Genomic DNA, 57,366 nt, shown 5'->3' with positions numbered 1-57,366 from the left:
GTTGTACCGGAAGGTGCTCCACCTTTGCGCCAAGCATTTTCACTGACCTTGAATTTCTGCGTACTTTTTAATAATCCTTTTTTTAATTGATGAAATACAACTTCTGCTGTCATCAATTTTACTAATGAAGCAGGAAAAAAAGGAATATCACTTTGTTTTTCATAAAGTATTGTCTCTGTATCATCATCGAGTAATAACAGTTGTGATGCGGGAGTTTGAAAATCTTGTGCTCTCCCCCACGTATCAAATGCCAATACTCCCCATAATATCAATAAGATCCTTAATGCTGTATACATAGCTGCTCCTCCCATCCCAAAGATCAACATAAAGAATCTTATATAGGAAAAAACTTTTTGATTTCTGAAAATTGAGGAATTATTTACAACTCATAAAAAGATTTTATTTTCATTTAGCTTTAGAAAAAATAATATGACACGTTTTTTATCTTCCATGTAGGTTCAATTTAACATTTTAAATGTATGAGAGACAAAAGATTTTTTCCTATTTTTATTGATAGTATTTTGATTTGTTATGATAAATTATCATTTTAAAATTGAAGCTAACTCAAAATACTGTAAGATTCTCTCATCCCCTCTTCTCATATTGAATTCATTAAAAATCGCTTACTTACGGGTCATAAGTAGGGTTCGTATATGGATAAAAATTATTAAAAAAGAGAGTAAAAATACTTCTTATAAACCTCTCAAGTGTTAAGAATTATCGCACAAAACATTGGGGGCTTGCAAAGTGTATGATGGTGTCGATTTATATCTTCATAAGAGTAAAGATGCTGATGTCTAAAGGCGTTAACAGTTATACCATTCACAGGCGCTGTCGCAAAATAGGCTTGTAGCGTGTTAAAGTATGTCTCTTTTAAATAAGTCCATGAATTGGCAATGTAAGTGTATTTTGTTTGAGACGCTCTGTTTTTCGTGAGGGAACTTACTCCATTAAAGAACATGATAAACAAAAGCATGAGATAATGCATAATCTTTTCATAAGATATTACCGTAGATACTTTAGAAAGATGCAAGGCCGAATCAAAAGAAAATATTTTTTTACTTGTTAAGCTTTTTATTCCTCTCAAATCGAGAGTACAAGTTGTTTTAGAGATTACACAAACAGACTGACACAATAATTTACCTTCGTCTAGCAAAAGCTATTACAGCAAGAAAAGTACACGCTTTATTAAGCAAGCAATATCATAAAACGACGAATAGACCAGCAATGGAGTGGAAAGGCCGTACTGAATTTATAATAATAGAACCCAACCAAGCTTTTTGAAAAGGACAAAGCGCTTTAAGATAAAAATCCTACACTAAATCCGTAATTTCTTACCTTTTTTACTAGAAAATTATATAGATAAAAAATCAATGCATTTTTTCTTAAAACAGTTGTAGCCAATTAACCTTTGTTTTTTTGTTTAGCTTATTTATAGAAGCAACTTGATCGAATGGTATCGGCTTATCAACCATGATAGGACCAATTTCTGGCAATTTAACTACAACAGTTTTATTACGTTGTTCTTGTTCAACAGCAGCTGCTTTAGCTAATTCTTTTTTGTTTCTTGTATTGCGCTGCTCTTTTAACAAAACAGTTTCTCTTTTTTTCGCAACATTTTCTGACGCTAATGAATATGGGGCAGCATTTCCAGGAGTATAAGAGGACATTAAATATGCAGCATCATAATAGCCAACAGGTGCTTCAGCAATATATTCTACTTTAACATCTGCGACCCCCTTATCTACATACCCCAATATTGCCGCAGCTTGCCTTGATAAATCAATGATTCTGTCTTTCATAAAAGGTCCGCGATCATTCACTCTAACAACGATTGAAGATCCATTTTTCAAATTAGTAACACGAGCATAACTAGGTAAAGGCATTGTAGGATGAGCAGCAGTCAAAAGATTCATGTCATAAATTTCACCGTTGGCAGTTAAACGTCCATGAAAATCTGAACCATACCATGATGCTTCGCCAACACGTTTATAAGTTGGATCACTTTGAGGATAATACCACTTTCCTTTTATTTGATAAGGTTTACCAACAATCGCTCGTCCACGCTTTTTTTCTTCCGATTGATTCTTCTTATTGGATACTTGTTGAGGTAGTACAGAAGTGTTTACGTTAATTGGTTTATTATGATAGGAATCTTTTATTGAAAAATTCATAGTTTGGCTTGCGCAACAAGATACCAGTGACTGAGAAATGACGATCATAGAAAACAATTGAAGTGTTGGTTTAATCATAAAAGTAAATTTCTTTTTTCTATTTGAAGGCATCTATTCAGTCCACTTATTTCTGTTAAGTACTACTGTAAAAACCACGTCACGCTTTTTGTACGCAACGGAAGAATTTACGTTTTTAAATGATTCCCCTCGCGCATATACCACTCTTGAATTGGCCCCTTCTATCAAGAAATTAACGTATTGTTAACCTTTTTATGATCTTCATAAGAAATAAATGTACTATAGTAGATGTTAAAAAGAGTAAAAATTAAATAAATCAACATCTTATAGAAAATTCATTTCATAATATTAAGTGTGAATAAGTGGTGATTTTAGCAACTGTTTTGCGAATCATGTAATGCAGTGGGTATTAAAAAATCAACCTATAGATTGAGAAAATTAGAAACCACATGTGCTGCCAACGCAGGTACAATCCTATCGTAATCTTAAAGCTCTTTTTTGTTGGACAAGAGACAGCATAGCACCGCTCTATTCCAAAACAGCTGATAGAAAATGACAGGCTATAGAATCAATAAAAACTTGAAAAAGAATCAAAACAAAAAAGATTCTTAAATTTTTTATAGCCTATTGATATTACTTAAATTTGGTGAGCGCGCAGGGATTCGAACCCTGGACCTACTGATTAAAAGTCAGTTGCTCTACCAGCTGAGCTACGCGCTCTCACACAAGCTATCTAGTTTGCACACTATCTAATTTGTAGAAAGTGAAGGGAACATACGGTTGACTTTCCATTTGGTCAACACCTTTTGGAAAAAAAATATTATTATTTTCTTCAGTTATCAATAATTTTCCGTTTTCGCCCCTTTACTTCATCATTGTATAAGTACTCTTTAATCTTCTTTTTGAAGTTTCAATAAAGGAAAAATTTCACTGCAAAATATTGCATAGATTCGAAGCGTTAAAATTATGAGAAATACCCCCTTCCCCTCACATGGGTTGTTGAGCATAATGGGTAGAGAAGAAAAAATACCTTTTATTATAATATTATTTTTATATCTTTATATTTAGTGTTCAATTCTCAAATATGAATACAGCTTTATAAGATAATATATTGATTTATAATAATTTATTACTTTTTACTTGAGTGAAAATTCTCAAATACTGTAAGTTTTTCTCATTTCAAATCTTTTTTATATTGAAACAATAAAAAGCATTTTCTTGACCGATATAAGCGAGAGAATAAAACTATAAAAAAGAAATGAAAATACCTTTTATGCTTCCTTTCAATAACCAAAAATTATCGCAACATTAGGGTTCATGGAAATAGTATATAGCGGTTGACACGTTAGACTTGAAAATGGAACAATGAGCAACAATGGCTTTGAGAGTATGATTTTTATTCATGTATAATGAATATATAACGAAAGCCAATTTATCCTATAGAATCAAGTAGATATGAAGCAAAAATTTAGTCTCATTGAAAATATCCCGAATGACTATAAATTATGCTCACTATTAGAGCTGTAGATAATTTTACTAAGAATAAAAAAGCAGAAATAATATGCAGTATGCAAAATTATTTTAAGTGTTTTGAATATATAGAATGCCTTCTAGTTAACTTTTTTATATCAAAAATTATAAAATACGTAGATATATTTTTAGAAGAAAAGGATAATACTAGTCACAAAATTTAGTGTTGGATAATTCAGTCAGAACTATAAAGTATATTTATACATTATTTAATATTAATGTATAAATACAGTATATAAATAATAATTTAAATATATCTATAAATAAACATATTGATTTATTAAACGATAAGATCAAAAACAAATAAAATAATTTTGATTTGGCGATAAAAAATTGTAAAAGTGTTATATATACATGTATTTTTACTTTACTAATTTTTATTATTTTGATTGGAATGTTGAATGCTAACATGTAAACAGTATGAGCTACTCTTATTTATTCATAACCATATAAAAGAAACTGGTGTTCCTCCTTCTTTTGAAGAAATGAAAAATGCATTAGAACTTTCTTCAAAGTCTGGTATTCATAAGCTCATTATAGCCTTAGAACAACGAGGTTTTATACGTCGCTTGCCCAATCGTGCTCGTGCTGTGGAGGTGATTCGACTTCCTGAGAAAATAACATTTAACCTTTCTTTAGCACGTAAAATTTCTCCCAGTATGATAGAAAGAAAGAAAAGGGAAATATCAAAAAGCTTGAGTCCCTTTGATGAAGAAGAAAAAAAAAATATCACCATTCCTATTATGGGACGTATTTCTGCGAGCGTACCCGCCTCTGCTATACTGCAACAAATAAACAGCCTTTCTCTTCCACTTGATATGGTTAATACAGGTGAGCACTACGCATTAGAAGTTAAAGATGATTCTATGATGGAGGCTGGTATCCTTGATAAAGATACGATCATTGTGAAACGTCAAAATACAGCAATAACTGGTGAAATTATTGTTGCGTTTATTGATAAAAAAGAAGCCACATTAAAACGTTATCGACGCAAAGGAGCTTCTATTGCATTAGAAGCCGCAAATCCTCATTATGAAGTACGGACATACGAATCCGAGCGTATAGAAATACAAGGAAAACTTACCGGACTTATTCGCAAATATTAAAAAATAAACCTTATAGTACGCGATAGATACCGCAGTAAGAAGCTGTTGAGTATTTTTTTATTGTGCCACACGCAATTGACTTCTTCTCCACAGCCAAAGGATGCCCCCAATTCGGTTTATAAACAATCCAGATCCTTATCGAGCAGGTTTCACTTTCCCTTCCCTCCATGTTCTTCACTTAATGCAAGGCTTGACAAGTAAGTTTTAAAATATTCACCACGTACTTTGAAAAGAACTTAAATGCTTTGAAGGAAGCTGTCTTATATCATCATCCTCAATAACGGAATTTTACGATATAATAAGACAAAATTGTATGCATGCATAAAAACACATAAAATTTTGTAGAAAAAAATCAAATAACTTTGTAACAGATTGTATTGCATAGGTATAAAAATAAAGAACATTATTTTTAAATTAATAAAAGCGTAACTCAATCATTCATAGTAATTGTAGGATCATCATGGTAGCACCTCGTATTAGTTTTGTCTCCCTCGGATGCCCAAAAGCACTCGTAGATTCTGAGCGAATTATTACACGCCTTCGCTCTGAAGGGTATGAGATTTCACGTCAACATCAAGGAGCTGATGTCGTTATTGTGAATACCTGTGGTTTTCTTGACTCGGCAAGGAGAGAATCATTAGCCAATATTGATGAAGCTCTTAAAAAAAATGGAAAAGTTATTGTAACAGGGTGTCTTGGTGCTGATCCTGATGCTATTCGCCAAACATATCCTAATGTATTGGCTATTACAAAACCGCAAGCTTATGAAAGCGTTATAGAAGCTGTTCATACAGCAATTCCTCCTGTTCATGATCCTTTTCTTGATTTAGTTCCTCCCCAAGGTATTCGTTTAACACCTCGCCATTACGCCTACTTAAAGATTTCTGAAGGATGCTCTAATCGGTGTAGTTTTTGTATCATCCCTACTTTGCGTGGTGATCTCACTTCACGTCCCATCAGCGATGTTCTTCGTGAAGCTGAAAAACTCGTGCAAGCGGGTGTAAAAGAACTTTTGGTTATTTCACAGGATACGAGTGCTTATGGTGTTGATCTTAAATATCTCGAAAATTCTTGGAAAGATCGTACAATCAAAACTAAATTCTTTGATCTTTGTCGCGAACTAGGCGATATGGGTATTTGGGTACGTATGCATTACGTTTATCCTTATCCCCATGTTGATGAAGTTATCGAACTTATGGCTGCAAAAAAAATTCTTCCTTATCTGGATATACCTTTTCAGCATGCATCACCAACTGTTTTGCGTCACATGAAGCGTCCCGCACTTATGGAAAAAACAAACCGTAAAATTGAAAAATGGCGGAAAATATGTCCAGATCTTACTTTGCGATCAACATTTATCGTTGGTTTTCCTGGTGAAACGAATGAAGATTTTAATATACTTCTAGAATGGCTAGAAGAAGCAAAAATTGAACGCGCGGGGTGCTTTAAATATGAAGAAGTAAAAGGAGCTGCCGCAAATGATTTGGGATTAGAAAATATTCCTGAAGAGGTGAAAGAAAACCGCTGGCATCGTTTTATGGCAAAACAACAACAAATTTCTACACATCTTTTAAAGAAAAAAATTGGAAAAAGACTCCGAGTGCTTATCGATGAAAGTCAAGGAAAAGTTGCCAAAGGACGTAGTCAGTACGATGCTCCAGAAATAGATGGTGTTGTCCATATATCATCACGACGCCCACTGCGTGTTGGTGAATTTGTCACCGTTAAAATCGAACAATCGGATGCCTATGACCTTTATGGTATAGCAGTTTAAAAATTTAACTCCTTCCCTGTCCTCAATGATGAAGATTTCTATCAGCATTGGTTTATAAAAAAGCGATTTTTCATAACAAGAACCGATCATGTAACTCACTTCATGAGAATTTACGAGCAATCCTTACTCTGAGTGTTTGCTATACACTCCCAAAATACCAAGCAGTTATATATTCTCTTAATTTAATGCCTTAAATGACGGTGACGGCGGCGCAACAGAATAAAATAAAATCCACAAGGTACACCATTTTTAATTAACAAAAGAGCAAATCGACAATCGTACTATTTTCCTATTTTTGATATTGCGACAGTCATTGGTTAGTGAAAGGAAACTTTTTTCAAGAGTGTTTTATGCACACAAGAATTTCCTTTGTGATATGCAAACGGATATTTTTTATGGAAGCAATATAAGAGAATTTGAAACAAAACAATCTGACGATATTTAAATGAAAAAAATAAATTATCATTATAAATAAGTATCTTATCTTAAACTCTTTAAACTTATTTTTAAAATATCTAATTTTTATTAACACGTTTTAAAATCAAAGAATTTCTTATCAAGCAAATGACTTGGGCGTACATTTGTTAAAGCGCGAATCATCGTATCTTTACGTCCTGGCATTTGTCTTTCTATATTTTTCAGCATTTCTTTCATTGCATTACGTTGTAATCCATCTTGACTACCGCAAAGATTACAAGGAATAATTGGAAATTGCATTTCTTGAGAAAATTTTTCCATATCTTCCTCAGCAGCATAAACAAGAGGACGTAATACAAAAAGATCTCCTTCATCATTTTTAAGTTTTCCAGGTATGGCAGCTAATCGGCCACCGTGAAACAAATTCATAAAAAATGTTTCTAAAACATCATCACGATGATGACCTAAAACTAATGCAGAACATCCCTCTTCACGTGCAATACGATAGAGATTACCACGTCGTAATCGAGAACAAAGTGAACAATATGTCTGCGACTCTGCCAATTTATCTGTAACAATGGAATAAGTATCCTGATATTCAATACGATATGGAATTTTATAAGAACTTAAAAAGTCTGGAAGAATATGCTTAGGAAATCCTGGGTGCCCTTGATCAAGATTACAGGCTAGAATTTCAACGGATAAAAGACCTCGCCACTTTAAGTCTAAAAGAAGCGCTAATAAACCATAAGAGTCTTTTCCACCCGATAAAGCAACAAGCCATTTTTTCCCTGTAGAGAGCATAGAAAAATCATCCAAAGCTTGTCGCATATGACGTAAAAGTCGTTTGCGCAATTTATTAAATTCTACGCTTGAAGGAGCAACACGAAACATTGGATGACAATTATCTGCTTCGCTTATTAAAGGATCATCTCTCCCTTTGTTTTCTTCTATTGCCTGATATTCAACTGAAACATCATTCATAATACCATATCCTGCACAATAAACGGCTCGTTTTGCAAAGATAAAAACAAATATTAAAGCAAGCTTACATTTATGTTTTTTGAATTTATAAATTAGATACACAAAAAAGAAATGGAACTATACAAATTTATGACTATAAAACATAGCAATAAACTTAATATAGAACCATTTACAAAAAGAACTTATTAACTTCAAATATTGTAAGAATAACACAATATTTTGAAGTTATCATAATAGAAGAGAGAAACAATTTCTCTTACAGAAAAATTATCGAGAATAAAATTCAACAACCAGATTAGGTTCCATTTGCACAGCATAAGGAACATCTGCAAAAGCAGGAATACGTGTAAAGGTTGCTTTCATCTGTTTATGATCTGCTTCAATATAATCAGGGACATCACGTTCTGCCAATTGCACTGATTCTAACACTAAAACAAGTTGTTTCGATTTTTCCCGAACCTCAATAACATCACCGGGTTTACAACGATAAGATTGAATGTTTGTGCGCCGCCCATTGACATTAACATGACCGTGATTGATAAATTGGCGAGAAGCAAAAATCGTAGGTACGAATTTTGCACGATAAACAACAGCATCCAAACGTGATTCTAACAGACCGATAAGATTTTCACCAGTATCGCCCCGTCGACGAGCAGCTTCTTCATAGGTTTTATGAAATTGTTTTTCTGAAATATCTCCATAAAACCCTTTCAATTTCTGTTTAGCGCGCAACTGCACCCCATAGTCAGAAAGTTTTCCTTTACGACGCTGTCCATGCTGACCTGGACCATAATCACGACGATTGACAGGAGATTTTGGACGCCCCCAAATATTTTCTCCCATACGACGGTCAATTTTATACTTTGTTGTTTCGCGTTTACTCATCGCATTTCCTTATAAAATAAAACACGAGATCTTAAGACCCCAAGGAAACGCGCCCTCCTCTGCCTTTAAATACTAAAGACTGACAGAATACCTTAACATATCAATATGCAAAGTTATCCACGGGACACGTCAATTAATGCTATTTTCTTGAAAAAATAGCTAGATCATCATTATTGGTCTCGTAACCCAAAGTCAACTCCTTTCATGAGTTTTAAGCCAAATCCTTTAAACAAATTCTCCGTTAAAGAAGTGATATTTTTTGATGTCAACAACGCAAAATCTTGATATTTCTTTATATATTGATGGTGTATCTTTCCCGACAATGGTAATAAAGATCTGATATGTTTGGCGATCGCTTTCGCCGGATCAATCCACTCAACGGACCATAAAGCATGTTCACGAAAGAAATTAATCAAAAAAGGATAATGTGTGCAGGCTAAAACAATAACATCCGTATATTGTCCATTTTTTTCCACAAAACATGGCAAGATTTCTTTTCTTAACTCTTCTGAATCGATAGATTTTCCCCGTAAATAATCTTCAGCAAGTCCAGCCAGCTTTTTACTTCCCACAAGCTGAACATGACACTGTCCAGCAAAAGAGTTAATTAATTCATTTGTATAAGCACGTTTAACTGTTCCAAGAGTCGCTAATACGGAAATAAAACCAGATTTTGTTTGTTCCGCAGCTGATTTAATTGCAGGAACCGTTCCTACAAAAGGGACATGAGGAAAATTCTGTCGTAAATCTGCTATCATCAGTGTAGAAACAGTGTTGCAAGCAATCACACATAAAGCTGGATTGTAACGTGTTAAAAGATTTGTAAAAATCTTCAAAATACGCTCTTTCAAAATATTTTCTTTCCAATTTCCATAAGGAAATCCTGCATCATCAGCAACATAGATAAATTGCATGTCGGGGATAAGAATACGCGCTTCCCTGAACACTGTTAAACCACCAATACCGCTATCAAAAAAAAGAACAGGTCGTTCATCCATTAGTTTTCACACTTATTTTTAATTTTTTTACGATCACGCTCTTCCGGTGCTCTACTCCCCCGTGGATATTGTGGCGAAAAATGATCCAAAGAAGATATAATGCCTCGCAATAAACGAACCTCAGGTTCACTAAAGTTAGCGCGCGTAAAAACAGAGCGCAAATTTGCAAGCATCACTTCTTTGCGTTCTGGGGGTCTAAAATACCCACGGATATTCAAAGCCTCTTCTAATTGAGATAAAAAACCATGAAATATTATTTTATTTGCAGGTTCCATCTCCGCGGCACGAAATGCCGTATCGCTGACATTCTCTAAACCAGTTTTCATCCATTCGTAAGACATTAAAAGAACCGCTTGCGCAATATTAAGTGACGCAAAAGCAGGATTAACTGGAAAAGTAATAATTTCATCAACAAGGCTGATTTCATCATTTTCTAGTCCCCATCTCTCTCTTCCAAAGACAATCCCGGTCTTATGTCCGATACTTTCACGCTGACGTAATACGCTTGCTGCTTCGACAGCACTTTTTACAGTTTTAAATCCACATCTTTCACGTGCTGTTGTGGCAAAAACATAGTGTAAATCTGCAATTGAATCACGCAATGTGTTAAAAATCACAGCGTTGTTAATGACATGATCAGCTTTACTTGCAGCAGCTCTAGCTTTTTCATTTGGAAACATTTCTCGAGGATTGACTAATCGAAGCTTAGAAAGCCCAAAATTTGCCATTGCCCTTGCGACCATACCAATGTTTTCAGGAAGCTGCGGTTCAACTAAAATAATAATGGGACCATTTGTTAAATTTTCACGATTCTTATTCGTTCCTGCCATCAATCTTACCTAGTTTCACTTAAACTATCTCCCTCTCCACTATTTTTTACGAAACCTTTTTCACAATACTCTAATGCTGTTTAATAATAAATTATAGACAATGTTATCTTTTCATTCAAAGATAATAGTTTCTAAACCTAATAATAAATTTTAAAAGCCATTAAAGTGAACGATATCGTAGCGTTTTTTACATCAATTTTATCTACTTTTAATAGGAAGCAGCCCCTGCAAATCATAATCTCAGTTGAATTATGAAATCATAAATCCTAAAAAAGGGATATGCACTTTATTCCCAAACTTTTTCCTGCAAAGCTTATCCGTCGTTATAAACGTTTCCTTGCAGATGTTCAACAAGATGATCAGCATGTCCTCACCGTGTCTGTACCTAATACAGGATCAATGCTTGGATTAACAGCTTTCAACTCCAATATTTGGCTTTCTTATCATAACAACATCAAACGAAAATATGCCTATCAATTAGAAATTATTGAAGCCGATAATACTTTGGTTGGCATTAATACGTCTTTACCCAATAAACTTGCGTTAGAAGCAATTCAAAACGGATTACTACCAGAATTAAATGGATATAAAACAATTTTAAAAGAACAACGCTATGGGACACAATCACGAATTGACTTTCTTTTACGTGATGACATTCTTCCTGATTGTTACCTAGAAGTCAAAAATGTTCATTTTATTCGTCAGAAAGGATTAGCAGAATTTCCTGATAGCGAAACAAAACGTGGTGCACGTCACCTTGATGAGCTCATAGAAGTTGTACAACAAGGAAAACGAGCTGCTATGCTTTATATTATTCAACGAGAAGATTGCTCAGCTTTTACAATTTGTCATGATCTTGATCCACTCTATGGACGTAAGTTTGATTTAGCATTAAAATCAGGAGTAGAATGTTATGCTGTAAAGTGTCATGTAAGTGTAGAAGGCATTTTTCCGATTCAGAGAGTAAAAATAGAAAATAGAAGAAACAATGACTGAGTATATCGAATATAATAAAATCCCTTTAAAGTTTAATGGAAAAATCCGCATTTTCGATGATTATGCTTTTGCTAAAATGCGTGAAGTTGGTCGTATTGCTGCAGAATGCCTTGATGCGCTTACAGATATTATTAAGCCGGGCGTTACTACGCAAGAAATAGATGATTTTGTATTTATTTTTGGAGCTAAGCGAGGAGCACTTCCTGCTGATCTAAATTATCATGGATACAGCCATTCATGCTGTACATCTATCAATCACGTTGTCTGCCATGGCATTCCCAATAAAAGACCTTTGCAAGAAGGTGATATTGTAAATGTTGATGTAACCTTTATCCTTGATGGTTGGCATGGGGATTCAAGCCGAATGTATCCTGTTGGAAAAATTAGACGTGCCGCAGAACGCTTGCTAAAAATAACCTATGAAAGTCTTATGAAAGGTATCGCTGTCGTTAAGCCTGGAGCAACGACGGGCGATATTGGTGCAGCCATTCAACAGTATGCAGAATCTGAACGCTGTTCAATTGTGAGAGACTTTTGCGGACATGGTATCGGCCAGCTTTTTCATGATGCTCCCAATATCCTCCATTATGGAAATCCTAGAGAAGGAATTGAATTAAAACAAGGTATGATGTTTACAATTGAGCCTATGATTAACCTTGGTAAACCACAAGTTAAGATTTTATCTGACGGTTGGACTGCTGTTACCCGTGACCGCTCTCTGACAGCACAATATGAACATACAATTGGTGTTACAAATGAAGGGTATGAAATATTTACACAATCTCCTAAAAATATTTTTTATATTCCAAATTCCCATACCTAACGCAATGTAGAGATGTTATGGCTAAAAAATTAAATCAAAAGGAAGATACTCAAAGTCATCACTTTGCATTAACATCGAGTTCTCCACTCACCCCAGTATCAGAAAGAAAAAGTGAAGAGCCTCAGAAAAACGCACAGCTTCATAAACATTATCAAGGCCATCGTGAACGTCTTCGGAAGCGCTATTTAAAGTCAAAAGGAAATGCAATTGAAGATTATGAATATCTTGAATTATTGCTTTTTCGCACAATACCCCGTGCAAACACAAAACCCATAGCTAAAAATTTGATAGCGCGTTTTGGTTCATTAGCTGATGTGTTGGGAGCGGATATTCACCGACTTCAAGAAATTCCAGGATGTGGTCCCGCCACTGCAGTTGATTTAAAAATTATTTCAGATGTTGCTGGACGTCTTGCTCGTGCGCAATTGTTTAAGCGCGATATTTTTTCATCATGGGATAAAGTGTTAGCGTATTGTAAAGCTGTTATGGCTCACGAAACACGTGAACAGTTTCGTATTTTGTTTCTTGATAAGAAAAACGGCTTACTTGCTGATGAGGTGCAACAAACTGGAACCATTGATCATACCCCTGTTTATCCTCGTGAAGTTATTTCTCGAGCTTTAGAGTTATCCGCATCAGGACTTATCTTAGTCCACAATCACCCTTCTGGCGATTCCACCCCCTCTAATGCAGATATAACAATGACATATAGATTAAAAGATGCAGCAAATGCATTAGGCATTATTATCCATGACCATCTTATTATTGCACGAAATAACCATACGAGTTTTAAAGCGTTAAAACTTATATAAATCTTATGGGATAAAAAAGACTTCATTCAACGATGAATAACGAATCAATTTTCTAAATCAATATCTAATATAGCCATTGAGAAATTATAGGAGAGCTCATCTTCATCTTCATCTCGATAGATAATGCCTAAAAACTCATCTCCCATATAAACCTCACAAGAATCACTCTTTTTAGGCCGTGCTCTGACTTGCAATGCTGAGTTTTGGAATATATTTTTAAAATAATTATCAAGTTTTTTTATTTCATCAGCATTCACTATGCTCTCCTGTTTTTTTGAAACGATTAAAATAATTGCGTGTCGTGCAAATAAGACACTCTTATGATTCTGTAAAGTCAGTAAAAAAGCATAATCTGAATATTTACTTAATATTACATATATTCACAACGTTCTTTATACATTCATAAAGAACGTTTACAAAAGGAGTCTATCATTATTAAATATACCCGTATAGATTAAAAAATGGCAAAAAAAAAACTGTATATTTTTAATAATTTTACTTTATCTCCAATTTTAGCATCTGTATTTAAAATGCATATTCGTAAGAATAAATTGATCAATAATTTATAATTTTGTTTATTTTATAAAAAATATAAATAAAAATATTTTTTATTTAAAACTACATTTTTTAGCAAAAAATATTTATTACATCATTCGAAAATAATTCTTTTTAATAACCTTTAAAGTATAATTATCTAATCTTAGAAGAATTACGTCTCTGAAAAATATACAAAATAAGCTAATAAGAGTTTATTTTTCTTTTCATTTTTTATAAAAACTTACGTCACAACAGAAAGATTTTTTAATAAGCTTTTTTCAATTTATACGAAATAAAAATATTGGGTATTTCTGTAAATTCTAAAAGCTATGAAGAGTTCTTATTTTATAGGATAACGAGAAAGAAAATCGATAACGCCTTTTTTATAAACTTTATCGCCTACAGCAAGCATATGATCTCGATCAGGAATTGATAAAGCTTCACCACAAGGCAACAAGGCTGCCAATGGCTCTGCATCACCGCCAATTTCATCTAATGAACCAACGGCAACAAGTGCTGGTTGTTTGATTTTGTAAACTTCAGACGCCGTTAACTCCTGTTTTGATGTAATGATACAAGCAGCAAGAGCACGCCTATCGCTTTTCGTTTGATCTGCAAATTTACGGAACATTAAACCGCGCGTATTGGTAATAGTGGAAATATCTTCTGCTAAAAGGGCCTCAGCAACAGGCTCCCAATTTCCTGCTCCCGTCACCATACCAATACCTAAACCACCAAAAATAACACTGTGTACATATGTTGGATGCAAAAGAGCCATGAAAGCACTAATACGAGCCCCCATAGAATATCCCATAACATGGGCTTTAGATAACTCTAAATGCTGCAGTAACTTTACTGCGTCGCCAGCCATAGCTTGAGGTGTATAAAAGATAGGATCATAACTTTTAACTGAATCTCCGTGACCGCGATTATCAAGAGCAATAACACGATATCCTGCTTCAGTGAGAATACGAAACCAACCCGTTGCATACCAATTCACCCGTGCAGAAGATCCAAAACCATGGATCAACAAAATAGGCGCGCCCTGCCCTTCTTCTCGATAAGCAAATCGCAAACCATTATATTCAAAAAAACGAATATCTTCAGCGGTCATTTTTTATTGCACTTTCCACAAAGTACAGGATGAATAACACGTTGTCCTTTTTGGATCTTTTTTTTAGAAACTTCACCAGCGTTAATTTCAAGTGCAAAAGCTGCAGGAACTTCTGATGAAATGGTATTTGTTGAAAGTGGCGAAGTATTTTCAATAATCGATACAATAATTCCCTCAGAGTTTAAGAAAATCATATCTAAAGGTAAAGGCGTATTTGCCATCCACATAAAAATTTTCTGCTCATCTCCGGATCGAGAACTTTTTAGCTGCTTAAAAAGCATTGCACGATCGCGTGGAAAATCAGTTCGATACATTAAACCAGCTGCTGCTTGAGATGGCGTAAAAGCAATCTCTACCTTATAAAAAACCGGACCTTGCTTTGTATGTATTTCTAAAGGAATCGGATGCACAGGAATCTCTATGGGCTCCTTTGCTACAACAACAGGCATATCTAACATAAAAAGCATCACCAATAAAACAATATACCCCTTTTTAAAAGGCTTTAACATTCTTGTCTCCACCACAGAAAAATTTTAAATTTTGTTTCTAAAATAAAAAGTACCAGAGTTTAAAAGTCAAAAAAAAAGGAGGATTGCTTCCTTGTTATTTTCTAGTTTTTTCAACGTAATATGCGAAATTTTCTTCATTTGGTTTATGGATTAACGAGAGCCATATTTTCTTTAAAAATCTACCTCTATAGCAATTTACGGAATAACCATCTTTAAAAATATAGAAAACACACTGATTTCACTCGTGAAATTCAATGCGTAGCTAAAGGAATGCCTATGTCCGGATAAATCTCTGCTGTCATTAAACCTTTTTCTCCTTTACCAAAACGTACAAGAACAACTTGGCCGGAACGAAGCTCTGCTAAACCAAAACGGCGCAATGTTTCCATATGAATAAAAATATCTTCTGTTCCTTGCCCTCGGCTAAGAAAACCGTATCCTTTGTCACGATTAAACCATTTAACAATTGCTCGTTCTAGTCCACTTTCTGGAGTAACAACAACATGGGTACGGGCAGGAACTTCTGATGGATGAATTGCTGAAGAACAATCTATGGATTTCACCTGAACGCACTTTAACCCTCGTTCAGTTTTTTCCACAGCACAAATGACTTTAGCTCCCTCTAAAGCTGTTTGAAAACCATCCCTTCGCATTACCGTAACATGCAATAATATATCTGGAAAATGAGGTAAATCAGGTACAATAAATCCATACCCCTTACTACCATCAAACCACTTAATGACACCACTGATTTCGATAATCTCCCCACAAGCACCTATACTATCCTCAGATGGGGAACAATCCTTTAATGCATCCTTACTCGTCATAATAACGTGATCCTGTAGCTTATAAATTGTACGATATTGATTCTCTAGGTTTAAGTAAACATTGCTCTTGTATCAACACGCAAGCCCCAAGATAAGATTTCCCCACATTGTCGTATCTTCTATGTTAATGTCAGAGAATATCAACGTGAATATTTATAAAACTATTTGATTGTACACTTTACATACCTTACAAGAAGTGCCCTACAAAAGAGATCATATAAAAGTTTTTTTACATAATGATATTTTGATTAATGTGTAACTTGCATGATGAAGAAGTTCAATATAAGGTGAAAAAACGACAATTCAATTAAGGAAAATGCGCAATGCAATTGAAGAAAATCCTTACGATAATCGCAGCATTTATGGCATTTACAGCAAATGTTTATGCGAGTGAACCTATTAAGATTGGTGTTTATCTTCCATTAAGTGGTCAAAATGCATTTGGAGGTCAGCTTGAAATTAGAGGTATAGAATTAGCCCATAAAAAAGTTCCAGAAATTTTAGGACGTAAAGTAGAACTTGTTATTATTGATAATAAGTCTGATAAAGTAGAAGCGGCTAATGCTGTTATGCGTTTAACAGCAAGTGAAAAAGTGAGTGGAATCATTGGTAGCTATGGTTCTTCGCTCTCGTTAGCAGGTGGTGAAATATCTGAAAAGGCAAAGACTCCAACCATTGCAACGTCCTCAACAAGTCCCCTTGTTACACAGGGTAAAAAATATTACTTTCGTGCTTGCTTTATTGATTCCTATCAAGGAGTAGGAATCGCAACTTATGTAAGCCAAACTTTACACGCAAAAAAGGCTGCTATCCTTAAAGATATTTCAAGCGATTATGCTATTGGTCTTGCAAGTTATTTTACGCGTGCTTTCAAAAAATTAGGTGGTGAAGTTATCTCAAATTTAAATTATAATTCTGGAGATCAGGACTTTTCAGCTGTTCTCACGCAAATTATCGCCCAGAAACCTGATATCTTATTCATTCCATCTTACTTTTCTGAAGGTGCTATCATCATGAAACAAGCACGAGAATTAGGGGCTAAATTTCAAATTATGGGTGGAGATGCTATGGATAATCCAGAAACCATTACGATTGCAGGAAAAGCTGCAGAAGGTTTCTTACATACGACACTTCCCTATAGTGAGGATATGCCAAATATGTCAGTAGCTGCGCAAGAATTCACAAAAGAATGGAAAAAAGCTTACCCAGACAAAGAGCCAAATATCAATTCTGTTTTGGGATACACGAGTTATATGATGTTCATGAAGGCTATTGAAAATGCTGGTAGCACTGATCGTGAAAAAATTACTATCGCACTTAGCCAATTAAAAGATTTTCCTACCCCCTTTGGGGATATGTCAATGGATGAAAATCATAATCCTAAAATTCCTATTGGTATCATTAAAATACAGGATGGAAAACGTGTTTATTTAGAAGAAGTTAAACCTGCTTTTTAATTAAAAAGTTGTGCTTATTAAAATGCAAGAATTGGTTGAGGATCTTTTTCTCAACCAAAAACTTAGAAATTTCTTATTGTCCTATGTAAATTAACAAATGTGGAAGGATGAGAGATGAGCACTGAAATGTTCATCCAGTACTTTTTTAATGCACTGGCATTGGGATCTCTTTATGGGCTTATTGCTATTGGCTACACCATGGTCTACGGTATACTGAGACTCATTAATTTTGCTCACGGTGATATCTTTATGCTGGGAGCATATTTTGTTTTCTTTTCCACAATTGGCTTTATGCCTGCTTGGGTAGCTTTTCTTCTTTTGTTCCTTGCTGCTCTTATTTATTATTCGGTATTTATAGGCTTTAAAAGGCGTCCTCCAATTTATTGGATTGCTGCTTTTTTAATTCTTGCGCTAGGATTTGTTTATTATTTTAAAATTTCCCCGCAAGACTTTACACCGATTTGGGTTTTAGCTCTTTGTTTTTCCATTTTTATTACAAGTGCTGTGGGTGTTGCTGTTGATCAATTTGCTTATAAACCTCTACGCCATGCTCCGCGTATTTCGGCACTTATCGGTGCAATTGGTGTTTCTTTTTTTATTGAAAATCTTGCTACTGTACTCTTTAGTGGTGTTCCGAAAGGTGTACAACAGCCAGACTTTCTTGTAACACCATTTTTATGGCATCTAGGATCAGGAGCAGATGGTATCATCAGAATTGCTCCCATGTCTCTGATCGTTCCCTTTGTGTCATTAATTCTTATTTTATTACTATTATGGATTATCCATAAAACAAAACCGGGTCTTGCTATGCGCGCAATCTCCCATGATATTGAAACAACACGTTTGATGGGTGTGTCTGTCAATAAAGTTATTGCGTTTACATTTGGAATAGGCTCAGCTCTTGCCGCCATAGCAGGCATTATGTGGTCTTTACGTTATCCTCAAATTCAGCCTTATATGGGTGTTCTTCCTGGTCTCAAAGCATTTATTGCTGCTGTTATCGGAGGTATTGGTTCGATACCAGGAGCAATGTTGGGAGGATTGTTATTAGGGTTTATTGAAATTATGATTATCGCATTTTTCCCCGCGCTATCTGGATATCGAGATGCCTTCGCTTTCATTTTATTGATTCTGATTCTATTGATATTGCCCACAGGATTAATGGGTAAAAGAAATCAGGAGAAAATCTAATGGCAAAGTCAGCGACAACTGTTTTATCGTGTATAAGTGTTTTAGTTCTCATAGGTTTTTTATTTTATGCTGATAGCCATTTTAATGACTATACGCTTCGTATCATCAATCTGATTGCTATTAATGCGATATTGGCAATTTCGCTTAATTTGATTTACGGTTTCACAGGTATGTTTTCTCTTGGACATGCTGGATTTATGGCTATTGGTGCTTATGTTTGCGCAATTTTACTTCTTTCCCCTGAACAAAAAGAAATGATGTGGATTCTTGATCCTATTGCTGAACCATTATATCATTTGCAGTTACCTTTTTTTATCGCTGTTGTCGTAAGTGGTTTGTGTGCTGCTGTTGTAGGTTTATTAATTGCTTTACCAATATTGCGTCTTGGTGGCGATTATCTTGGAATTGCAACATTAGGTTTTGCGGAAATTATTCGCATTGTCATTACGAACGCAACATCGCTCACAAATGGCTCTTTGGGAATCAAAGGAATACCTCAAAATGCAACATTATGGTGGAACTATGGTTGGCTAGCATTTACAGTTCTCTTTATTGTCCTCTTACTGCAAAGCAATACTGGTAACGTATTACGTGCTATCCGTGATGATGAAATAGCTGCGAAAACTATGGGAATTAATGCTTTTTTCTACCGTAGTTTTTCCTTTACTGTTGGAGCATTTTTTGCAGGTATAGGTGGCGCATTAATGGCGGCTCTTATTTCAACCATTGATCCAAAAATGTTTAATTTTCTTCTGACTTTTAATATTTTAATGATTGTTGTTGCTGGTGGTCTCGGTTCAATTACAGGGAGCATTATTGGCAGCATTATTATTACAGTCATGCTTGAATGGCTTCGTATCATTGAAAGTCCATTTGACTTAGGTTTTATACATATTCCAGAAACCCCAGGGCTTCGTATGGTTGTTTTTTCTCTTTTATTGCTGGTAATTATCTTGTTTTGGAGAAAAGGGTTAATGGGACAACGAGAATTTTCATGGAATGGAATTTATAGCTTTTTGACACGCAAAAAGCTTTCTAATACTGAGGGAAAGCTATGAACGACAATATCCTTTCACTCAATAATATTGTAATGCGTTTTGGCGGATTAGTTGCTGTAAATAATGTTAATATGGCAATTAAACGAGGAAGTATTACTGGATTAATTGGTCCCAATGGTGCTGGAAAAACAACAGTTTTCAATATGATTTCTGGATTTTATGCTCCTACAAGCGGCATCATTCTTTTTGATGAGAAAAAAATTTCTGGAGCGTCTCCTTATATTATCTGTAGAAGCCATATTGCCAGAACATTTCAAAATATTCGTCTTTTCTCAGGGTTAACGGTTTTGCAGAATGTTATGGTAGGAGCGCATGTTCGACAAAAATATCCTTGGTTTTCTTCAGCTCTCTTTTTTTCAAAAGCAATAAAAGAAAAGAAGGAAGTTTATAAAAATTCCTTGGAGCTCCTTGAACAGCTACAACTTGATCATCTTGCCAATCAATCGGCAACAGCTTTACCTTATGGTGTGCAACGACGTCTAGAAATTGCACGTGCGTTAGCCACAAAGCCCAAATTGCTTCTTCTTGATGAACCTGTTGCTGGCATGAATCCACAAGAAAGTGAAGATCTTAGAAAATTCATAGCAAAAGTGCAAAAAGACTTTGATCTTACAATTCTTCTTATTGAGCACGATATGAAAGTGGTTATGGGGCTTTGCCAACATATTTTGGTTATGGAATATGGCTGTTGCATTGCCAGTGGTACACCAGATGAAATTCGTAATAACCCTAAAGTTATTGAAGCTTATCTTGGCGGAGATGTTTATGGATATTCTTAAAATAAAAAATCTTTACGTTCATTATGGCGCCATTAAAGCTGTCCAAAATCTTTCTATGTCCATAAAGCGGGGCAGTATTGTCACTTTAATTGGAGCCAATGGTGCAGGAAAAAGCAGTATTGTACGTTCTATTACAGGGCTTAATCGCTCTGTTTATGGAGAAATTACCTATAATGGCAAATCTATTATTAAAAAATCACCAGAAGAGATTTTGCGATTAGGGATTGCTTTAAGCCCTGAAGGACGACGTATCATGCCCCATCTCACTGTTTTAGAGAATCTTCATCTAGGCGCTTATATTCGTCACGATAAGCAGGGAATTTCCCGTGATATTGAATGGATATTTGACCTTTTTCCGCGCCTACGTGAAAGAGCAAAACAGTTGGGAGGAACAATGTCAGGTGGTGAACAACAGATGGTTGCTGTGGGCCGTGCACTCATGAGCAATCCTGATATGGTCATATTAGATGAACCCTCGTTGGGGTTAGCACCACTTCTCGTTCGAGAAATTTTTTCGATTATTCGAAAAATTAATGATATGGGGAAAACTGTTCTTCTTATTGAACAAAATGCATTTGCTGCACTTTCCATAGCTGACTATGCTTATATTTTAGAGGTAGGACATATTTTATTTCACGGTGAAGGAAAAACTATGCTCTCTGATTCGCGTGTTAAAGAAGCCTATCTTGGTGGGTAAGACTACGAATTAAGGAAATAGAGCTCATTCCCTCCACCATTTAAAAGAGCATTTCTCATTAAGGATGAGAAATGCTCCTTTGTGAATTTTGACTATTACATCCACCATTTTTCTGCACTGAATATTCCTGCTTCTTGTTCAATAATGTGCGCTATCTGAAAAATGACTTCTTCAGAAAAAGGTTTACCAATCAATTGCAATCCTAGAGGTAAACCATTTGATGACAGACCAGCAGGAACAGAAATTCCTGGTAATCCAGCCATATTAACTGGTACAGTAAAAATATCATTAAGATACATTGCTACAGCATCATTTTTTATTTTTTCATCAGCAATACCAAAAGCAGATGTTGGTGTTGCTGGTGTCAAAATAGCATCAATGCCTGAAGCAAAACATTGATCAAAATCACGTTTTACGAGTGTTCTTACTTTTTGAGCTCTTAAATAACAGGCATCATAATAACCTGATGAAAGAACATAAGTCCCAACCAGAATGCGCCGTTTGACTTCATCACCAAAACCAACAGAACGCGTATTTTCATACATCTCAATGATGTCTTTCCCAGGCATGCGCAAACCAAAACGCACACCATCATAACGCGCTAAATTAGAAGAGGCTTCTGCAGGAGCTATAATGTAATAAGAAGGTAGAGCATATTTTGTATGGGGCAAAGAAATATCTTTAATCTCAGCACCTGCTTCTTTTAACCAATTTATTCCTTTTTGCCAAAGCTCAATAATTTCTGGAGACATTCCATCCACATGATATTCTTTTGGAATACCGATTTTCATTCCTTTGATTGATTGACCAAGATAACTTTCATAATCAGGAACTGGTAAATTGACGGAAGTAGAATCTTTTTCATCAAAAGAGGCCATTGATCTGAGTAAGATAGCACAATCACGAACATCTCTAGCAACAGGTCCAGCTTGATCAAGAGATGAAGCAAACGCGACAACGCCCCATCGCGAACAACGTCCATAAGTTGGCTTTATTCCCACAGTTCCAGTAAAAGCTGCTGGTTGACGTATTGAGCCACCTGTATCGGTTGCAGTTGCACCAGCACAAATTTGTGCAGCAACAGCGGCTGCGGATCCTCCCGAAGAACCACCGGGTACGAGTTTTTCATTTGAGCCTTTTTTTCTCCATGGACTAATAACGGGACCATAATATGATGTTTCGTTGGATGAGCCCATAGCAAACTCATCCATATTAAGTTTTCCTAACATCACAGCACCATCTTGCCATAAATTAGCCGTGACAGTTGATTCATAGTGCGGTTTAAAACCATCAAGGATATTTGAACAGGCTTGAGTATGAACACCATAGGTTGCAAAAAGATCTTTAATCCCCAAGGGAATTCCTTCCAAAAGCCCTCCCTGCCCTTTCGCTAAGCGACTGTCTGATTCAGCAGCCATTTTCATTGCCTGTTCTGCTGTTATTGTTACATAAGCATTCAAAGTTGGATTCGCCAACTCTATTGCTTGTAAATAAGCTTCCGTTAATTCTGTTGCTTTGAGATTTTTCTTTGTTAGAGCATCACGAGCTTGCGCAATTGTGAGAGTTGTTAAATCAGTCATATTGGTTCTCAAATTTCAAAAATATAAAAAGTTACTCAACAATTTTTGAGACAAGAAAAAAATTTTCTTCTGTAACAGGGGCATTGGCTACAATATCTGCTGCTTTATCGCCATCTGTAACACTATCTTCACGCATTCGTAGAGTCATCGGCATCACAGATGTTAATGGCTCAACCCCACTGACATTAACTTCATTCAATTGCTCTACAAAACCTAAAATAGCATTGAATTTTTTTGTCACAGGTTCTATCTCATCATCGTGGAGGGCAATCCTTGCTAAATGTGCTATCCGCTTGACTGTCTCTTGATCAACAGACATACTCTTTACGCCTTTCTGCTTTTTTGTTTATTTATTGATCTTTATTCTGGCTATACAAGGGTGCACTTGTAAGTGCAAGAATATTAGATAACATGAATAAAGAATATAACTATAGATCTGAAACATTAAAAAACGTATTATACCTTTATGACTGTTATTAATATAGATGAAGTTATAAAACATCTTTTGCCTAGACAAACAATAGCAGGCTTAGATTTAGGGACAAAAACTATCGGAATTGCGATTTCTGATATGGGGCTGACTGTCTCAAATCCGCGTCCTGTACTACAGCGAAAAAAATTTACAGAAGATGCTTACACACTTATTAAAATTTTTGACCGTGAAAATGTAGGCGTTATTATCATTGGCTTACCTCTTAACATGAATGGAAGCAGTGGCTCTCGTGTTCAAGCAACCAGAGCTTTTGTGAGTAATATGAAAGCTTATACAAAAATTCCATTTGTTTTTTGGGACGAACGTTTATCAACAATTGCTGCGGAACGGTCTCTTTTAGAAATGAATGTATCGCGCGCTAAAAGAGCAAGCCGTATTGATTCGGCCGCCGCCGCTTTTATATTACAAGGTGCTCTCAATAGAATTCAAAACTTTCATCATATGGAAGGATAGAGAACATTGAGCAAATGCCCTGCATTATATCGTGCAATGAGCATCCCGTAAGAAGATCTCCATTGTCCCCCAAGGCGGCTTTCCATATAGGCATTCGCAACATGTTCTATGTCTGTAGAACGTAATGCTGCTGCTGCTGCTGCATAAGCTACTTGTTCAACAAAAAATCTTCCTGCACCTTCATTTGCTGATGCCATATCATCTGCTGACCTAATAATTTCAATTGCTCGGGGTCCTGCTGGTCCAATATCAAGAGCAATTTTTTCCAACAATTTCTGAAACAATCCCGGTGCTTTTTCAGCAATAAGAATGGCATCCTTTACCAATTGATTAGCAGAACTATTTCTCACAATTCGCGCAGGCCCATTATGCAACATTTGTGATAATGGATTATTCTCTATAAAACTTTCAATACCAAGTTGTGCGATAATTTCACCAATAATAGGCACAACCAATTGACTTACATGATAAGCAATAATAGGTGTCATAATGCGGGCAAAAGCTGCTTCAGAACGGTCATTTGCTGCATTGTCAAATGCTCTCGCTAAACGCAAAACCAATGCTTGTGAGGCAGCTATATCTAATGCAATATCTGCAAAAATACGTTCTGTCAGTGGAGGTAAAGGCTGATTGGGGATTTTTTTCCGGAAAAAATCCATACCAAATTGAAGAGCCGCTCGTAAAACACCTGCCGATATGACAGATTGATCGAAACGCATCATCGTCTCGATATCTTTAATAACTTTAAGCCCTTCTCCAGCATTTCCCAAAAGCCAGCCATAACTGCCTTGGAAGTCGACAACCCCCTCTGGTGTTAAAAGTTCTCCAGAACGCTGAATTAAATGACGAATCGATATAGATCCATTTAATGCGCCATTTTCTTGTATGCGTGGAATAAAAAAACAACTTAAATGACCATCTAAATCTGCACTAACAAGATATCCGTCAGCGGTAGGATTAATAACGTTGGTTTTTACAACATTTAAACGATATAGATCACGTTCCATACTTTCATCGAAAGAAATTTTCTTAACACTTGGAAAATTGAAAGCGTATTTTTCAATATCGTCAAATGCACAAGTTAGAGAAGCAGCCTTTTTATGATGAATAGGTTTTGATGAGGAATCATATTGGCGTGATAAAAGTACATTTTGCCATTTTTTGAAGAGCTCAATATCACTAATTAAAACGGCAATAGCTGCACTCGTTATGATAACTTCATTCAAATGTCCTGTTTCTAAACCAGCAGATAAAGCTAAACGAATCGCACGCGCTTGATAGCGTACTCCATTTTCTGAGCTCGTATTTTCCCAAAGCGAGGTAACCAAACCTGCTTGTCTAGAATATTGTTGAAGAGCTTGATAGGAAGAATGGATCTCTAATCTTTCTGTTGGTTGCCCCCATTCATCATTATAGCATAGTAAAGGCTTATAATGATTCGCTAAGCAAGAAAGTTTCCATGCTTCTCGACTCGCGGCAAAATCCCCTATTTCTTCAAAACTTGCTAACAAAAATTTAGGCAAAGTAGAAGCAATACGAAACATAAGCGTATCGCTAAGAAATGTATTTTTTCGACGAGTATTTTGCGCAGATACAGCACTCATAGGTATATTCCTACATTCAAATCATTCATATCATAGACTATTTGTCTTTTTAGAGTTAAGAAACATTTATCATATTCAAACAAATGCTTGTTTAACCTGTTTAGAGAGAGATAAAGAAGAATGCTATGATGCAAGACAATTTTTTCCCACTTTTCCCTCATCAACATCTTTTAGCTATTAAAGATCTGAGTGTACAAGATCTTAATACATTGCTTGATCGTGCAGAAGCAAATATTATCCTTTCTAACAAAATTGATAAAATAAAATCTACTTTGCATGGACGGACTCAAATTAATCTCTTTTTTGAAGCCTCTACGCGAACACAATCTTCTTTTGAATTAGCGGGTAAAAGGCTAGGTGCACACGTGGTGAGTCTTGCGATCGACAACTCATCTGTAAAAAAGGGAGAAACATTACTTGATACTGCTACAACTCTCAATGCGATGAAGCCAGATATACTGGTTTTTCGCCATAACAGTGCAGGAGCGGCAGCTTTATTAGCACAAAAAGTTGATTGTTGTGTTATTAATGCAGGTGATGGTGCTCATGAACATCCAACCCAAGCTTTATTAGATGCTCTAACCATTAAAAAGGCAAAAGGTCGTATTGAAGGATTAACTGTTGCGATTTGCGGAGATATCTTACACTCACGTGTTGCCCGTTCCAATATCCTGTGTCTCAATGCTTTGGGTGCTCGTGTTCGTGCTGTTGCTCCCTCAACACTCTTACCCGCAAAAATTGCTCATATGAGTGTTGAGGTTTTTAACACGATGAAAGAAGGTCTTAAAAATGCTGACGTTATCATGATGTTGCGCTTACAGCATGAACGGATGACAGGCTCTTTTATTCCTTCTACGCGTGAATATTTCCATTATTTTGGCTTACATAAAGAAAATTTAGCCTATGCCAAAAATGATTCTATTATTCTGCACCCTGGACCAATAAACCGTGGTGTAGAGATTGCATCCGATATAGCAGATGGACCGCAAAGTATGATTCATACACAAGTAGAAATGGGAATTGCAGTGCGTATGGCTGTCATGGAGGCTTTATTAGATTCACGCGCAAAGATCAGTGGAGAAAAAAAATGATAAAACCAATTGTTTTTCAGAATGCTCGTATTATTGATCCTTCGCGCGCAATCGATGAAATTGGTACAGTTATTGTTAAAAATGGACGAATTATAGCCGCTGGAAAAGAAGCTCTGAATCAGGGATTCCCTGAAGAAGCAGAAGTTATTAACGCACAAAACAAAGCAATTCTCCCTGGACTTGTTGATGCGCGCGTTTTTGTTGAAGAATTAGGGAATGAACATTGTGAAACAATTACATCAGCAAGTTACACGGCCGCAGCAGGTGGTATTACTTCCTTTCTTATGATGCCAAACACGCATCCAGTTATTGATAATGTAGCACTCGTTAAATTTATTGCGCATACAGCACAGGAAATGTCATTGGTCAATATTTATCCCGTTGCTTCAATCACACAAGGTTTCAACGGACAAGAAATAACCGAATTTGGTTTGCTCAAAGATGCAGGAGCCGTTGCTTTTAGTGAAGGAAAAAAAACACTTCAAAATTCATCTGTTATACGGCGTGCAATGACTTATGCACGTGATTTTGATGTTCCATTGATACATGAAACGCAAGATAAAGATCTTACAGGGCAAGGTGTGATGAATGAAGGACTGCTTGCCAGTTGGCTTGGTCTTTCTGGCATCCCTCGCGAAGCAGAAGTTATCCCACTTGAAAGAGATCTGCGATTAGCAGTATTAACGCAAACACGTTATCACGCCGCTCAAATATCAACAGCACTCTCTGTTGATGCACTCCGTTTAGGTAAAAAACGCAGTGAGAAGATTTCAGCGGGTGTATCTATTAATCATTTATCTTTCAATGAAAATGACATTGGACAATATCACACCTCTTTTCGCTTAATGCCCCCATTGCGTACAGAAGAAGACCGTATAGCAATGATTGAAGCAATAAAGGATGGGACTATAGATGTTGTTGTCTCTTCTCATGATCCTCAGAGTATCGACAAAAAACATTTACCATTTAATGACGCGGCAGTTGGCGCTATTGGTATGGAGACCTTATTGAGCGCAGCTTTACGCCTTTATCATGATGAGAGCCTATCTCTTCTACGGATAACGGAACTTTTGTCAACGGCGCCTGCAAAGCTCTTTGGACTCAATGCAGGAACACTCAAAAAAGGGGCTCATGCAGACCTTATTGTGGTTGATCTTGAAGAACCATGGGTTGTTTCTAAAGAGAAGCTCTATTCACATTCAAAAAATACCCCTTTTGAGAATGCACGTTTTCAAGGACGCGTGATCCAGACTTTTGTGAAAGGGAAAAACGTTTTTAAACTTGATCAACAAACTTAATGAGATTCTTAATGAATGAAGCAGAAATATTTTTTCAGTCCACTCCATGGTTTATTTTCCTCGTATCTTATCTCATTGGCTCGATTCCATTTGGGCTTCTTTTTACGAAATTGTTCAAAATTGGTGATATAAGAACAATCGGTTCCGGCAATATTGGAGCAACAAATGTTTTACGAACAGGAAATAAAAAGCTTGCTGCTCTAACACTTCTTTGTGATATGTTAAAAGGAACTATCGTTGTTTTGATTATAAAGTTTTTTAGTAATCCGCTAGACAATAGTATCCTTGTTTCTCTAGCAGGTTTTTTTACTTTCTTAGGACATCTTTTCCCCGTATGGCTTAAATTTAAAGGTGGCAAAGGTGTTGCTACCTATCTAGGGGTCTGTTTAGGAATCTATTGGCCCGCAGCAATTATTTTTATTATTGTATGGAGTGCGATTTTTCTTCTCATGCGTTATTCTTCATTATCTGCGCTTATTGCTGTTACGATCACACCGATATTTGTTTTTTATTTTTCCGCTTCTTATTTCTATTGTATGCTGATTGTGATGAGCGTATTTGTGTTTATAAAACATTCTGCAAATATCAGTAGATTATTAATTGGGGAAGAAAGTAAGATTGGTACGCAACACGGAGATAAATAAAGGAATCCTGCTTACTGATCGTCAACGTCTAAGCTGGTTACGGTTATTGCGCAGTGAAAATATTGGAGCTGTTAGTTTTCGCAATCTCATTGATCATTATAAAACAGCAGAAAATGCTCTGGCAGCGCTGCCAGAGCTTAGTAGAAAAGGTGGTGGTTCTGTATCTATAAAAATAGCAAGCTTAGAAGATGCAGAAAAAGAAATGCAAGAAGCTGAAAGATTAGATATTCGGTTCATCGGTATGGGCGAACCAGACTATCCAGCTTTTCTTAAGGTTACAGAAGCCCCTCCGCCGCTTATTGCTATCAAAGGTAATATTTCAATTTTTCAAAAAACTTCTATTGGAATTATAGGTTCTCGAAATGCTTCAGCTGCTGGGAAAAAGCTTACGGCTCAATTTGCGCGTTTTCTCGGAGAAGCAGACTTTGTAACAATTTCTGGGCTCGCTCGTGGAATTGATAGCGTTGCGCATCAAGCAAGTTTAAAAACAGGAACTGTTGCAGTCATGGCTGGAGGAATTGATCATATCTATCCTCCTGAAAATAAAAAGTTGCACGAAGATATTATCGCCAACGGTGGAGCCATCATCAGCGAAATGCCCATTTCTTGGAAGCCGCGTGCTATCGATTTTCCAAGAAGAAACCGTATTATTGCAGCTCTATCACTTGGTCTCTTGGTTGTAGAGGCAGCCCTGCGCTCAGGGTCCTTAATTACCGCACGTCAAGCAGCTGAAATGGGACGGTTAATTTTTGCCATTCCCGGTTCTCCACTTGATCCAAGATCTGTTGGTACAAACAATCTTATCAAAGACGGTGCTCTACTCACCACACATCCTTCTGACATTATAGAAACACTTACGCCATTAATTTCACCGCTTCCAAATTCGCAACTCAATTTTTTTGAGGAACCATCCTCTTTACAACTTGAAAAGGAGAATTTTAATTTAGCAGATGAAAAAAACAGCGATCTCTCTTTAGCAGATGATGATGCAGCACGTGCAGCAGTTCTCTCCGCTCTTTCAACAACGCCAATCGACTTAGACACACTCAGTATCCACTCAGGTGTTTCACTCCCAGCTCTCTACCTCTTGTTGGTAGAACTCGACCTTGCTGGAAAGCTTATTCGACACTCTGGTGGTTGTGTGTCATTGTCGAATCTTGATCTTCCCCAAGAGCCTCAGCACTATTAATAATGCTTTGCCCTTCTTTGGCAACCATATCCAAAAGCAATGCTAAAAGCGGACTGTGCGCCTGACGCGCCATCTGATTCATTTGCTTTGACATGTCTGTAATATATTGGATAACTTTTAAATGATTTATAAACATAATCCTCTATCCTTGAGCATTTCCCCTCCTACCTCTCAATAGACGTTATCTTAGTATTTCGCCGTATGTTTTTGTAATAACAGTGGAAAATAAATCGTGTAATTCTATATAGGGTGTACTCTAATAATGACAATCATAAGTTGTACAATATTCATGTTTTTTATATGGCTAATATTTTTTTATGTGCTCTTAAGCAATTGGCATTAGCTATTCGCGTAAAAGGCGTTTATAAAAAAATTTTTATTTCAATATTTGGGTAAAATTATGAATATCGTTATCGTTGAATCTCCAGCAAAAGCAAAAACAATTAATAAATATCTTGGATCTCAATACAAAGTTGTCGCATCATTTGGACATGTTCGTGATTTGCCTGCAAAAGATGGTTCTGTTTTACCGGATCAAGATTTTTCTATGAAATGGGATATAGATTCTGCTGCCGCTAAACGTTTAAATGAAATAGCAAAAGCCGTTAAAGAAGCCGATAGCCTTATATTAGCAACAGACCCTGATCGTGAAGGGGAAGCTATTTCATGGCATATTCTGGATGTTCTCCGTCAAAAAAAAGTTTTAAAAGATAAACCTATTAAAAGAGTTGTCTTCAATGCCATCACCAAAAAGTCTGTGCTTGATGCTATGAATAATCCACGTGATATTGATACATCCCTTGTCGATGCTTATCTTGCACGTCGTGCTCTCGATTATCTCGTTGGTTTTACACTTTCACCTGTTTTATGGCGTAAACTCCCTGGTGCGCGTTCAGCAGGACGCGTTCAATCGGTTGCTTTGCGTATTATTTGTGATCGTGAATCAGAAATAGAACATTTTATCAAAGAAGATTATTGGTCCATTACAACACAGTTAAAAACCATCCGAAATGATAGTTTCCAAGCAAGATTGACAATGTTTAATCAAAGAAAAATAGGCAAGCTTGATATTCAATCTCAAGAACAAGCAGACCAAATTCGCTTTATGCTGGAGAAAGCTCAATATCATACACTCAGTGTTGAAGCAAAACCTACAAAGAGAAATCCTTTTCCTCCATTTACGACCTCTACACTACAACAAGCAGCTTCTTCAAAACTAGGTTTTTCAGCTTCTCGCACTATGCAAATTGCCCAAAAGCTTTATGAAGGCATTGAAATTAATGGTGAAACGGCAGGGCTTATTACTTATATGCGTACCGATGGTGTGCAGATAGCACCAGAGGCTATTGATTCAGCACGAAAAGTTATTCATGAAACTTTCGGAAAAGACTATATTCCTGAAAAGCCACGTTTTTATTCAACAAAGGCAAAAAATGCACAGGAAGCACATGAAGCGATCCGCCCAACAGATTTTCAACGCAATCCTAGTCAAGTCCGTAATTTTCTCGATAGCGATCAAGCAAAGCTCTATGATCTGATATGGAAGCGTGCCATTGCCAGCCAAATGCGCTCTGCTGACATTGAACGTACAACCGTTGAAATTGAAGCACAGCAAGGAGAAGAGCGTGCAAATCTACGGGCAACAGGATCTGTTGTTCGTTTTGATGGCTTTATTTCCGTCTACACGGATCAACGAGACGAAGAAAATAATGAAGAAAATGAAACAACACGTTTACCACAAATAAACACTGGTGAAGCACTTACAAAAGAAAAAGTTGAATCTGTACAACATACCACAGAGCCCCCTTCTCGTTATTCTGAAGCTTCATTAATTAAAAAGCTTGAGGAGTTAGGAATTGGTCGTCCTTCAACTTATGCATCCACATTAGCGACATTGTGTGACCGTGGATATATTGTCATTGATAAACGAAAGCTTATTCCCGATGCCAAGGGACGTATTGTTACAGCCTTTCTTGAAAATTTTTTTAATCGCTATGTAGAATATGGTTTCACAGCAGATCTTGAAGAAAAGCTGGATCTTATCTCTGATGGCAAACTTTCTTGGAAAGACGTATTGCGAGATTTTTGGGATGGATTTAATGCATCTATTAGCAATATCCAAGAACTCCGTATAACCAATGTTCTTGATGCTTTAAATGTAACATTAGCACCTCTCGCCTTTCCTGAACGCGAAGATGGAAGTGATGTGCGTTCCTGTCCTCTTTGTAAAAATGGTCAATTATCATTAAAACTTGGGCGTTATGGTGCTTTTGTTGGCTGTTCCAATTATCCCGAATGTAAATACACACACCAACTTGGTACAGATACTGGAGAAGAGAATGAAGCTGTACGCAATGATGAACCTGTTATACTTGGTATTGACCCTGAAACAGGAAAAGAGATCTCTCTTCGTAATGGCCGGTTTGGTCCCTATATTCAACTTGGTGAAAGCAAAGAAGTTAAGCGTGCAGGATTACCAAAAGAATGGCAGGCAGAAAATGTAACCCTTGATAAAGCCTTGGCTTTACTATCCCTTCCCCGTGAAATTGGCATTCATCCTGAAACCGGAAAAACAATCACGGCTACGATTGGACGATATGGTCCCTATCTTAGCCATAATGGAAAATCTGCGCGCCTTCTTCATGCAGATGAAGTTTTTGATATTGGTATCAATCGCGCTGTTACAGTATTAGCAGAACAACAAGAAAACAAAACCAGGCAAAGCAGAACAACACCTGAAGCATTGGCAACATTAGGAGAGCATCCCGAAGGAGGAACCATTACCGTGCGCAACGGGCGTTATGGTCCTTATGTCAATTGGGGTAAAATTAATGCAACATTGCCAAAAGATAAAGATCCCATTAGTGTAACACTTCCAGAGGCACTAGAACTTATATCGGCTAAAGCATCGAGTAAAAAAACAACTTCAAAAAGAGCTTCTTCTAAAACAAAAGCAAAAATAAAAGAGACATAAATTTTGGCTAAAGGTGAAAAAAACATAAAATATCTCTCTTCATTCAAGGGGAAAACTTTTCCCAATAAGGAAGCAATCCTTTCCTTTATAATTGAGAATCCTAACCACTCAAGTAAACGAGAAATCGCTAAAGCTTTTAACTTAAAAGGCGATTCTCGTATCTGGCTTAGAGATATGTTACGTGAGTTAAAGGATCAAAATCTCATATCTAAACACCACAAAAGAGCAATAAACAAAGGAAAATTACCCCCTGTTTCTTTAGTAAAAATTAGCGGACGTGATAAAGATGGAAGTTTTATTGCACAACCTCTTGAATGGGAAGATTCTCCAAAGCCCAATATTGAAATACACTCTTTTCATCACATAACAGGAAGTAATATTGGTGTTGGAGATCATATTCTTGTAAAAGTTTTTCGAAATAAAAATTCTGAAAGCTCAAGCCATCCTTATACGGGACGAATTATTCGTAAAATTGATGTATCTCCCAAAAGCGCATTTGCTATTGTACGAAAATTGGAAAATAATCAATGGCGCCTTGATCCTATAGACCGCAAAACCAATGAACTCATTGTTGAAATGTCTCCAGAAATGAAGATTCAAATTGGTGATCTCGTTGAAGTCGAAATAAAAAAAAATACTGGTTACGGATTAAAGAGCGCAAAAATAAAGAATGTTTTAGGGCACATTAAGAGTGAGAAAACACTCTCAATGATAGCGCTTCTTTCGAAAGGAATTCCTTATATTTTTCCTGAAAGTGTTCTTGAGCAAGCCAAACATATCAAAGCTGCCAATATGGATAATCGTGAAGATTGGCGACAATTACCCTTTATTACAATTGATCCACCAGATGCAAAAGACCATGATGATGCAGTTTATGCAACCAAGGATAAGGATCCAGCAAATAATGATGGTTGGATTATTATTGTAGCCATTGCAGATGTTTCTTATTATATCAAAACAGGAAGTGCTTTAGATAAAGAAGCATTGAAACGTGGAAATTCTGTTTATTTTCCCGATACCGTTGTGCCAATGTTACCTGAACGCCTTTCTCATGATTTATGTTCTCTGCGTGAAGGAAAAGAAAGACCAGCTTTAGCCGTTCGTATGATTTTTGATGCAAACGGTAATAAACGAAAACATAGTTTTCATCGTACTATGATTCGTGTAAGAGCCAAACTTTCTTATCAAGAAGTACAATTGGCAATTGAAGGTAATATAAATGAAAAAATAACCCCTCTTTTTGAGAGCATTTTGCACCCCTTATGGGAAGCCTATGCATGCCTTAAAGCTGCGCGAAATCGTCGCCAACCACTAGAATTAGAAATTGCAGAAAAAAAGATTATTCTTGATCAAAATGGATGCATAAAAGATGTTGTGAGTGAACCACAACTAGAAGCGCATCGTTTAATTGAAGAGTTTATGATACAAGCTAATATTGCAGCTTCTGAAACATTAAAACAACATCACCAGCCGCTCATTTATCGTATTCATGAAAAACCTTCTCTTGCTAAGCAAGAAATACTTCGGAGCTTTCTTCAAAGTTTGGGGATACCACTCTCCCGCGGAAGCGAACTTACCTCAGCGCGCCTTAATAGAATTTTAGAAAAGGTCGCTCATACTCAACAACAAGAACTAGTCAATCAAGTTATTTTGCGTTCACAATCACAAGCAGAGTACAACCCTAAAAATAGTGGCCATTTTGGTTTGAATTTGCAGAACTATACACATTTTACATCACCAATCCGTCGTTATGCTGATCTCATTATTCATCGAGCACTCATTAAAGCTCTCAAATTAGGAAATGATCAATTAACAGATACACAAGAACAAAATCTTGCAGAAATTGCTACGCAAGTTTCTTTATACGAACGCCGTGCAATGATGGCTGAAAGAGAAACGATTGATCGGCTTGTTGCTCACTATTTAACGAATAAAATCGGTCGTATTTTTACAGGCCGCATTTCCGGAGTTACAAAAGCAGGTCTTTTTATCTCACTTGATAAACTCAATACAGATGGTTTTGTCCATATTTCTACACTTAAAAATGATTATTATCATTTTGATGAAGCACAACATGTTCTTGTAGGACAGCGTAGCCATAAAGGCTATCAGCTCAGTGATGTTGTAGAAGTAAAACTTATAACGGTACAACCTTTTGCTGGCGCTTTATGCTTTGAACTGTTAACAAAACCTCGTCCAATAAAATTTTCACCGACATCCTACCATAAAAACAAATTAAAAAAACAAAAGTATACTTTTTATGGGAAAAGAAAAAATTAATCTTCTTGCCTCCATTAAATATAATATGAATAATAAATTCAATTTAAGAAATGGCTTATATTATATAATATTTATATTATTTTATATGTACAATCTTCTTTCTTTAGTATACAAGAGGGTAAATTTTATTGTTAAGTCTATAATAACCATATAAAAATCTTGCAGTTTTTTATACTTAGGAAATGAGAGAAACTGCAAAGGATAGTTTTGGCTCCCTTTCATTTCAGCTCATCTTTTCATTGTTTAAATAAACAAGAGTACCTTAAGCCATTTTCATGAAAAAAAAACCTTTTGACTCTCAAAATAATTCTTTGCGTGCAATTATTGCAGCTATTGCAACCATTGGCACTGTTGGAACAGCATTGGCAATGGGAACACAACTTGTCTCTCTTCTTATGGCAGAGAAAGGACTTTCCAACAGTACAATCGGCTATAGTGGAACAGTTGGTGGAATCGCCACAATTATTGCAGCTATTTTTACGTCTCGAATTGCCTTATGCTTAGGAATCGCTCAAACAATATTGCTTATGATGGCGATAGGATCTTTAAGTTTTTTAGGATTCTATTTTTTTGATCCCATATGGATTTGGTTTATTTTAAAGTTTATATTACATTTCAGCATGACAGTTATGTTTATCCTATCAGAGTTTTGGATCAACAGTTATGCTCCCCCAAAAAAACGCGGTTTGATCCTTTCTATTTATGCTATTGTCTTAGGATTAGGGTTTATAATAGGTCTAACGCTGCTAGCAAAAGTGGGAACACAAGGATTTATTCCTTTTGCTGTTGGATATAGCCTTATTATACTTGCTACTATACCAATTCTTACCGCTTGGAAATTAAGTCCAGAATTTCAAAAAAATCAATATATGCCATTTTTTCGTTATCTTTTTCACGTTCCAAGTGCAATGATGGCGGTCCTTGTTTACGGGGCCATTCAAATGGGCGTATTAACTCTTATAATACCCTTTAGTTTATCCATTGGTTATAATGAGAATGAAGCAGCACATTTTATGGCAACCCTTGCACTTGGGAATATTTTCCTCTTAATTCCTATCAGCATTATAAGCGACTACGCCAAAGATCGACGCTACCCGCTGATGAGTTGCGCTATTCTAGGTTTTATAGGAACTTTTATAGTACCATGGATTCTTCAATATCCATGGATTCTGATGCTTGATTTGTTTTTTCTGGGTGGTGTATCAGCGAGCCTTTATACAATTAGTCTTGCACATTTAGGAGCCCGTCTCAAGGGGCAAGAACTTGCTGCTGCTAATTCTGCTTTTATTTTTTGTTATGGAATTGGTATGCTCATCGGACCGACCTTTATCGGAAAATCCATGGATATCTTTAAACCCTTTGGTTTTTCAATAGCCATGGCTGTTTTTTTCGGTTTATATGTCATTTTGGTGTTTGTCCAACTTATGAGAAAATTAATCAGCTCTTGACTTTTTTGAGAACATCCGTAGTGTTGCCGGAAAATCTGATGATGTCGGAAATAAGTTTTGACAGCAATAATATTTTTTCAGTATAAATAGGGTATTTACATTATGGCTAAAGCAGCAACCATTAAGATCAAGCTTTTATCAACTGCAGATACTGGTTTTTTCTATGTAACAAAGAAAAACAGCCGTACAATGACAGATAAAATGAGCAAGCGTAAATATGATCCAGTTGTAAAAAAGCACGTTGAATTTAAGGAAACAAAAATTAAATAAATAAAATTATCATTGAATTGATAGATTTTATACTCCAAAAGAAATGTGGGAGTATTGCTCTTCAAAGTTATTTTTTGAGGGCTGTTTTTTATTTCCTTAAGTTTAAAAAGTTTACTTTAAAATTTGTTTTTGTACGGATTTGGATAAGTTGAATTATTATTTAAGTTGCTTACATATATTCTGCATGAGTATTTGATTATTGTGATATCTAACGAAAATTTTGTCATTAAAACGAGACATTGTTTCGTCATATGAATAAAGTTTCTCGGGTGAATTATAAACAATACTAAAATAGAGTTATAGTAATGTTAGCAGTTTCTTTATTTCATGAAAAAATCTTTTTCTCATTTTAATCTAAGAAGCTTTAATCTAAAAGTAATCGGTTTCAGTATTTTTGTTGCTGCTAGCATTCTTATCATTATGTCAGCTTATTTTAAGAAAACTCAGCGGTTGCCTCAAAAAGAAAAATTTTCTTCTCAAAACTCTGTTGAAGGAAATGCATTAATCATTGATGGCGATACCATTATGATTTCTTCAATTAAGATTCGACTAGCTGGAATTGATGCTCCTGAACTCCACCAATTTTGTGGAAAAAAGGAAGCGCGCTACCCTTGTGGGCTTGAGGCAAAAAAATATTTAGAAAAACTATTAAAAAATCAAACTGTTACATGTTACTGGCAAAAAACAGATAAATATCGCCGTATTCTTGCAACATGTAAAACAAAACAAGTTAGCAATATCAACGCAACACTTGTACATAATGGTTGGGCTGTAAATTATTATGAATACCCCAAAGAAGAGCAAGAAGCTAGAAAGAAAAAGAAAGGAATATGGGCATCAAGTTTTCAACGACCAAAAGAATGGCGCAAAGCAAATCCTCGCACAGAATAAAAAAAATATTTTTTAATTTTATTTACTAATGAAACAATGTAGCCCAATTATCAAACTTGAAAAAGAGATCTATTCCTGTCGTGTTTGCGTCCAACAACCCCATTATTTTCCTCCTCTTCCTCATGAACCAAACCCTGTCGTTTATTTATCCGATACTGCTTCGATTGCAATTGCAGGCCAAGCACCAGGGTTGCGTGTCCATGAAACTTCTATCCCTTTTAATGATCGCTCTGGCGAAAAATTGCGTAATTGGCTAGGTGTCACGAAAGAAGAATTTTATAATAAATCTCTCTTTGCTATTGTTCCTATGGGATTTTGTTTTCCAGGTTATGATAAAAATAAAGCTGATTTACCACCAAGACGTGAATGTCGAGAAATATGGCATGAAAAGATATTTCAGGCAATGCCTCAAATAAAGCTTGTTCTTGCCATTGGTCGTTATGCGCAAAAGTGGCACATTACAGAATTAAAACATAAAACCGTTTCTGCAACTGTTGGTGATTGGAGAAATATTCTTTCCATTCCTCAACCTCGAGGCTATAATGTTATGCCTTTGCCTCATCCGTCATGGCGAAATACTTCTTGGTTACAGAAAAATCCATGGTTTAACGATGAGCTTATTGTATATCTGCGTCGTTTAGTGCGTAAATTTTTATAAATTAAAATATTGAGAAGAAATATGGATCGTCTTGACCGAAAAATTTTACATCTTTTGCAAGAAAATGCGACACTTTCTGTTGCTGATATTGCTAAAAAAGTGGGACTTTCGACCACTCCTTGCTGGCGTAGGATTCAAAAACTTGAAGAAGATGGCGTCATTCAACGTCGTGTTGCTGTTCTTTCTCCAGAAAAAGTAAACGCACACGTCACTGTTTTTGTGTCTATTCGCACAAATACACATAGTCATGAATGGTTTAAGCGTTTTTCAAAAATTGTGCAAGAATTCCGTGAAGTCATTGAATTTTATCGAATGAGTGGAGATATTGACTATTTATTGCGTGTTGTTGTGCCCAACATTGAAGCTTATGATCTTTTTTATAAAAAATTAATTTCTAAAATTGACATCCGTGATGTCTCTTCTTCTTTCGCAATGGAACAGATTAAATATACAACAGAACTTCCACTTAATTATATTAAATTACACGACAAGACGCATGAACAAAGCTCTTAAGATTTTTTATATCCGTCTTATGATCTTTTAGGCATTCAAACTTTCTTGTTAAAAAAACACCATTTGTGCATGTGTTAAAACAGCAGCTTTGACAATACCAGCTGCCATAGCTGCTCCTGTCCCTTCACCAAGACGCATCCCCAAATCTAGAAGTGGTTCTTTGCCAATTTTTTTTAAAAGTTTACGATGAGCTGTCTCAGAAGAAACATGTCCAACAAGGGTATGATCAAGAGCTTTTGGATGTATTTTATAAAGGATCGCTGCTGCTGCTGTTGCCACAAAACCATCTAAAATAACGGGTATCTTTTCCATTCTTGCCGCTAAAATAGCACCAACCATAGCAGCAATTTCACGTCCTCCTAAGCGACGCATTATCTCAAAAGGATCATTTAAATGCTCCTTATGCAAGGAAACTGCTGCCTTAACCGCTGCTATTTTACGCTGATAAAAATCACCCTCCGATTCCATATCATATCCTGTCCACTCTTCAACGTCTCCACCAAACAATGCTAAACATAAAGCTGAAGCTATTGTTGTGTTTCCAATTCCCATTTCACCAATACATAAAAGATCTGTTCCACCAGCAATGGATTCCATTCCAAATGCCATTGTAGCAGCTGCACTTCTCTCGTCCATTGCAGCATCCTTGGTAATATTCATTGTTGGATATTCCAATGCTAAATCAAAAATTTTTAATCCCAGATCATAAGCGATACAAATTTGGTTGATAGCAGCACCGCCAGATGCAAAATTTTGTACCATTTTTTGTGTCATAGATTGTGGAAATGGTGTAATATTCTCCTCTACAATACCATGGTTTCCAGAAAAAATAGCAACCAAAGGTCGCGTTACTATAGGTTTTTCTGTACCTCTCCACCCCGCATACCAAACAGCAAGATCTCCTAGTTTTCCCAATGTTCCTTGCTCTTTTGTTAAGTTTTTTTGCCGTTTTTTTGCCAAAATTATAGAAAACTCATCAGCAACAGGTAAATTTGTAAGTAAAGCACGAAAATCATCAAATGGACTAGCGATCATAAGGATACCTTTTAAAATCTACAATGTTTATGAAAATCACGTCATATATACAGGATATGAATAATTTATTGTTTTTTTAACAGTGCTTTAAAAATGTTAAATACTATGAAAGCAATAATTTCTACATTCTATTTTCTACCCCAATAACAAACGTGCAAGATTCAAAATGTTATTAATATCTTATGACTACCTTTACAGTGATACCCTTAAGTTATTTTTTATTTAATAGGTATAATCAGCATGCCGTTTAATATATAAATTCTAACATTCTTATTCATAATAAAAGTTATAAACTTTCAAAAACTTATAAAATTAAAAGGATCAAAATTATCGCAAAGAAATCAAAACGCAAAGGATCTCAACTTTAATATATGTTAATTGTCTGACTGTTATTAAATGAGAGCATAAAAAGCTTCTTTTAAAGTACATATATCTGCGTTTGGTTTTGTCGCATCATTTGATAGTATTTGCCGCCATCGACGTGCCCCACCCCGCCCATGAAATAAACCAATCATGTGACGTGTCACATGAGAAAGCCGCCCCCCCGATGCAATATGTCGAGCTGCATAATCACACATAAGCTCAATAAGATCACTCTCACTTAGACTATTCTGCGACTCACCATAGAGTTCAAAATCAATATGTTTTAACAAAGTTGGATCATGATAAACTTGGCGACCAACCATGACAGCATCACAGAAAGTTAAGTGTTCTTTGATCTCATCAATCGATTTAATTCCACCATTTATCCCAATGAATTTATGAGGATATTGACGTTTTAATTTGTAAACCCTTTCATAATTAAGGGGCGGAATATTGCGATTTTCTTTCGGACTCAATCCTTGTAGCCATGCCTTGCGTGCATGTATCCAGAGCGCATCACATCCAGCATTCCAAACTTGATTAGCCAAAAGATCTAATGCTAATTCTTCATCTTGTTCGTCCACTCCAATCCGACATTTGACAGTTACAGGTACAGTAACCTCTTGTTTCATTGCTTCTACGGCATTTGCCACAATGTCTGGATGTAGCATCAAACAAGCTCCAAAGACACCTGCTTGAACACGATTTGATGGACAACCAACATTGAGATTTATTTCGTTGTAGCCAAAATCCTCAGCAATTCGTGCAGCTTCTGCTAACTTTTTCGGATCTGCCCCCCCTAATTGTAATGCAACTGGACGTTCTTTGTCGCTAAAAGCCAACAATTGTTCACGAACACCATGAATGACAGCATCTGCTACCATCATTTCCGTATAAAGGAGAGCTTTTTTCGTTAAAAGACGATAAAAAAACCTGCAATGTCGGTCTGTCCAGTCCAACATTGGTGCTACTGCAAATTTTATAGGCGATGGAAGGTTGTAAAATATCATGAGGGTATTACTCTCATGTCCTTATAGCTCTCTCTTTATACATAAAAAAATACTTACTTTTAGTTTACGGAAAATTTTATTCTCTTATACTATCATGAGTATAATAACAGCTCATTATTTTCAATTGATATCAAGGTTTACTACAATCAATCATGCCAAAACACAATATCGCATTTCTCATAGATTAGTGTTCAGGTATATAAACATGAAAAAAGAAGATTTTTACTATAATATAAAAAACTCATTTATAAGTTCTTCTTACGCTCTTCAAGCCTCTTCCCTTACATGATTTAGTACAGCGTTTAAGATAATAAATGCTAAACTAACACATTATACAATTTTTCATGATCGATTTAATTTTCTTTAGATTTTTTTAACTCATTGTGCAAATAAACGATACAGAAAGTAGCTTTATCTTCTCCTAAAGAAGAAAAAAACCTTATTTCACACGAATCTAATTATAAATTATTTTTTATCAATGAGTTCTTTTTGGTGATATTCTTAGATTTCACTTTATAAGATAGACAAATTTCATCTTAAATATTCTATCTAATTTTGCCATTTTGTGATTCTTGCAAAAAAAAACTAAAATCAGGGTATAGACAACCATTGCCTTTTTAATATCTATAACTAATATCAGTATCTCTCGAAGGAAAATATTTTACAATATTGCAGATACAATCTGTAAAATGAAATGATCATAAACGTTGTTCAATCTCTTGTTGGCTTTGCATATAGGAAGAAAGAGTATCAACCTCTTGTTCATTAAATAGGAGCCCCAGTTTTGAACGACGCCATAACACATCTTCACATACTTTAGCCCATTCTTTTTCCATCAACCATTTTACTTCTACTTCATAAAGCCCATGTCCGAAATTTTTTCCTTTATTTGCCTTACCATGTGCAAAGATCACCAATGCTTCCGTACCGTAAGAGCGTGCAAGCCTGCGATGTGTAAAAGCATCTAAATCTGGCATTAAAAGAGCAATCCTATTTTCGATTGTATCTAATTTGTTATAGGGAAAATCACCCCCTGGAAGTACTGCCTTAGCCGTCCATGATGCTCCCTTTTTACCAAGCTCTTTTTCAACAAATTTCATCGCATCTTCAGCCAACTTACGATAAGTTGTAATCTTTCCACCATAAAGATTAAGTATCTTTGGTGTCGTTCCTGTTCCCATTTCTTTAAAAACATAATCGCGCGTAATTTCTTGTGCTTTTGAAGCTCCATCATCATAGAGTGGACGAACTCCCGAGTAAGACCAGACAATCGTTTCAGGCAACACTGGTTGTATGAAATATTCACTGGCTGCTGCACAAATATAATCAATTTCTTTATCAGTAATATGAACGTCAGCCGGATCTCCTTGATAATTACAATCTGTTGTTCCAAGTAAGGTAAACTCTTCTTGATACGGAATAGCAAATATAATACGCCCATCACCATTTTGAAAAATATAAGCACGATCATGAGTATAAAGCTTGGGAACCAAAATATGAGAACCTCTAACAAGCCGTACTGGTGAATGTTCTTTACAATCTAATATGCTTGCTAAAACATGATCAATCCAAGGACCTGTCATATTCGCGACATAAGAAGCTGTGACACTATATTCTTTGCTACTTAACTTGTCTTGAAGAAAGATACGCCATTTATTGTCTTCTTTTTTTAAAGAGAGAACTTCTGTTCGTACTTTTATATCAGCTCCCCACTTTTCTGCATCACGAGCATTGCCAATAACTAAACGCGCATCATCTACTCTTGCATCAGAATATTCAAAACCTCTCTGATATTCTTTCTTCAGTGTAGAGCAAAATTTTTTTGAAAAATTAATCGTTTTACTGCGCCACAATTTCTGATTCCAATTCCCTAAATAATCATAAATAAAAAGTCCAAAACGCAACATCCAAGCAGGGCGCAATTCTTTATGATAAGGAAGGAGAAAACGCAAAGGACGCACAATATGTGGAGCCATACGTAAAATGATCTCGCGTTCTTTCAATGCTTCACGAACAAGTTTGAACTCATAGTGTTCAAGATAACGAAGCCCACCATGAATAAGCTTTGTTGACGCACTTGAGGTCCCAGATGCAAGATCGTTCATTTCAGCCAATCCCACTTTAAATCCGCGTCCTGCTGCATCTCTTGCCAATCCACAGCCGTTTATCCCTCCTCCAATGATAAACAGCTCATAATGTGTTGTGGTTTTCATAATTTCACTTTTCATTATTTTATTTTGTTTCTCAGTACTCAATAAATCAACAGGAAAAAATAATACAAGTGTTCTTCATTGTATTATCAACGTACTTTTTCCTAAAATAAACATGCACAAAAAGCTTTTGATACCCTTATACATCAAAACAACATTTGACAAATTAAAGAGAATTTTTTTATCTTTTACAAAACATAATCCTTACCAAGACAAGGTTTATCATATGAAATCTTTTTAGAGAAAAATTGATGTTTTTTCTCATTCTTAAAGATACACTATAACTAAATGCTTCATTGCACATAGATAGCGCTTTTCATATAGTTCACTCAATGACACCCTAAAAAATGTGAAGGTATACAAATGAATTATCACTCTCAAAACTCGAAAATAATACTTTTTTCAAAAATTTTAGTCATAGTTATGTCGAGTATTTTAATCTTTTTACCTTCTTTATCAAACGCAACATCACACTCAAAAACAGCAAATGATTTAAGCTTAGAAAAGCTTAAATCACAACTTTTGGAAGATTCTAGCTTTTTATCTAAGCTTAAAGAAAAAATGATACCACATACTGATTCTCATCATATTCAACAAATCGTCAGAGAGTATCTTCTTACTCATCCAGAAATTATGATTGAAATGCAGCTTATTCTTCAAGATAAGCTGGAAAAACAGAATGAATACGAAAACCAAAAACAAACTTCTGTCATTCATTCATTAGAAAAGGAAATTTTTCACTCTCCTCATGACGCTGTTTTGGGGAATCCAAATGGTAAAAAAATACTTGTTGATTTTTTTGATTACAATTGCAGATTTTGTAAAAGTGCCTATTCAGATATAGAAAGCTTGATAAAAGAATATCCAGATCTACGGGTTATTATCAAGGATTTACCGATTTTGGGATCTGATTCTATGGCGGCTCATACCGTTGCCTATGCATTTCGAAAACAATTTCCAGAAAAATATCCTCAGTTTCATAAAAAGCTTTTAATGCATCAAGGGCGTGCAAATGAAGCTAAAGCTATAAAAATAGCTGTTTCATTAGGAGCAGATGAAAAAAAACTACATAATGCAATAAAAGATCCCACTCTGCAAAACGCTTTTAAAGAAAACATTCAAATTGCCTCTGCACTTCATATTACGGGAACACCTTCTTACATCATTGGTAATAAAATATTCATCGGCGCAGCCAGACAAGATATTCTAAAACAAGCGATAGATAATACACAGTGAATACCTGATCCGTTTTAGGAAGAATACTGTAAATGAGGTAATTTTATGCTTTCTCTTTTTTGATAACAGGCTTATAAGTGCAATTTTACGTAAAGCAGATACAAGTTTTAAATTGCAAAGTATAATGATTTAAAGGAAATAAAAATCTTTAAAGCCTCAAAAGATGTCATCCCTAATCTAGAGATATTCGGTCATAAAATGAGATTCGGTCATAAAATGAGATAATGACGATCTTCATTGATCAAGGAGTTAGAAATAAAATGGCAACAAAAAAAATGGATTCGGCAAAAACCGCAATTGATACGAAAATTATTCGTGATCTTGCTGAAATTTTGAATGATACAAATTTAACGAACATTGAAGTTGAACAAGGGGAGCTTCGTATTTGTGTCTCACGCCAAAATACCTTAACTTCTTCTGAGCAAGCAATCTATGCCCCTGTTTCTACTCCTACTTTTTCTGTAACATCTTCTCCAGTTCCAACAGCTGAATCTCCTATACAATTTATCCAAGAAGATAAATCAAAAAACACAATAACCTCTCCAATGGTTGGAACAGCTTATCTTGCACCCTCACCAGGCGCACAACCTTTTGTAGAAGTAGGACAAAATGTTTCTGAAGGGGAGACATTACTTATTATTGAAGCCATGAAAACAATGAATCAAATTTCATCACCGCGCTCCGGTACGGTAACCACTGTTCTTGTCAAAGATGGTCAACCTGTTGAATTTGGTGAACCACTTATTATTGTTGAATAAAGCGAGGGGCAAACATGATTCGAAAAATCCTCATTGCTAATCGAGGAGAAATTGCTCTTCGCGTTTTACGTGCATGTAAAGAACTTGGCATAAAAACCGTGGCTGTTCACTCTACCGCTGATGCAGATGCAATGCATGTTCGTCTTGCTGACGAAAGTGTTTGTATTGGCCCTCCTCCCGCTCGTGATTCTTATTTGAGTATTCAGCAAATTATTGCTGCTTGTGAAATTACAGGAGCGGATGCTGTTCATCCAGGTTATGGCTTTCTTTCTGAAAATGCAAAATTTGCAGATGTTCTAGAAGCCCATGATATTACATTCATCGGTCCAACAGCTACTCATATCCGCATCATGGGCGATAAAATCGAAGCAAAGAAAACCGCCAAAAAACTTGGTATTCCTGTAGTTCCAGGTTCAGATGGAGCAGTCACTGAAGAATCAGATGCTTTACGCACTGCTCGTGAAATTGGTTATCCAGTTATTATAAAAGCTTCTGCCGGTGGTGGCGGACGTGGTATGAAAGTCGTTCATTCTGAACAAGAATTTTCTATAGCTCTCAAAACAACGCGTTCAGAAGCGAAAGCTGCTTTTGGTGATAACGCTGTTTACATAGAAAAATATTTAGAAAAACCCCGTCATATTGAAATTCAAGTCATAGGTGATGGTGCGGGAAATGCTATTCATTTAGGAGAACGCGATTGTTCACTTCAACGACGGCATCAAAAAGTATGGGAAGAAGCTACGTCACCTGCACTTAATGAAACTGAACGGAAAAAAATTGGAAATATTGTTGCAAATGCTTGTGCCCAACTTGGATATCGTGGAGCTGGTACTATTGAATTTCTTTATGAAAATGGCGAATTTTATTTTATTGAAATGAATACACGTTTACAAGTCGAGCATCCTGTAACTGAAGCAATTACAGGTATAGATTTAGTCCACGAACAAATCCATATTGCATCAGGCTGTAAACTTTCAGTGACACAAGATGAAGTCTGTTTTTCTGGTCATGCCATTGAATGCCGTATTAATGCAGAAGATCCTATTAACTTTACGCCATCACCTGGAACCATTACACATTTTCATACACCTGGAGGTTTAGGGATTCGTGTTGATTCAGGCGCTTATTCAGGTTATCGCATTCCTCCTTACTATGATAGCATGATTGGAAAGCTGATTGTTCATGGACGTACCCGTTTAGAATGTATGATGCGTTTACGGCGTGCTTTAGATGAATTTGTCGTCGATGGGATAAAAACTACACTGCCTCTTTTTCGCGATCTTATTAATAATCAAGATGTTGCTGATGGTAATTATAATATTCACTGGCTAGAAAATTACCTTGCTCATCAATCAAAGTCTTCAGATTCGTAATTCGATAGCAAAACGGTGCATTCTTATAAAAGATTCTATAAGATATCAACATAAGGATAGTTCCAACCTTGCTGTAAAAAGTGGAAAAAGGAAATAAATTGGTTATTTTTTATATAGTTTTCTTTTAATATACATAAAATTTAATAATTTTCTGTTTTCCTTTTTGTTAGTTTATGCTAACTCCTACATGGTTACGCCCTTATAGCTCAGTTGGTAGAGCACCTGATTTGTAATCAGGGGGTCGGGAGTTCGAGTCTCTCTGGGGGCACCATTTTATTTCTTGAACATATTGAAATATATAGATTTTTTCTTTAAATAGCCATTTTCAGACCACCTTTTAAACCACCTTCTACAGTTTATATAATTTTACCTAATTTGTTCTTATTTGCTCCTTATTTTTCTTTGGAGTGAAGGCTAAGATCTCTTTTTTTCTCCATCTCACTGCTCTCCCTAGCTTATATGGCTCCGGAAACAACCCCTGAAGCACCCAATTGCGAATCGTTGTTGTGGATACACTAAAAAGCTGTGCACACTCACGTGTCGTTACATATCTATCTCCATCATCAAATATCATCTCATTACCTTTCTCTTTTTTATATTAATTAAATGGGTGGGAGTGCTGGAAGGAGAGAGCACCCCCATAGGTTTAAGCAGCTTTTGCCAAAATCTTTTGCATCTCTTGTTCTATTTCCCCTAAAAAGATTTCGACCGCTTTATTGATCTCTTCAATGTGTTTCTCATCACGGAGGACGCGTTTGATTTTCATTCTCAAACCAGTAGATTTGCCTACAAAGTTTGGATTATAGCTCATGAAATCACACCATTTTCGTCCAGTGCATGCCATTTGGAATTGCATCTGTGCGATATATTCAGGCTTGATTTCGTCATAAATAAAAAAACGCAAATGCGTGGTTGATTGTGGACATTTGACTTCTATTAAACCGTCCTCTCCAATCAACCCATCAGGACTAGCCCCCGCCATTTCCATTTTGGGGTGTGGGATAAACCCGCATCTTGTGACTTCTGCGTCATAAATGAATTCATATTCTCTTAAGGCATCTTCTTCATGTTCGATACCCCATTGCATAGCAGGTGTTGTATAAGATTGGCTTATTTCCTCTATTAAGCGTTCTGTCATGAGTTTCGTTTTGTAGTCTTCATATTTGCTGGTAGGCAAGCCTTTAGCTGTCTTACTGAGTACGCTGTAGACATTAGATGCAGTGACTTTACCCAAGCGCGCTTGAAACCACTCTGCTGTCCTTTGTTCCATTTCACACCGCCGTTTCTTGTTGAGTTGGCGCATATTCGATATCTTGTATAGGTGCATCTAATTGCTTTTGTTGTGCTTTATTCATTTGCTTTCGTTGCTTTTTTTTCAAAGAAAACAAAGCGGTTTGTGCTTGTTTAAAAGACATATCTTTTAGATTTTTTACTCCTATGAAAGAGAGAAGCCTACTTTCTTCAGATTGTGTTTTTTTAATTAATTCTTTGATTTCATTCATCTGTTCAGAAGAGATACCCGCAAGAAGTGTTATTCCATCTGTATCGTCTTCTTTTCTTGCAACATTAAGAAGCATGCCTAAGAGATATCGACGTGCGTAGCTTATAGTAGAACCAACCGCTTGTACGTTGTTTTTACTCCCCGTAGCATCAAGGGGAAATGTTCCTTGTGTTGATATTTCATTGCCCGATATATGCTTTAAAGTCATTTCTACGGTTATACTATTTGAATTCTGGTCTTTGATACGAGAGAACAAGGCAAAGTGATGTTTTGCAAGAGGTTCTTTAATAGCATCAATATATTTATCAAGCGTTGTATAGGTGCTTTTAGTATGTGTATTAATGGCATTTTGTTCGATATTTTTATATTCCACTTGTATAGTAGAAAGATCACGGACAAAGTTTTGACGCTCTTGTCGTTCTATCTCCTTTTCTCGCAATTCAAGAAGGCTCTTGAGACGTTCCATATCGACATCATCTTTTAGAGCTCTTTCTAAAATCAGCTCCATAGCTGTAGATTTGACTTCACAATCGTTCGTTGTTTCCACTAATTCCGTTCGTGTGGTACTTAGTTCACTCATCTTGATTTCCTCCTATTTGAGCGCAATTCACCCGTGGCGTGAATCACGCTGGTGTTTAAAAATGTTGTTTGGTTGTTAGAGTTTGGATTTTATAGGTTGCATTATGTCTTCAGAAATTATGGTATCTACATAAGGCTCGTCTTTATACCCAGAGATAGTGATACAAAGTTCACCTAGATTGTGAGTATTTCTCACAACTAACTGTGCACACAAGGTAGGTTTAATTCCATATTTATACATGATTTATTTTTTCTCGTTTGTTGTGATACGGCTTTCTCCGCAGATCTCTGAATCTCCGTAAATTTTTGCGTCGCCATAAACTCTTGCATTGGGATAAACAATTGCATTTCCGTAAATCTGTGCGTTTTCAAAAATGCGACCACCACCATATACTCGGGCGTTATTATAAATTTTTGCATTGTCATAAATTTTTGAACCCCAAGTAACACAAGCATTATCATAGACCCAGCAATTGCCATCATGAGAGAGATTGCTTTCATTTTCTATAAAGCCCCCAAGGTCCCCAGCCTTAACATCATCAAAATCTCTTAAAGCACGAATGCGGTACAATGTATGGCAACTTACAATATCGGTGGTTTCATTAGTCAATTCGTATTTTTTCACCATGCTTTTTCTCCAGTGGACATGACGTTATCGCCATCAATATCCGCATCACGATAAATTTTTGCGTCGCCATAAATACGTGCATTACCGGAAACTGTTGCCATTCCATAAACTTCGGCAAAACCGTAAACATGTGCATTATGTTTAATTCGTGCACTACCATAAACTTCAGCATCATCATAAACTTGAGCATTATCGTAAACGCAAGCACAAGATAAGACGAATGCATTACCACCTACCCAGCAATTACCATGATGCGATAGGTTGTTTTCATGTTCTATAAAGCCGCCTAAATTACCTTTTTTAATAACTCCAAAGTCTCTTAAAGCGCGGATACGGTGAAGAGTTACCCCTTTAAACTCAGCTTTCTCATCAGTAAGTTCGTACTTCTTTTCCATTAGTTTGCTCCAGTAGATATTCTGCTATTGCTGCCAATCCAATCTTCACAACGTAAATCCGCATCACCGTAAATTTTTACATTTCCGTAAATGTGTGTATTACCGCCAACTTTTGCATTTCCATAAACGCTTGCCTTATCGTAAACATATGCTTCATAATAAACATGAGAATTGCCATAAACATGTGCATGATCAAAAACTTTAGCGTCACCGTAAACGTATGCATCACCGTAAATTTCTGCATAATTGTAAACTTTTGCTTCATCAGAAACGAGTGCATCTCCATAAACCCGCGCATCACCATAAACATAGGCATAACCGGAAATATGTGCATTTTGATAAACACGAGCATTATCATAAACCCTAGCATAATCTCCAACCCAACAATCGCCCCCATGACTAAGATTGCCTTCCTTTTCAATAAAACCGCCAAGGTCACCTTTTTTGACATTTCCAAAATCTTTTAATGCACGTATGCGGTAAAGCGTGCGTCCGCCAACTTCATCCATTTCATCAGTCAATTCGTATTTTTTTTCCATGATTTATCCCCCCTACCTTAAAATAGCGTCACTTCCATAAAATGCTGTATCGCCGGCTACTATGGCATTACCACGAACTTTTGCGTTATTATAAACTTCGGCATCATCATAAACCTTCGCATTTTCAGAGATATATGCATTTTGATAAATACAAGCATTGCCTCCAACCCAGCAATTATCATCATGGCTAAGATTCCATTCACTCTCGACAAAGCCTCCAAGGTCGCCTTCTTTGACATCATCAAAATCTTTTAAGGCGCGTATGCGATAAAGCGTTATTCCATCAATTTTGATTGTTTCATCAGTGAGTTTATATTTCTTTTTTATCATGATAACCTCCTCTTAATGCATGCTTTGTCTTTTAAGCTCTTGAGACAGCACACCAATTCCTTTTGCTGTGATTTTTGCGCAAGGAATGACTTTTTCTATTCCACTTGCGGTTTGAAGTGTGATAGTTGGACAATCCATAAGTTTCTTTTGGATTTTGTCTTGATAAGGTAGCAAATTTCCACCTGCTGCTCGTCTGTAAACCCAACCTTTTTGCTGTAAGAAGAGAATGAACTGTTTTGGTTGCATCTCGAGTATTTTAGCGGCTTCTGTAAGACCGAAGAGTCCATCATGGCGCTGTAAGCTTTCAAGAGCCATTGCCTTTGGTTTTAAATTTGCAATAATGTTATCTTTTTGTTCATTTTCATTTTTGAGATACGTTAAAACACCAAGCATAACTTGAGGACTTGAATAGTCGATTTGTGGTGTTACTACTTGCTTTTCCAATTCTTGCCAACGGTCTATAATCCTAGCACGTAATGTCATGCTGTAACCAGAAACTAAGATAAGGCATTCACGCTTAGGGAGGTTGTAACAGTTTTGGGGCTTACCCTGTTTATCTAAATAGGTGGATCCAAATTTGGATTGACCCCCTTCAGGATATAATTCTCCTAACATTTGCCGAATATCACGCATAATATGCGCATGTTGCTTACCACATAACTCTGCAATTTCACGACTAGACATCGTTTGAACTGTTGTGTTTTGAAAATTGTTTTCAGATATTGTAATAAAGTTTTGCATCATCACCCCCCTTAATTAAGAAAAACACAAGGTTTGATATAATATTCTGCCATAGTTTCTATGACGTTCTGCTTGAGCAATTTTCCTTGCTGCGTGAATTTTGAAGTAATGATTATCGGTTTTATCTGTTTCTATTTCAGATTTTGGACAAATCTTCTGTCTGTTCCATTCTTGTTTTGTAAAAACAAAATCCACGCCTTCTTTTAGATCAAGCTTTTCAACACAATCATTAAACCAAGTGGAAAAATCTTGTTTCAAATGTAAGTACCTATGCATTACATGGGCATTGACCATTTGGACATAACCGATTTTGTTGTCTACCTCGTTTTCAGGCGTGAGATATCCTTCACTATGAATATGAGTATCATGTGTGGTCATAAGTTTACTCTAATCAATTATTGATGGGAAAAAGGGAGGCGCTTTTAAAAGCGCCCTTTAGAATTTTTAAAGCACATCACAAGGACGCAAACGGTGTTGTTGTTCATAAGTACCGTAAATCTCATCATTATATTTTTCGTCTGCGATCTCGTCTAAAAGTTCTTGGTAAGCATCACTTTCGAGTACAAAGTCATGAACTTTACTCTCCTCGTGGAGATGTTCGATATTTTCTTTTACATATGCTTCTGCAATTTCTTCAGAGATATCTTCACAATTATTCTCAGAAGGATTGATGCGAAAGATTTGGATTGCATCATCTGCCTCGTCAATAATTTTTAGAACTTGGCTTTCATCCAGTGGTCCCGACCGACCAATGTTTTGATCATCATCATAGACAACTAATAAGATTTCATCAGAATTTATAAGAATTGGATTTTCCATAATTTCTCCTCCCTAACGCCTCTTGGCGATTGTTCGTGTTAATGTAATTTAATCTACACCAGATCGGCTTTTGCTTCTTCGTGATATGTTGTTATAGAGGAGTATACCGTAAAGGATTATTATGGTCAAGTCATTTTATGCTAAAATGGTTTTTTATAAATGAACTTTAATATTTATTACGAATCGGTTTGGGTATTGTAGCGTTCAGTGTAGAGGCATGATACTTCCTAGTATCCCGTAAAAAAATAAATCAGTTAGCTGTATTTGAAATTTATATGCAGGAAAAATTGGGGCAGTGTGCAGACAGAGCCAATCGATGGGTAGATAACGCCGTAGTTTTTTTATAAAAACTGCGGACGAACAAAAAAACCCCGCTTCAGCGGGGCATACATAGGTTGTTAGAATATCTTATAAATATTTTTTTGCTGTTTCTCTTATTCTGTCTGCAAAATCATAAATATTATCTAGCGTTTCAATACCGACTTTTTCATCAATATCAGTATCGAAAAGGGCTAGTTGCTTATGTTTTCTGTTAAAGTGCAGTCGAACCAACGGCTTTCTGTTATTATTGTCAATTAAAATGGCGCAGTACGACTTTGCATCTCTGATAACAATACGGTCGGCAGAAATAACTTCACGCGCAATTGCCTTGACAATCATGAAGCCTTCAACTTCCTCTTCGGTCGTTATTATGGCATGTTCATTACCAATAGATGTAGCAATATTATCTTGCTTGTCGGTTTCAGTTGTTGTTTGTAAAGCGCTAGAAAGCCGACTTTTTACCGCATCAGATATTACTTCGCGAAACGCATTTTTAGTAACACCTGTGAGCATTTCTAAGACATTAGCAGTCAGGCGCCCTTCATAAACATCCGCACAAGCAACACGAACAAAACCTTCGGACGGATTTTCTATTTCTTTTTGGATGTTTTGTTTTATTCCAGATACATATTTGAGCTGCTCGGCTGTCACCAATATATTTTCAATATTAAATGCTGAGCGTTCAAACTTTTTAAGCTCTGTAAGTACCACAGTATTGTATTCTATTACATCAAAAGTAAGGAATGGCCTATTATCGAGCTTGTTTGCAGCATCAAGATCTGTGTAAAAATGAAAAAATCGACCATTTGTCAAAATCGCGAATTTAGCATTCGTTACACTAAAGTATCGATATAATTGACTTAAATGCTTTGAACTCAATTCGCAAGATATCGGTTTGCACTCAAAAAGAATACGTATCTCACCGTCTATACGGATAGCATAGTCAACTTTTTCACCTTTTTTACCAACGGCATCAGCAGTAAACTCGGGAATGACTTCAAGTGGATCGAAAATATCATACCCAAGTGCGCGCAGAAATGGTAAAACGACCGCTGTTTTGACCGCTTCTTCAGTTAACATAGTATCTGAATGATTTTTGACTTTATCAGCTATTATTTTTAAGCTCTCGTCTACTGTCCCCATTCCCGCTTCTCCTTTGTTTTCAGGGTTTTCTTAAAATCCAAAGAACTTTCCCAACTACACGAATCTCCTCTCCATCAGTTGCCCCATTTATTTTGATAGGTTCTTGATGATTGGGTTCAGTACTTTCAGGCCATAGTTCAAATCCACTAATAGTTTGACGTATACGTTTAGCTGTACGCTCAATCATTTGACCATTGAATCGGCTGCGTTCAACTATCACGAGATCGTTAGGTTCCACATTAATGCCGGCTTTTATTATGTCTACGCAAATAAGTTGATCACCATCACGAGCAATTTTGTTAAGGCAGTTGCCCTCGATTTTTAAAGCAAATTGAAAGTGAGCTGGGTATTTTGAGGTGCTGGGTACATATTCTATGTCATCAAATCCAAAATCCATATCTTCGACCGACATCCACGAGCTAGCAGCAACTTTTCCTATCACCGGTATCATTCCAATAGCATTAGATATGGGATGTATTTCCTCGTTTTCTGGGAAAAGAAGATTAAACGGCTTTACACCAAGATGTGGTGCTAACTTTTCCGCCCACTCTTTGGTTAATTTTCGCTCACCTTTTTCAAGCCGTTTTATTTGAGGTTGCGTGGTACCAGCTTTTTCAGCCAATTTCACCTGTGTGAGTCCCAAATCTTTCCTCAATTTTTTAATTATATGCATGCTTTAAACCTTACACCAAAACTGCTTATTTAACAAAGTCCATAAAGGTATTTTTTATTGACTAAAACAGTCTTTTATGGTATTTATTTGAATTATGGAAAAATTGAAATCATATCTCACACGAAATAAACTATCTCAAGCCGAATTTGGGAAGCAAGTTGGCGTAGCACAGAGTACGATTAACAGGTATTTACGCGGCTTGCGGTTTCCTGAGCCTGAAATTGTCTTAAAGATTGAAAAGACAACCAATGGTATTGTTCGTCCCGTTGACTGGTATGTCGATTTATACCCACGCCCCTCTCTTGAAGAGGTGGGCGTGCCACTTACTACAGCTGATAACAAACACCCACAGCATCATTCACACTCTTAAAGAAGAAAGAAAGTAAAGATGGATTATGGTTTAGCGGCAATTATTATACTTTTTACGACCAATGTAATTACGGTTTTTTGTTTGTGGGCCTATCGTAAAGTTTTTTATTTATATCGTAAAAAAGAGCAAAGCTATGTAAATGTTTTGCAAAAATCATATTATACTTTTTATATTTTGAAAGATTTAATACAGGAAATAGGTTTTCCAGAAGGCTGTACAATCGTTTTTAATAATTCTGATTGGAATTTTTCTTTTGATGAAAACAACCATTTAATAGCCAAAAATTCTTTAGGACCAGAATTGTCCATAAAGATGCATGGCGACACAAAATATTTCAAAGAAAACTCTCAAAAAATTTTTGAAAAACACAATCGGTCCAAACATTAAATGTAACGAGATGAGGCATGCAGTGTATTTTTGAATTGAGTAAGTTCATTTTTTTTAATTTATGACTAAACGCTCTGTCATAGCAAACATATAAATACGTAGAGCCTTAAGGGGGGGATAATCATGGTTTTTAAAGCACATAAGAATGACATTGGTAAACCGCGTGTTGATCTTATTCCACCGTTGACACTGATTGAAATCGGTAGAGTTTTAGAGCTTGGAGAAAACAAATACGGTGCAAGCAATTGGCGTCATGGCATGAATTGGAGCCGTTTGTATGGAGCTTCTTTACGTCATTTATTAGCATGGTTTGGTGGAGAGAATAAGGATGGCGAGAGTAATTTATCACACTTGGCACATGCGGCTTGTTGCATTCTTTTTTTAATGGAATGCGAGGCAAAACGGATTGGCCGAGATGACCGCCCTAAAAGCAAAGAATAGAGATCAGAATGAGTTCGAATGAGATTTTAAAGCGGGCTTGGTAGTTTTGGGAGCTTTGCTTGTATGCGGAGCGATGTTGCGTGTTGTATTTTATTATCGCAACAAAGTCAAAGTTCTTAAAGAGCAGGTCTTGACTTTAAAAAGCAGCATAAAAACTCTTGATGAAGAATACGCGTGGTCAAGAAGTGCATCTTCAAAGGACGTGGCAAAGAGAACTAGTGATCTGAATATTGCAATTAAAGAACGCGATAGAGCGATAAAAGAACTACAACAAAGGACTGAAGAACATGAAAAGGCATTCAGAGATGTAAGTGAAGTAGTGATGGCACTAAAAGCAGATGTTCAATCACGTGACGAGGAAATTGAAAGACTAAGACAAGAGCTTAAGCAGCGTGAAGGTGCAGTAAAAACGCCGCCTCATAAGAAGAAAAGAAAGTGAGGGAAAAAAGATGAGTGTGACAGCGATAGCTTTGGGTATTGCATTTGTGATCTTTGATTTACTTATAATCTCCTTTGTTGTCTCGGAAATATTAGACAAAAAGAACGATAAACTCCGTGAGATCATTTCGAAAAAACATAAAATTTTACACGATTTGAAAATGCATATCTTCAAGAATGGGGTGGGAACATGAATCTAGGTGAATTAGTACTCTACTTATTCATATCAATAAATGCAGTGTTTTTTATTGCAATGATGGTTTTTATACTTTTAGTTGCGCCTATTTACATAGTGTATACTTCTGCTCAACCCGTCATAAAAAAGAAGAAAATTCTTAAGGAATTAGATGCTGAGATTGAGAGTTTAAAGCACAAGATTAATGAGAAGTAGGTACTGGTGATTTAGATGTCTCATACAATTCTTTGCCTTGATCTAGGGACTAAGACAGGCTGGGCGCTTCGTGATGCAGATGGTTTTATCACAAGTGATACAGAACATTTTCAATCACGCCGTTTTGAAGGCGGTGGCATGCGTTACTTGCGCTTTAAGAAATGGCTTACTGAACTAAAGAGGTCTGTTGATGAAATTGATGCAGTGTATTTTGAAGAGGTCCGCCGGCATGTGGGTACAGACGCTTCTCATGTTTATGGGGGCTTTCTAGCAACCTTAACAGCGTGGTGTGAACATCATCAGATACCATATGAAGGCATTCCTGTTGGCACAATTAAGAAGGCAACAACAGGAAAAGGCAACGCCTCAAAAGAAGAAATGATTAAGGCGGTATGTGCAAAAGGACATGTGCCTAAAGACGACAACGAAGCAGATGCTTTAGCAATTTTATATTTAGTTAAAGGAAAGGAGATTGGGGATGTCCAATAGAAATAAGTTTGTAACAATTAATGTAGAGAAGTGTCTTCTTGATATTGTTTTGTTACCAGCGATTGAATGCAATGTTTATCTCAGGTTGCGTTTGCAAATGCTCTACACTGGCGAACCTCTTATAAATAATTCACAAGGATTCTCTTATCTTACTAAATGTTCAGTAAAAAGATTTGAAAAGGCGTTAGATTATTTATTGAGGGTTGGAGTCATCATACGTTTAGAAGATGGTCGTTTGTGGAGTTCACAAGTTGAGGAGGAACTCAATAACTTCAATGAAGATCTAAATAATAA

59 protein-coding genes, 2 tRNA genes and 2 pseudogenes (1 of these 63 only partly in view) are annotated in these 57,366 nt (G+C 36.2%); 33 read left to right on the top strand and 30 right to left on the bottom strand.

Annotation, left to right across the window (positions count from 1 at the left end):
• Both ACFINS_RS04705 and ACFINS_RS04700 read right to left on the bottom strand, forming a co-directional pair.
• Window positions 1–296, bottom strand: the beginning of a protein-coding gene (locus ACFINS_RS04705) for a D-alanyl-D-alanine carboxypeptidase family protein (protein ID WP_375705933.1). It extends 868 nt beyond the left edge of the window; the window shows 296 of its 1,164 coding nt (coding positions 1–296); it begins with the start codon at window positions 294–296; its stop codon lies beyond the left edge, outside the window.
• A gap of 1,089 nt (window positions 297–1,385) precedes the next feature.
• Complete coding sequence (locus ACFINS_RS04700) at window positions 1,386–2,285, bottom strand: septal ring lytic transglycosylase RlpA family protein (RefSeq protein ID WP_375650314.1); 900 nt, start codon at window positions 2,283–2,285, stop codon at window positions 1,386–1,388.
• Between the two features lie 285 nt (window positions 2,286–2,570).
• Here ACFINS_RS04700 and ACFINS_RS04695 point away from each other — a divergent pair.
• Window positions 2,571–2,748: pseudogene (locus ACFINS_RS04695) on the top strand (integrase); the annotation flags it as partial.
• Between the two features lie 88 nt (window positions 2,749–2,836).
• Here the strand turns inward: ACFINS_RS04695 and ACFINS_RS04690 are convergent.
• A tRNA-Lys gene (locus ACFINS_RS04690) sits at window positions 2,837–2,912 on the bottom strand.
• Window positions 2,913–4,123: 1,211 nt separating this feature from the next.
• Here ACFINS_RS04690 and lexA point away from each other — a divergent pair.
• Together lexA and rimO are read left to right on the top strand one after the other, a co-directional pair.
• Window positions 4,124–4,828 carry a transcriptional repressor LexA gene (gene lexA, locus ACFINS_RS04685; protein WP_375621262.1) on the top strand — a complete coding sequence of 235 codons (705 nt, stop codon included), beginning with the start codon at window positions 4,124–4,126 and terminating at the stop codon, window positions 4,826–4,828.
• Between the two features lie 460 nt (window positions 4,829–5,288).
• Window positions 5,289–6,602, top strand: coding sequence for a 30S ribosomal protein S12 methylthiotransferase RimO (gene rimO / locus ACFINS_RS04680; protein ID WP_375611919.1), 1,314 nt, complete (start codon window positions 5,289–5,291; stop codon window positions 6,600–6,602).
• 525 nt (window positions 6,603–7,127) lie between these two features.
• Here rimO and ttcA read toward each other — a convergent pair.
• The 4 genes and pseudogenes from ttcA to ACFINS_RS04660 all read right to left on the bottom strand — a co-directional run bounded on the left by ttcA (window position 7,128) and on the right by ACFINS_RS04660 (window position 10,716).
• On the bottom strand, window positions 7,128–8,003 hold the full coding sequence (ttcA, locus tag ACFINS_RS04675; RefSeq protein WP_375705932.1) for a tRNA 2-thiocytidine(32) synthetase TtcA: 876 nt from the start codon (window positions 8,001–8,003) through the stop codon (window positions 7,128–7,130).
• A gap of 267 nt (window positions 8,004–8,270) precedes the next feature.
• Window positions 8,271–8,888, bottom strand: a complete 618-nt coding sequence (gene rpsD, locus ACFINS_RS04670) for a 30S ribosomal protein S4 (RefSeq protein WP_273722651.1) — start codon at window positions 8,886–8,888, stop codon at window positions 8,271–8,273.
• 170 nt (window positions 8,889–9,058) lie between these two features.
• Window positions 9,059–9,886: a glutamate racemase gene (murI, locus tag ACFINS_RS04665; protein WP_375705931.1), complete on the bottom strand. Its 828-nt coding sequence runs from the start codon at window positions 9,884–9,886 to the stop codon at window positions 9,059–9,061.
• Window positions 9,879–10,716 (bottom strand): annotated as a pseudogene (locus tag ACFINS_RS04660) (RNA methyltransferase). The gene murI and the pseudogene ACFINS_RS04660 overlap by 8 nt, the downstream one beginning before the upstream one ends.
• Before the next feature lie 279 nt (window positions 10,717–10,995).
• On the opposite strand from ACFINS_RS04660, the gene sfsA reads away from it, so the two are divergent.
• The 3 genes from sfsA to radC are packed head-to-tail and all read left to right on the top strand — an operon-like array spanning window position 10,996 to window position 13,347.
• Window positions 10,996–11,712 (top strand): DNA/RNA nuclease SfsA, encoded by a 717-nt coding sequence (sfsA, locus tag ACFINS_RS04655; protein ID WP_375705930.1) that lies wholly within the window; start codon window positions 10,996–10,998, stop codon window positions 11,710–11,712.
• Window positions 11,705–12,535, top strand: coding sequence for a type I methionyl aminopeptidase (map, locus tag ACFINS_RS04650; RefSeq protein ID WP_375705929.1), 831 nt, complete (start codon window positions 11,705–11,707; stop codon window positions 12,533–12,535). The genes sfsA and map overlap by 8 nt, the downstream gene beginning before the upstream one ends.
• A gap of 17 nt (window positions 12,536–12,552) precedes the next feature.
• The gene (gene radC / locus ACFINS_RS04645; RefSeq protein WP_375705928.1) at window positions 12,553–13,347 is read left to right on the top strand and encodes a DNA repair protein RadC; all 795 of its coding nucleotides are present in this window, start codon (window positions 12,553–12,555) and stop codon (window positions 13,345–13,347) included.
• A gap of 44 nt (window positions 13,348–13,391) precedes the next feature.
• Here the strand turns inward: radC and ACFINS_RS04640 are convergent, their stop codons facing one another.
• The 4 genes from ACFINS_RS04640 to ACFINS_RS04625 all read right to left on the bottom strand — a co-directional run bounded on the left by ACFINS_RS04640 (window position 13,392) and on the right by ACFINS_RS04625 (window position 16,334).
• The gene (locus ACFINS_RS04640; RefSeq protein WP_375621268.1) at window positions 13,392–13,604 is read right to left on the bottom strand and encodes a DUF3126 family protein; all 213 of its coding nucleotides are present in this window, start codon (window positions 13,602–13,604) and stop codon (window positions 13,392–13,394) included.
• Between the two features lie 620 nt (window positions 13,605–14,224).
• Window positions 14,225–14,998 carry an alpha/beta fold hydrolase gene (locus ACFINS_RS04635; RefSeq protein ID WP_375611926.1) on the bottom strand — a complete coding sequence of 258 codons (774 nt, stop codon included), beginning with the start codon at window positions 14,996–14,998 and terminating at the stop codon, window positions 14,225–14,227.
• On the bottom strand, window positions 14,995–15,507 hold the full coding sequence (locus ACFINS_RS04630) for a DUF192 domain-containing protein (RefSeq protein ID WP_375611927.1): 513 nt from the start codon (window positions 15,505–15,507) through the stop codon (window positions 14,995–14,997). Before ACFINS_RS04630 ends, ACFINS_RS04635 begins: the two co-directional genes overlap by 4 nt.
• A gap of 251 nt (window positions 15,508–15,758) precedes the next feature.
• Window positions 15,759–16,334, bottom strand: a complete 576-nt coding sequence (locus ACFINS_RS04625; RefSeq protein ID WP_273791031.1) for a cold-shock protein — start codon at window positions 16,332–16,334, stop codon at window positions 15,759–15,761.
• 323 nt (window positions 16,335–16,657) lie between these two features.
• Between ACFINS_RS04625 and ACFINS_RS04620 the strand changes: the two genes are divergently transcribed.
• From ACFINS_RS04620 to ACFINS_RS04600, 5 genes are all read left to right on the top strand, one after another.
• On the top strand, window positions 16,658–17,791 hold the full coding sequence (locus ACFINS_RS04620) for an ABC transporter substrate-binding protein (protein WP_273791030.1): 1,134 nt from the start codon (window positions 16,658–16,660) through the stop codon (window positions 17,789–17,791).
• A 114-nt stretch (window positions 17,792–17,905) separates the two neighbouring features.
• Window positions 17,906–18,982, top strand: coding sequence for a branched-chain amino acid ABC transporter permease (locus ACFINS_RS04615; protein ID WP_375650346.1), 1,077 nt, complete (start codon window positions 17,906–17,908; stop codon window positions 18,980–18,982).
• Complete coding sequence (locus ACFINS_RS04610) at window positions 18,982–20,040, top strand: branched-chain amino acid ABC transporter permease (protein ID WP_375611929.1); 1,059 nt, start codon at window positions 18,982–18,984, stop codon at window positions 20,038–20,040. Before ACFINS_RS04615 ends, ACFINS_RS04610 begins: the two co-directional genes overlap by 1 nt.
• Window positions 20,037–20,819 (top strand): ABC transporter ATP-binding protein, encoded by a 783-nt coding sequence (locus tag ACFINS_RS04605; protein WP_375611930.1) that lies wholly within the window; start codon window positions 20,037–20,039, stop codon window positions 20,817–20,819. Before ACFINS_RS04610 ends, ACFINS_RS04605 begins: the two co-directional genes overlap by 4 nt.
• A complete protein-coding gene (locus tag ACFINS_RS04600) occupies window positions 20,806–21,516 on the top strand; it encodes an ABC transporter ATP-binding protein (protein ID WP_273791026.1) in 711 nt (236 codons plus the stop codon). The genes ACFINS_RS04605 and ACFINS_RS04600 overlap by 14 nt, the downstream gene beginning before the upstream one ends.
• 95 nt (window positions 21,517–21,611) lie before the next feature.
• Here the strand turns inward: ACFINS_RS04600 and gatA are convergent, their stop codons facing one another.
• Both gatA and gatC read right to left on the bottom strand, forming a co-directional pair.
• Window positions 21,612–23,096 carry an Asp-tRNA(Asn)/Glu-tRNA(Gln) amidotransferase subunit GatA gene (gene gatA, locus ACFINS_RS04595; protein ID WP_375611931.1) on the bottom strand — a complete coding sequence of 495 codons (1,485 nt, stop codon included), beginning with the start codon at window positions 23,094–23,096 and terminating at the stop codon, window positions 21,612–21,614.
• A gap of 31 nt (window positions 23,097–23,127) precedes the next feature.
• The gene (gatC, locus tag ACFINS_RS04590) at window positions 23,128–23,415 is read right to left on the bottom strand and encodes an Asp-tRNA(Asn)/Glu-tRNA(Gln) amidotransferase subunit GatC (protein WP_375650356.1); all 288 of its coding nucleotides are present in this window, start codon (window positions 23,413–23,415) and stop codon (window positions 23,128–23,130) included.
• A gap of 147 nt (window positions 23,416–23,562) precedes the next feature.
• Between gatC and ruvX the strand changes: the two genes are divergently transcribed.
• On the top strand, window positions 23,563–24,042 hold the full coding sequence (gene ruvX / locus ACFINS_RS04585) for a Holliday junction resolvase RuvX (RefSeq protein ID WP_375611932.1): 480 nt from the start codon (window positions 23,563–23,565) through the stop codon (window positions 24,040–24,042).
• Here the strand turns inward: ruvX and ACFINS_RS04580 are convergent.
• A complete protein-coding gene (locus ACFINS_RS04580; RefSeq protein ID WP_375705927.1) occupies window positions 24,027–25,646 on the bottom strand; it encodes an acyl-CoA dehydrogenase family protein in 1,620 nt (539 codons plus the stop codon). The genes ruvX and ACFINS_RS04580 overlap by 16 nt on opposite strands.
• A gap of 125 nt (window positions 25,647–25,771) precedes the next feature.
• Here ACFINS_RS04580 and ACFINS_RS04575 point away from each other — a divergent pair, with 125 nt between their 5' ends.
• Genes ACFINS_RS04575 through dprA form a run of 4 tightly spaced genes read left to right on the top strand, consistent with a single transcriptional unit; the run spans window position 25,772 to window position 29,868 of the window.
• Window positions 25,772–26,737, top strand: a complete 966-nt coding sequence (locus tag ACFINS_RS04575; RefSeq protein WP_375705926.1) for an aspartate carbamoyltransferase catalytic subunit — start codon at window positions 25,772–25,774, stop codon at window positions 26,735–26,737.
• Window positions 26,734–28,035 carry a dihydroorotase gene (locus ACFINS_RS04570; protein ID WP_375705925.1) on the top strand — a complete coding sequence of 434 codons (1,302 nt, stop codon included), beginning with the start codon at window positions 26,734–26,736 and terminating at the stop codon, window positions 28,033–28,035. Before ACFINS_RS04575 ends, ACFINS_RS04570 begins: the two co-directional genes overlap by 4 nt.
• Window positions 28,036–28,046: 11 nt before the next feature.
• Window positions 28,047–28,679 (top strand): glycerol-3-phosphate 1-O-acyltransferase PlsY, encoded by a 633-nt coding sequence (plsY, locus tag ACFINS_RS04565; protein ID WP_375705924.1) that lies wholly within the window; start codon window positions 28,047–28,049, stop codon window positions 28,677–28,679.
• Window positions 28,636–29,868: a DNA-processing protein DprA gene (gene dprA, locus ACFINS_RS04560; protein WP_375705923.1), complete on the top strand. Its 1,233-nt coding sequence runs from the start codon at window positions 28,636–28,638 to the stop codon at window positions 29,866–29,868. Before plsY ends, dprA begins: the two co-directional genes overlap by 44 nt.
• On the opposite strand, the gene ACFINS_RS04555 is transcribed toward dprA, so the two are convergent.
• The gene (locus tag ACFINS_RS04555) at window positions 29,798–30,004 is read right to left on the bottom strand and encodes a hypothetical protein (protein WP_005773510.1); all 207 of its coding nucleotides are present in this window, start codon (window positions 30,002–30,004) and stop codon (window positions 29,798–29,800) included. The genes dprA and ACFINS_RS04555 overlap by 71 nt on opposite strands.
• Window positions 30,005–30,268: 264 nt before the next feature.
• On the opposite strand from ACFINS_RS04555, the gene topA reads away from it, so the two are divergent.
• The 7 genes from topA to ACFINS_RS04520 all read left to right on the top strand — a co-directional run bounded on the left by topA (window position 30,269) and on the right by ACFINS_RS04520 (window position 38,902).
• Window positions 30,269–32,842 carry a type I DNA topoisomerase gene (gene topA, locus ACFINS_RS04550; RefSeq protein ID WP_375611939.1) on the top strand — a complete coding sequence of 858 codons (2,574 nt, stop codon included), beginning with the start codon at window positions 30,269–30,271 and terminating at the stop codon, window positions 32,840–32,842.
• A 3-nt stretch (window positions 32,843–32,845) separates the two neighbouring features.
• Window positions 32,846–35,122 carry a ribonuclease R gene (rnr, locus tag ACFINS_RS04545; RefSeq protein WP_375650382.1) on the top strand — a complete coding sequence of 759 codons (2,277 nt, stop codon included), beginning with the start codon at window positions 32,846–32,848 and terminating at the stop codon, window positions 35,120–35,122.
• A gap of 275 nt (window positions 35,123–35,397) precedes the next feature.
• Window positions 35,398–36,570, top strand: coding sequence for an MFS transporter (locus tag ACFINS_RS04540; protein ID WP_273791015.1), 1,173 nt, complete (start codon window positions 35,398–35,400; stop codon window positions 36,568–36,570).
• Window positions 36,571–36,672: 102 nt separating this feature from the next.
• Complete coding sequence (rpmG, locus tag ACFINS_RS04535) at window positions 36,673–36,840, top strand: 50S ribosomal protein L33 (protein ID WP_004864083.1); 168 nt, start codon at window positions 36,673–36,675, stop codon at window positions 36,838–36,840.
• 327 nt (window positions 36,841–37,167) lie between these two features.
• On the top strand, window positions 37,168–37,731 hold the full coding sequence (locus tag ACFINS_RS04530) for a thermonuclease family protein (RefSeq protein WP_375650387.1): 564 nt from the start codon (window positions 37,168–37,170) through the stop codon (window positions 37,729–37,731).
• A gap of 28 nt (window positions 37,732–37,759) precedes the next feature.
• Window positions 37,760–38,389: a uracil-DNA glycosylase family protein gene (locus ACFINS_RS04525; RefSeq protein ID WP_375705922.1), complete on the top strand. Its 630-nt coding sequence runs from the start codon at window positions 37,760–37,762 to the stop codon at window positions 38,387–38,389.
• Between the two features lie 21 nt (window positions 38,390–38,410).
• Window positions 38,411–38,902, top strand: a complete 492-nt coding sequence (locus tag ACFINS_RS04520) for an Lrp/AsnC family transcriptional regulator (RefSeq protein ID WP_375608344.1) — start codon at window positions 38,411–38,413, stop codon at window positions 38,900–38,902.
• A 48-nt stretch (window positions 38,903–38,950) separates the two neighbouring features.
• Here ACFINS_RS04520 and cobT read toward each other — a convergent pair whose 3' ends face one another.
• The 3 genes from cobT to glpD all read right to left on the bottom strand — a co-directional run bounded on the left by cobT (window position 38,951) and on the right by glpD (window position 43,538).
• Window positions 38,951–39,937, bottom strand: a complete 987-nt coding sequence (cobT, locus tag ACFINS_RS04515; RefSeq protein WP_375650395.1) for a nicotinate-nucleotide--dimethylbenzimidazole phosphoribosyltransferase — start codon at window positions 39,935–39,937, stop codon at window positions 38,951–38,953.
• A 392-nt stretch (window positions 39,938–40,329) separates the two neighbouring features.
• A complete protein-coding gene (gene dusA / locus ACFINS_RS04510; protein WP_375650399.1) occupies window positions 40,330–41,310 on the bottom strand; it encodes a tRNA dihydrouridine(20/20a) synthase DusA in 981 nt (326 codons plus the stop codon).
• Between the two features lie 698 nt (window positions 41,311–42,008).
• The gene (glpD, locus tag ACFINS_RS04505; protein ID WP_375650403.1) at window positions 42,009–43,538 is read right to left on the bottom strand and encodes a glycerol-3-phosphate dehydrogenase; all 1,530 of its coding nucleotides are present in this window, start codon (window positions 43,536–43,538) and stop codon (window positions 42,009–42,011) included.
• Window positions 43,539–43,883: 345 nt separating this feature from the next.
• Between glpD and ACFINS_RS04500 the strand changes: the two genes are divergently transcribed.
• The 4 genes from ACFINS_RS04500 (at window position 43,884) to ACFINS_RS04485 (ending at window position 47,158) form a co-directional block, all read left to right on the top strand.
• Complete coding sequence (locus ACFINS_RS04500) at window positions 43,884–44,756, top strand: DsbA family protein (protein ID WP_375611947.1); 873 nt, start codon at window positions 43,884–43,886, stop codon at window positions 44,754–44,756.
• Between the two features lie 260 nt (window positions 44,757–45,016).
• Window positions 45,017–45,514, top strand: a complete 498-nt coding sequence (accB, locus tag ACFINS_RS04495; protein ID WP_375611948.1) for an acetyl-CoA carboxylase biotin carboxyl carrier protein — start codon at window positions 45,017–45,019, stop codon at window positions 45,512–45,514.
• 14 nt (window positions 45,515–45,528) lie between these two features.
• Window positions 45,529–46,887 carry an acetyl-CoA carboxylase biotin carboxylase subunit gene (gene accC / locus ACFINS_RS04490; RefSeq protein WP_375611949.1) on the top strand — a complete coding sequence of 453 codons (1,359 nt, stop codon included), beginning with the start codon at window positions 45,529–45,531 and terminating at the stop codon, window positions 46,885–46,887.
• Between the two features lie 195 nt (window positions 46,888–47,082).
• A tRNA-Thr gene (locus tag ACFINS_RS04485) sits at window positions 47,083–47,158 on the top strand.
• Window positions 47,159–47,257: 99 nt separating this feature from the next.
• Here ACFINS_RS04485 and ACFINS_RS04480 read toward each other — a convergent pair.
• From ACFINS_RS04480 to ACFINS_RS04425, 12 genes are all read right to left on the bottom strand, one after another.
• On the bottom strand, window positions 47,258–47,461 hold the full coding sequence (locus tag ACFINS_RS04480) for an AlpA family transcriptional regulator (protein ID WP_005865986.1): 204 nt from the start codon (window positions 47,459–47,461) through the stop codon (window positions 47,258–47,260).
• A 72-nt stretch (window positions 47,462–47,533) separates the two neighbouring features.
• Window positions 47,534–48,157 (bottom strand): lambda exonuclease family protein, encoded by a 624-nt coding sequence (locus tag ACFINS_RS04475; protein WP_375638900.1) that lies wholly within the window; start codon window positions 48,155–48,157, stop codon window positions 47,534–47,536.
• A 1-nt stretch (window position 48,158) separates the two neighbouring features.
• Window positions 48,159–48,968 carry an ERF family protein gene (locus tag ACFINS_RS04470; RefSeq protein WP_375705921.1) on the bottom strand — a complete coding sequence of 270 codons (810 nt, stop codon included), beginning with the start codon at window positions 48,966–48,968 and terminating at the stop codon, window positions 48,159–48,161.
• A 243-nt stretch (window positions 48,969–49,211) separates the two neighbouring features.
• Window positions 49,212–49,595: a hypothetical protein gene (locus tag ACFINS_RS04465; RefSeq protein WP_273790346.1), complete on the bottom strand. Its 384-nt coding sequence runs from the start codon at window positions 49,593–49,595 to the stop codon at window positions 49,212–49,214.
• Window positions 49,589–49,990: a hypothetical protein gene (locus ACFINS_RS04460; RefSeq protein ID WP_375613985.1), complete on the bottom strand. Its 402-nt coding sequence runs from the start codon at window positions 49,988–49,990 to the stop codon at window positions 49,589–49,591. Before ACFINS_RS04460 ends, ACFINS_RS04465 begins: the two co-directional genes overlap by 7 nt.
• Window positions 49,990–50,529 carry a hypothetical protein gene (locus ACFINS_RS04455; RefSeq protein WP_375613984.1) on the bottom strand — a complete coding sequence of 180 codons (540 nt, stop codon included), beginning with the start codon at window positions 50,527–50,529 and terminating at the stop codon, window positions 49,990–49,992. Before ACFINS_RS04455 ends, ACFINS_RS04460 begins: the two co-directional genes overlap by 1 nt.
• A 12-nt stretch (window positions 50,530–50,541) precedes the next feature.
• Window positions 50,542–50,859, bottom strand: a complete 318-nt coding sequence (locus ACFINS_RS04450; protein WP_375607465.1) for a hypothetical protein — start codon at window positions 50,857–50,859, stop codon at window positions 50,542–50,544.
• A gap of 12 nt (window positions 50,860–50,871) precedes the next feature.
• A complete protein-coding gene (locus ACFINS_RS04445; RefSeq protein WP_375705940.1) occupies window positions 50,872–51,600 on the bottom strand; it encodes a Rha family transcriptional regulator in 729 nt (242 codons plus the stop codon).
• Between the two features lie 15 nt (window positions 51,601–51,615).
• Entirely contained in the window at window positions 51,616–51,978 is a 363-nt protein-coding gene (locus ACFINS_RS04440) for an antA/AntB antirepressor family protein (protein WP_375632994.1), read from the bottom strand.
• A gap of 66 nt (window positions 51,979–52,044) precedes the next feature.
• Entirely contained in the window at window positions 52,045–52,419 is a 375-nt protein-coding gene (locus ACFINS_RS04435) for a hypothetical protein (protein ID WP_375671931.1), read from the bottom strand.
• 408 nt (window positions 52,420–52,827) lie between these two features.
• Entirely contained in the window at window positions 52,828–53,883 is a 1,056-nt protein-coding gene (locus ACFINS_RS04430; RefSeq protein ID WP_144755027.1) for a type I restriction endonuclease, read from the bottom strand.
• 19 nt (window positions 53,884–53,902) lie between these two features.
• Complete coding sequence (locus tag ACFINS_RS04425) at window positions 53,903–54,556, bottom strand: LexA family transcriptional regulator (RefSeq protein WP_004856665.1); 654 nt, start codon at window positions 54,554–54,556, stop codon at window positions 53,903–53,905.
• 94 nt (window positions 54,557–54,650) lie between these two features.
• On the opposite strand from ACFINS_RS04425, the gene ACFINS_RS04420 reads away from it, so the two are divergent.
• The 6 genes from ACFINS_RS04420 to ACFINS_RS04395 form a co-directional block, all read left to right on the top strand.
• On the top strand, window positions 54,651–54,926 hold the full coding sequence (locus ACFINS_RS04420; protein ID WP_126603684.1) for a helix-turn-helix transcriptional regulator: 276 nt from the start codon (window positions 54,651–54,653) through the stop codon (window positions 54,924–54,926).
• A gap of 18 nt (window positions 54,927–54,944) precedes the next feature.
• Window positions 54,945–55,313, top strand: a complete 369-nt coding sequence (locus ACFINS_RS04415) for a hypothetical protein (RefSeq protein ID WP_375613947.1) — start codon at window positions 54,945–54,947, stop codon at window positions 55,311–55,313.
• A gap of 123 nt (window positions 55,314–55,436) precedes the next feature.
• On the top strand, window positions 55,437–55,754 hold the full coding sequence (locus ACFINS_RS04410; RefSeq protein WP_375613946.1) for a dATP/dGTP diphosphohydrolase domain-containing protein: 318 nt from the start codon (window positions 55,437–55,439) through the stop codon (window positions 55,752–55,754).
• A gap of 37 nt (window positions 55,755–55,791) precedes the next feature.
• A complete protein-coding gene (locus ACFINS_RS04405) occupies window positions 55,792–56,193 on the top strand; it encodes a hypothetical protein (RefSeq protein ID WP_375639661.1) in 402 nt (133 codons plus the stop codon).
• Between the two features lie 405 nt (window positions 56,194–56,598).
• Window positions 56,599–57,072 carry a crossover junction endodeoxyribonuclease RuvC gene (locus ACFINS_RS04400; protein ID WP_375692499.1) on the top strand — a complete coding sequence of 158 codons (474 nt, stop codon included), beginning with the start codon at window positions 56,599–56,601 and terminating at the stop codon, window positions 57,070–57,072.
• Window positions 57,062–57,366 (top strand): hypothetical protein (locus ACFINS_RS04395; protein ID WP_375651376.1); only part of this gene is annotated, 305 nt, incomplete at its 3' end. The genes ACFINS_RS04400 and ACFINS_RS04395, both read left to right, overlap by 11 nt.

This window comes from Bartonella sp. AA2SXKL (assembly GCF_042197205.1).
Taxonomy (GTDB): Bacteria; Pseudomonadota; Alphaproteobacteria; order Rhizobiales; family Rhizobiaceae; genus Bartonella.
Note: the sequence above shows the minus strand (reverse complement) of the source record. Positions and strands in the feature narration are given on the sequence as shown.

Excerpts from the sequence above, each read along its gene's own strand:
- sfsA (WP_375705930.1), top strand. The coding sequence starts at position 10,996 with ATGCACTTTATTCCCAAACTTTTTCCTGCAAAGCTTATCCGTCGTTAT.
- ACFINS_RS04570 (WP_375705925.1), top strand. The coding sequence starts at position 26,734 with ATGATAAAACCAATTGTTTTTCAGAATGCTCGTATTATTGATCCTTCG.
- gatC (WP_375650356.1), bottom strand. The coding sequence starts at position 23,415 with ATGTCTGTTGATCAAGAGACAGTCAAGCGGATAGCACATTTAGCAAGG.
- rimO (WP_375611919.1), top strand. The coding sequence starts at position 5,289 with ATGGTAGCACCTCGTATTAGTTTTGTCTCCCTCGGATGCCCAAAAGCA.
- dusA (WP_375650399.1), bottom strand. The coding sequence starts at position 41,310 with ATGATATTTTACAACCTTCCATCGCCTATAAAATTTGCAGTAGCACCA.
- ACFINS_RS04575 (WP_375705926.1), top strand. The coding sequence starts at position 25,772 with ATGATGCAAGACAATTTTTTCCCACTTTTCCCTCATCAACATCTTTTA.
- ACFINS_RS04620 (WP_273791030.1), top strand. The coding sequence starts at position 16,658 with ATGCAATTGAAGAAAATCCTTACGATAATCGCAGCATTTATGGCATTT.
- ACFINS_RS04615 (WP_375650346.1), top strand. The coding sequence starts at position 17,906 with ATGAGCACTGAAATGTTCATCCAGTACTTTTTTAATGCACTGGCATTG.
- murI (WP_375705931.1), bottom strand. The coding sequence starts at position 9,886 with ATGGATGAACGACCTGTTCTTTTTTTTGATAGCGGTATTGGTGGTTTA.
- topA (WP_375611939.1), top strand. The coding sequence starts at position 30,269 with ATGAATATCGTTATCGTTGAATCTCCAGCAAAAGCAAAAACAATTAAT.
- map (WP_375705929.1), top strand. The coding sequence starts at position 11,705 with ATGACTGAGTATATCGAATATAATAAAATCCCTTTAAAGTTTAATGGA.
- glpD (WP_375650403.1), bottom strand. The coding sequence starts at position 43,538 with ATGAAAAGTGAAATTATGAAAACCACAACACATTATGAGCTGTTTATC.
- ACFINS_RS04445 (WP_375705940.1), bottom strand. The coding sequence starts at position 51,600 with ATGCAAAACTTTATTACAATATCTGAAAACAATTTTCAAAACACAACA.
- rpmG (WP_004864083.1), top strand. The coding sequence starts at position 36,673 with ATGGCTAAAGCAGCAACCATTAAGATCAAGCTTTTATCAACTGCAGAT.
- ACFINS_RS04525 (WP_375705922.1), top strand. The coding sequence starts at position 37,760 with ATGAAACAATGTAGCCCAATTATCAAACTTGAAAAAGAGATCTATTCC.
- ACFINS_RS04540 (WP_273791015.1), top strand. The coding sequence starts at position 35,398 with ATGAAAAAAAAACCTTTTGACTCTCAAAATAATTCTTTGCGTGCAATT.
- ACFINS_RS04530 (WP_375650387.1), top strand. The coding sequence starts at position 37,168 with ATGAAAAAATCTTTTTCTCATTTTAATCTAAGAAGCTTTAATCTAAAA.
- ACFINS_RS04415 (WP_375613947.1), top strand. The coding sequence starts at position 54,945 with ATGGATTATGGTTTAGCGGCAATTATTATACTTTTTACGACCAATGTA.
- ACFINS_RS04635 (WP_375611926.1), bottom strand. The coding sequence starts at position 14,998 with ATGACCGCTGAAGATATTCGTTTTTTTGAATATAATGGTTTGCGATTT.
- ACFINS_RS04435 (WP_375671931.1), bottom strand. The coding sequence starts at position 52,419 with ATGGAAAATCCAATTCTTATAAATTCTGATGAAATCTTATTAGTTGTC.
- accB (WP_375611948.1), top strand. The coding sequence starts at position 45,017 with ATGGCAACAAAAAAAATGGATTCGGCAAAAACCGCAATTGATACGAAA.
- ACFINS_RS04520 (WP_375608344.1), top strand. The coding sequence starts at position 38,411 with ATGGATCGTCTTGACCGAAAAATTTTACATCTTTTGCAAGAAAATGCG.
- ACFINS_RS04440 (WP_375632994.1), bottom strand. The coding sequence starts at position 51,978 with ATGACCACACATGATACTCATATTCATAGTGAAGGATATCTCACGCCT.
- ACFINS_RS04450 (WP_375607465.1), bottom strand. The coding sequence starts at position 50,859 with ATGATAAAAAAGAAATATAAACTCACTGATGAAACAATCAAAATTGAT.
- lexA (WP_375621262.1), top strand. The coding sequence starts at position 4,124 with ATGCTAACATGTAAACAGTATGAGCTACTCTTATTTATTCATAACCAT.
- ACFINS_RS04475 (WP_375638900.1), bottom strand. The coding sequence starts at position 48,157 with ATGGAACAAAGGACAGCAGAGTGGTTTCAAGCGCGCTTGGGTAAAGTC.
- ACFINS_RS04700 (WP_375650314.1), bottom strand. The coding sequence starts at position 2,285 with ATGCCTTCAAATAGAAAAAAGAAATTTACTTTTATGATTAAACCAACA.
- ACFINS_RS04600 (WP_273791026.1), top strand. The coding sequence starts at position 20,806 with ATGGATATTCTTAAAATAAAAAATCTTTACGTTCATTATGGCGCCATT.
- ACFINS_RS04630 (WP_375611927.1), bottom strand. The coding sequence starts at position 15,507 with ATGTTAAAGCCTTTTAAAAAGGGGTATATTGTTTTATTGGTGATGCTT.
- ACFINS_RS04500 (WP_375611947.1), top strand. The coding sequence starts at position 43,884 with ATGAATTATCACTCTCAAAACTCGAAAATAATACTTTTTTCAAAAATT.
- ACFINS_RS04610 (WP_375611929.1), top strand. The coding sequence starts at position 18,982 with ATGGCAAAGTCAGCGACAACTGTTTTATCGTGTATAAGTGTTTTAGTT.
- ACFINS_RS04480 (WP_005865986.1), bottom strand. The coding sequence starts at position 47,461 with ATGATATTTGATGATGGAGATAGATATGTAACGACACGTGAGTGTGCA.
- ACFINS_RS04470 (WP_375705921.1), bottom strand. The coding sequence starts at position 48,968 with ATGAGTGAACTAAGTACCACACGAACGGAATTAGTGGAAACAACGAAC.
- accC (WP_375611949.1), top strand. The coding sequence starts at position 45,529 with ATGATTCGAAAAATCCTCATTGCTAATCGAGGAGAAATTGCTCTTCGC.
- cobT (WP_375650395.1), bottom strand. The coding sequence starts at position 39,937 with ATGATCGCTAGTCCATTTGATGATTTTCGTGCTTTACTTACAAATTTA.
- ACFINS_RS04625 (WP_273791031.1), bottom strand. The coding sequence starts at position 16,334 with ATGACGAGTAAGGATGCATTAAAGGATTGTTCCCCATCTGAGGATAGT.
- ACFINS_RS04430 (WP_144755027.1), bottom strand. The coding sequence starts at position 53,883 with ATGGGGACAGTAGACGAGAGCTTAAAAATAATAGCTGATAAAGTCAAA.
- ruvX (WP_375611932.1), top strand. The coding sequence starts at position 23,563 with ATGACTGTTATTAATATAGATGAAGTTATAAAACATCTTTTGCCTAGA.
- ACFINS_RS04425 (WP_004856665.1), bottom strand. The coding sequence starts at position 54,556 with ATGCATATAATTAAAAAATTGAGGAAAGATTTGGGACTCACACAGGTG.
- gatA (WP_375611931.1), bottom strand. The coding sequence starts at position 23,096 with ATGACTGATTTAACAACTCTCACAATTGCGCAAGCTCGTGATGCTCTA.
- ACFINS_RS04460 (WP_375613985.1), bottom strand. The coding sequence starts at position 49,990 with ATGGAAAAGAAGTACGAACTTACTGATGAGAAAGCTGAGTTTAAAGGG.
- ACFINS_RS04605 (WP_375611930.1), top strand. The coding sequence starts at position 20,037 with ATGAACGACAATATCCTTTCACTCAATAATATTGTAATGCGTTTTGGC.
- rpsD (WP_273722651.1), bottom strand. The coding sequence starts at position 8,888 with ATGAGTAAACGCGAAACAACAAAGTATAAAATTGACCGTCGTATGGGA.
- ACFINS_RS04455 (WP_375613984.1), bottom strand. The coding sequence starts at position 50,529 with ATGGAAAAAAAATACGAATTGACTGATGAAATGGATGAAGTTGGCGGA.
- radC (WP_375705928.1), top strand. The coding sequence starts at position 12,553 with ATGGCTAAAAAATTAAATCAAAAGGAAGATACTCAAAGTCATCACTTT.
- ACFINS_RS04580 (WP_375705927.1), bottom strand. The coding sequence starts at position 25,646 with ATGAGTGCTGTATCTGCGCAAAATACTCGTCGAAAAAATACATTTCTT.
- ACFINS_RS04410 (WP_375613946.1), top strand. The coding sequence starts at position 55,437 with ATGGTTTTTAAAGCACATAAGAATGACATTGGTAAACCGCGTGTTGAT.
- ACFINS_RS04465 (WP_273790346.1), bottom strand. The coding sequence starts at position 49,595 with ATGGTGAAAAAATACGAATTGACTAATGAAACCACCGATATTGTAAGT.
- ACFINS_RS04555 (WP_005773510.1), bottom strand. The coding sequence starts at position 30,004 with ATGTTTATAAATCATTTAAAAGTTATCCAATATATTACAGACATGTCA.
- ACFINS_RS04420 (WP_126603684.1), top strand. The coding sequence starts at position 54,651 with ATGGAAAAATTGAAATCATATCTCACACGAAATAAACTATCTCAAGCC.
- plsY (WP_375705924.1), top strand. The coding sequence starts at position 28,047 with ATGAATGAAGCAGAAATATTTTTTCAGTCCACTCCATGGTTTATTTTC.
- ttcA (WP_375705932.1), bottom strand. The coding sequence starts at position 8,003 with ATGAATGATGTTTCAGTTGAATATCAGGCAATAGAAGAAAACAAAGGG.
- ACFINS_RS04400 (WP_375692499.1), top strand. The coding sequence starts at position 56,599 with ATGTCTCATACAATTCTTTGCCTTGATCTAGGGACTAAGACAGGCTGG.